The 57,671-nt window shown below is 49.3% G+C and carries 47 protein-coding genes and 2 pseudogenes (1 of these 49 running past the window's edge); 23 read left to right on the forward strand and 26 right to left on the reverse strand.

The features are described 5' to 3' along the window. Window positions 1–200: 200 nt before the first annotated feature. Both eutC and BWI93_RS14705 read left to right on the forward strand, forming a co-directional pair. Window positions 201–965 carry an ethanolamine ammonia-lyase subunit EutC gene (gene eutC, locus BWI93_RS14700; RefSeq protein ID WP_094812589.1) on the forward strand — a complete coding sequence of 255 codons (765 nt, stop codon included), beginning with the start codon at window positions 201–203 and terminating at the stop codon, window positions 963–965. 56 nt (window positions 966–1,021) lie between these two features. Further along, on the forward strand, window positions 1,022–1,300 hold the full coding sequence (locus tag BWI93_RS14705) for a hypothetical protein (protein ID WP_094812591.1): 279 nt from the start codon (window positions 1,022–1,024) through the stop codon (window positions 1,298–1,300). Window positions 1,301–1,393: 93 nt separating this feature from the next. On the opposite strand, the gene BWI93_RS14710 is transcribed toward BWI93_RS14705, so the two are convergent. From BWI93_RS14710 to BWI93_RS14730, 5 genes are all read right to left on the reverse strand, one after another. Beyond that, window positions 1,394–1,633: a hypothetical protein gene (locus tag BWI93_RS14710; RefSeq protein ID WP_094812593.1), complete on the reverse strand. Its 240-nt coding sequence runs from the start codon at window positions 1,631–1,633 to the stop codon at window positions 1,394–1,396. 166 nt (window positions 1,634–1,799) lie between these two features. Further along, entirely contained in the window at window positions 1,800–2,039 is a 240-nt protein-coding gene (locus tag BWI93_RS14715) for a hypothetical protein (RefSeq protein WP_094812595.1), read from the reverse strand. A 193-nt stretch (window positions 2,040–2,232) separates the two neighbouring features. Further along, window positions 2,233–2,871 carry a response regulator transcription factor gene (locus tag BWI93_RS14720; RefSeq protein WP_255157884.1) on the reverse strand — a complete coding sequence of 213 codons (639 nt, stop codon included), beginning with the start codon at window positions 2,869–2,871 and terminating at the stop codon, window positions 2,233–2,235. A 159-nt stretch (window positions 2,872–3,030) separates the two neighbouring features. Continuing rightward, window positions 3,031–4,068 carry a triple tyrosine motif-containing protein gene (locus BWI93_RS14725; RefSeq protein WP_094812597.1) on the reverse strand — a complete coding sequence of 346 codons (1,038 nt, stop codon included), beginning with the start codon at window positions 4,066–4,068 and terminating at the stop codon, window positions 3,031–3,033. After that, window positions 4,032–5,948 carry a two-component regulator propeller domain-containing protein gene (locus tag BWI93_RS14730; protein WP_094812599.1) on the reverse strand — a complete coding sequence of 639 codons (1,917 nt, stop codon included), beginning with the start codon at window positions 5,946–5,948 and terminating at the stop codon, window positions 4,032–4,034. The genes BWI93_RS14725 and BWI93_RS14730 overlap by 37 nt, the downstream gene beginning before the upstream one ends. 475 nt (window positions 5,949–6,423) lie before the next feature. Between BWI93_RS14730 and BWI93_RS14735 the strand changes: the two genes are divergently transcribed. From BWI93_RS14735 to BWI93_RS14750, 4 genes are all read left to right on the forward strand, one after another. Then, window positions 6,424–6,957, forward strand: a complete 534-nt coding sequence (locus BWI93_RS14735) for a hypothetical protein (protein WP_176454233.1) — start codon at window positions 6,424–6,426, stop codon at window positions 6,955–6,957. Between the two features lie 236 nt (window positions 6,958–7,193). Continuing rightward, window positions 7,194–7,592, forward strand: a complete 399-nt coding sequence (locus BWI93_RS14740) for a hypothetical protein (RefSeq protein ID WP_141217473.1) — start codon at window positions 7,194–7,196, stop codon at window positions 7,590–7,592. 48 nt (window positions 7,593–7,640) lie between these two features. After that, complete coding sequence (locus BWI93_RS14745) at window positions 7,641–8,459, forward strand: hypothetical protein (RefSeq protein ID WP_141217474.1); 819 nt, start codon at window positions 7,641–7,643, stop codon at window positions 8,457–8,459. 171 nt (window positions 8,460–8,630) lie between these two features. After that, entirely contained in the window at window positions 8,631–10,622 is a 1,992-nt protein-coding gene (locus BWI93_RS14750) for a beta-L-arabinofuranosidase domain-containing protein (RefSeq protein ID WP_094812607.1), read from the forward strand. A 55-nt stretch (window positions 10,623–10,677) separates the two neighbouring features. Here BWI93_RS14750 and BWI93_RS14755 read toward each other — a convergent pair whose 3' ends face one another. The 3 genes from BWI93_RS14755 to BWI93_RS14765 all read right to left on the reverse strand — a co-directional run bounded on the left by BWI93_RS14755 (window position 10,678) and on the right by BWI93_RS14765 (window position 13,291). After that, window positions 10,678–11,145 (reverse strand): Dps family protein, encoded by a 468-nt coding sequence (locus BWI93_RS14755; RefSeq protein ID WP_369679160.1) that lies wholly within the window; start codon window positions 11,143–11,145, stop codon window positions 10,678–10,680. 197 nt (window positions 11,146–11,342) lie between these two features. After that, window positions 11,343–12,803, reverse strand: coding sequence for a ThuA domain-containing protein (locus tag BWI93_RS14760; protein ID WP_094812609.1), 1,461 nt, complete (start codon window positions 12,801–12,803; stop codon window positions 11,343–11,345). Window positions 12,804–12,922: 119 nt separating this feature from the next. Beyond that, a complete protein-coding gene (locus BWI93_RS14765; RefSeq protein WP_094812611.1) occupies window positions 12,923–13,291 on the reverse strand; it encodes a nuclear transport factor 2 family protein in 369 nt (122 codons plus the stop codon). Window positions 13,292–13,428: 137 nt separating this feature from the next. Here BWI93_RS14765 and BWI93_RS14770 point away from each other — a divergent pair, with 137 nt between their 5' ends. From BWI93_RS14770 to BWI93_RS14800, 8 genes are all read left to right on the forward strand, one after another. Further along, the gene (locus BWI93_RS14770) at window positions 13,429–14,649 is read left to right on the forward strand and encodes an amine oxidase (RefSeq protein WP_094812613.1); all 1,221 of its coding nucleotides are present in this window, start codon (window positions 13,429–13,431) and stop codon (window positions 14,647–14,649) included. A gap of 217 nt (window positions 14,650–14,866) precedes the next feature. Continuing rightward, a complete protein-coding gene (locus BWI93_RS14775) occupies window positions 14,867–15,178 on the forward strand; it encodes a hypothetical protein (RefSeq protein WP_141217475.1) in 312 nt (103 codons plus the stop codon). Between the two features lie 343 nt (window positions 15,179–15,521). Next, complete coding sequence (locus BWI93_RS14780; RefSeq protein ID WP_217902279.1) at window positions 15,522–17,981, forward strand: SusC/RagA family TonB-linked outer membrane protein; 2,460 nt, start codon at window positions 15,522–15,524, stop codon at window positions 17,979–17,981. A 50-nt stretch (window positions 17,982–18,031) separates the two neighbouring features. Beyond that, entirely contained in the window at window positions 18,032–18,754 is a 723-nt protein-coding gene (locus tag BWI93_RS28240) for a hypothetical protein (protein WP_217902280.1), read from the forward strand. A gap of 114 nt (window positions 18,755–18,868) precedes the next feature. Further along, the gene (locus BWI93_RS14785) at window positions 18,869–20,239 is read left to right on the forward strand and encodes a SusD/RagB family nutrient-binding outer membrane lipoprotein (RefSeq protein ID WP_255157904.1); all 1,371 of its coding nucleotides are present in this window, start codon (window positions 18,869–18,871) and stop codon (window positions 20,237–20,239) included. A 472-nt stretch (window positions 20,240–20,711) separates the two neighbouring features. Further along, window positions 20,712–21,869: a hypothetical protein gene (locus tag BWI93_RS14790; RefSeq protein ID WP_141217476.1), complete on the forward strand. Its 1,158-nt coding sequence runs from the start codon at window positions 20,712–20,714 to the stop codon at window positions 21,867–21,869. Between the two features lie 23 nt (window positions 21,870–21,892). Next, window positions 21,893–22,672 carry a hypothetical protein gene (locus BWI93_RS14795; protein WP_094812621.1) on the forward strand — a complete coding sequence of 260 codons (780 nt, stop codon included), beginning with the start codon at window positions 21,893–21,895 and terminating at the stop codon, window positions 22,670–22,672. After that, window positions 22,590–23,387, forward strand: coding sequence for a T9SS type A sorting domain-containing protein (locus BWI93_RS14800; protein ID WP_141217477.1), 798 nt, complete (start codon window positions 22,590–22,592; stop codon window positions 23,385–23,387). The genes BWI93_RS14795 and BWI93_RS14800 overlap by 83 nt, the downstream gene beginning before the upstream one ends. Window positions 23,388–23,676: 289 nt before the next feature. Here the strand turns inward: BWI93_RS14800 and BWI93_RS14805 are convergent. Then, a pseudogene (locus BWI93_RS14805) lies at window positions 23,677–25,694 on the reverse strand (BCCT family transporter). 521 nt (window positions 25,695–26,215) lie between these two features. Between BWI93_RS14805 and nhaA the strand changes: the two are divergent. Both nhaA and BWI93_RS28890 read left to right on the forward strand, forming a co-directional pair. Then, the gene (gene nhaA, locus BWI93_RS28885) at window positions 26,216–27,019 is read left to right on the forward strand and encodes a Na+/H+ antiporter NhaA (protein WP_255157887.1); all 804 of its coding nucleotides are present in this window, start codon (window positions 26,216–26,218) and stop codon (window positions 27,017–27,019) included. 23 nt (window positions 27,020–27,042) lie between these two features. Further along, window positions 27,043–27,546 carry a Na+/H+ antiporter NhaA gene (locus tag BWI93_RS28890; protein ID WP_255157888.1) on the forward strand — a complete coding sequence of 168 codons (504 nt, stop codon included), beginning with the start codon at window positions 27,043–27,045 and terminating at the stop codon, window positions 27,544–27,546. Between the two features lie 397 nt (window positions 27,547–27,943). On the opposite strand, the gene BWI93_RS14820 is transcribed toward BWI93_RS28890, so the two are convergent. The 11 genes and pseudogenes from BWI93_RS14820 to BWI93_RS14870 form a co-directional block, all read right to left on the reverse strand. Beyond that, window positions 27,944–28,372: a hypothetical protein gene (locus BWI93_RS14820; RefSeq protein ID WP_094812627.1), complete on the reverse strand. Its 429-nt coding sequence runs from the start codon at window positions 28,370–28,372 to the stop codon at window positions 27,944–27,946. A gap of 165 nt (window positions 28,373–28,537) precedes the next feature. Then, the gene (locus BWI93_RS14825) at window positions 28,538–28,846 is read right to left on the reverse strand and encodes a transcriptional repressor (RefSeq protein ID WP_094812629.1); all 309 of its coding nucleotides are present in this window, start codon (window positions 28,844–28,846) and stop codon (window positions 28,538–28,540) included. 67 nt (window positions 28,847–28,913) lie between these two features. Continuing rightward, the gene (locus BWI93_RS14830; protein WP_094812631.1) at window positions 28,914–29,621 is read right to left on the reverse strand and encodes a DUF4198 domain-containing protein; all 708 of its coding nucleotides are present in this window, start codon (window positions 29,619–29,621) and stop codon (window positions 28,914–28,916) included. A gap of 466 nt (window positions 29,622–30,087) precedes the next feature. Further along, entirely contained in the window at window positions 30,088–30,816 is a 729-nt protein-coding gene (locus BWI93_RS14835; protein ID WP_094812633.1) for an esterase family protein, read from the reverse strand. Between the two features lie 77 nt (window positions 30,817–30,893). Next, entirely contained in the window at window positions 30,894–31,481 is a 588-nt protein-coding gene (locus BWI93_RS14840; RefSeq protein ID WP_094812636.1) for an SGNH/GDSL hydrolase family protein, read from the reverse strand. Window positions 31,482–31,679: 198 nt separating this feature from the next. After that, the gene (locus tag BWI93_RS14845) at window positions 31,680–32,582 is read right to left on the reverse strand and encodes an AraC family transcriptional regulator (protein ID WP_094812638.1); all 903 of its coding nucleotides are present in this window, start codon (window positions 32,580–32,582) and stop codon (window positions 31,680–31,682) included. A gap of 123 nt (window positions 32,583–32,705) precedes the next feature. Then, window positions 32,706–33,545, reverse strand: a complete 840-nt coding sequence (locus BWI93_RS14850; RefSeq protein WP_255157889.1) for an AraC family transcriptional regulator — start codon at window positions 33,543–33,545, stop codon at window positions 32,706–32,708. A gap of 85 nt (window positions 33,546–33,630) precedes the next feature. Further along, window positions 33,631–34,509 (reverse strand): oxidoreductase, encoded by an 879-nt coding sequence (locus BWI93_RS14855; RefSeq protein ID WP_094812640.1) that lies wholly within the window; start codon window positions 34,507–34,509, stop codon window positions 33,631–33,633. A gap of 273 nt (window positions 34,510–34,782) precedes the next feature. Beyond that, window positions 34,783–36,344 (reverse strand): annotated as a pseudogene (locus BWI93_RS14860) (RagB/SusD family nutrient uptake outer membrane protein). A gap of 28 nt (window positions 36,345–36,372) precedes the next feature. Further along, window positions 36,373–39,504 carry a TonB-dependent receptor gene (locus BWI93_RS14865; RefSeq protein WP_255157890.1) on the reverse strand — a complete coding sequence of 1,044 codons (3,132 nt, stop codon included), beginning with the start codon at window positions 39,502–39,504 and terminating at the stop codon, window positions 36,373–36,375. An 884-nt stretch (window positions 39,505–40,388) separates the two neighbouring features. After that, complete coding sequence (locus BWI93_RS14870) at window positions 40,389–41,174, reverse strand: DUF2490 domain-containing protein (RefSeq protein ID WP_094812644.1); 786 nt, start codon at window positions 41,172–41,174, stop codon at window positions 40,389–40,391. A gap of 294 nt (window positions 41,175–41,468) precedes the next feature. Here BWI93_RS14870 and BWI93_RS14875 point away from each other — a divergent pair, with 294 nt between their 5' ends. Beyond that, entirely contained in the window at window positions 41,469–42,017 is a 549-nt protein-coding gene (locus BWI93_RS14875; RefSeq protein WP_094812646.1) for a hypothetical protein, read from the forward strand. Between the two features lie 47 nt (window positions 42,018–42,064). Here BWI93_RS14875 and BWI93_RS14880 read toward each other — a convergent pair whose 3' ends face one another. Together BWI93_RS14880 and BWI93_RS14885 are read right to left on the reverse strand one after the other, a co-directional pair. Further along, the gene (locus BWI93_RS14880) at window positions 42,065–44,389 is read right to left on the reverse strand and encodes a GAF domain-containing protein (protein ID WP_094812648.1); all 2,325 of its coding nucleotides are present in this window, start codon (window positions 44,387–44,389) and stop codon (window positions 42,065–42,067) included. Window positions 44,390–44,565: 176 nt separating this feature from the next. Beyond that, the gene (locus BWI93_RS14885) at window positions 44,566–45,231 is read right to left on the reverse strand and encodes a recombinase family protein (RefSeq protein WP_094812650.1); all 666 of its coding nucleotides are present in this window, start codon (window positions 45,229–45,231) and stop codon (window positions 44,566–44,568) included. 481 nt (window positions 45,232–45,712) lie between these two features. On the opposite strand from BWI93_RS14885, the gene BWI93_RS14890 reads away from it, so the two are divergent. From BWI93_RS14890 to BWI93_RS14910, 5 genes are all read left to right on the forward strand, one after another. Then, complete coding sequence (locus BWI93_RS14890; RefSeq protein WP_094812652.1) at window positions 45,713–46,099, forward strand: hypothetical protein; 387 nt, start codon at window positions 45,713–45,715, stop codon at window positions 46,097–46,099. A 102-nt stretch (window positions 46,100–46,201) separates the two neighbouring features. Further along, window positions 46,202–48,763 carry a right-handed parallel beta-helix repeat-containing protein gene (locus tag BWI93_RS14895; protein WP_094812654.1) on the forward strand — a complete coding sequence of 854 codons (2,562 nt, stop codon included), beginning with the start codon at window positions 46,202–46,204 and terminating at the stop codon, window positions 48,761–48,763. Between the two features lie 322 nt (window positions 48,764–49,085). Next, entirely contained in the window at window positions 49,086–49,901 is an 816-nt protein-coding gene (locus BWI93_RS14900) for a helix-turn-helix domain-containing protein (protein WP_094812656.1), read from the forward strand. 92 nt (window positions 49,902–49,993) lie between these two features. Continuing rightward, the gene (locus BWI93_RS14905) at window positions 49,994–50,833 is read left to right on the forward strand and encodes an SDR family oxidoreductase (protein WP_094812658.1); all 840 of its coding nucleotides are present in this window, start codon (window positions 49,994–49,996) and stop codon (window positions 50,831–50,833) included. A 196-nt stretch (window positions 50,834–51,029) separates the two neighbouring features. Beyond that, a complete protein-coding gene (locus BWI93_RS14910) occupies window positions 51,030–53,420 on the forward strand; it encodes a PAS domain-containing protein (protein ID WP_094812660.1) in 2,391 nt (796 codons plus the stop codon). 94 nt (window positions 53,421–53,514) lie between these two features. On the opposite strand, the gene BWI93_RS14915 is transcribed toward BWI93_RS14910, so the two are convergent. Beyond that, on the reverse strand, window positions 53,515–53,877 hold the full coding sequence (locus BWI93_RS14915) for a hypothetical protein (protein ID WP_094812662.1): 363 nt from the start codon (window positions 53,875–53,877) through the stop codon (window positions 53,515–53,517). 59 nt (window positions 53,878–53,936) lie between these two features. Then, window positions 53,937–54,182 (reverse strand): hypothetical protein, encoded by a 246-nt coding sequence (locus BWI93_RS29615; RefSeq protein ID WP_369679161.1) that lies wholly within the window; start codon window positions 54,180–54,182, stop codon window positions 53,937–53,939. A 33-nt stretch (window positions 54,183–54,215) separates the two neighbouring features. Between BWI93_RS29615 and BWI93_RS29620 the strand changes: the two genes are divergently transcribed. Further along, complete coding sequence (locus tag BWI93_RS29620; RefSeq protein ID WP_369679162.1) at window positions 54,216–54,344, forward strand: hypothetical protein; 129 nt, start codon at window positions 54,216–54,218, stop codon at window positions 54,342–54,344. Here the strand turns inward: BWI93_RS29620 and BWI93_RS14920 are convergent. Further along, the gene (locus tag BWI93_RS14920; protein WP_369679163.1) at window positions 54,328–56,478 is read right to left on the reverse strand and encodes a TonB-dependent receptor plug domain-containing protein; all 2,151 of its coding nucleotides are present in this window, start codon (window positions 56,476–56,478) and stop codon (window positions 54,328–54,330) included. The genes BWI93_RS29620 and BWI93_RS14920 overlap by 17 nt on opposite strands. A gap of 311 nt (window positions 56,479–56,789) precedes the next feature. Next, on the reverse strand, window positions 56,790–57,671 hold the 3' end of the coding sequence (locus BWI93_RS14925) for a M14 family metallopeptidase (RefSeq protein ID WP_094812664.1). The gene runs 1,707 nt beyond the window's last position; only the last 882 of its 2,589 coding nucleotides appear in the window; the start codon falls outside the window, past its right edge — the gene reads right to left on this strand; it ends in the stop codon at window positions 56,790–56,792.

Below are 57,671 nucleotides of genomic sequence, written 5' to 3' on the forward strand. Positions count from 1 at the left end.
ATGGGATGCCCCGCATGGAATGCATACGGACTAGAAAACCAACCAACTCAAAGGGGCGAAATAGTGATCCTATGATACTAGTGATTAGTAGTAGATTTCAGTATGGGATACCTCGCATGTAATGTATATGACCTAAAAGACCAGCCGTGTCGGCGAGAGTAGAACAGAACTGTTACGATATACACTAAACCTTTTAGTCAATGAATGAAATTCAAAAATACCCCATACCTCCCGACGAGTGGGAATCGCTGAAAACGTTTACGGACGCTCGCATTGCCCTGGGCAAAACCGGTGTTTCCATTCCCCTGCGGGAGTCGCTGGCGTTTAAACTGGCTCATGCTCATGCCAAAGATGCCGTATACTCCAGCCTCGATACGCAGGCTTTGGCGACTCGCTGGCAGAAGTACAGCATGCCCGTATACACCCTGAAAACGCAGGCTCTCAACCGGGACCAGTATCTGCAACGGCCCGATCTGGGTCGTAAGCTGCACGAAGATTCGGTACAGTTGCTGAAAGGCCTGCATACAAATCCGGTCGATGTAGCTGTAGTCATCGCGGATGGCCTTTCGGCAACGGCTATTATGGAAAATGCGGAGCCTTTTCTGGATCGTTTCTGGACGAAAGCAGAGGAACGGGGTTATTCACTGGCCCCGCTCTGTCTGGTCGAACAGGGGCGGGTAGCCATCGGCGATGAAATTGGATCATTGCTACGGGCTAGGCCGGTGGTCGTACTCATTGGCGAACGACCGGGCTTAAGTTCATTCAACAGTATGGGTCTGTATCTGACCTTTCAGCCCGAGCCTGGCTTAACGGATGAACGAAGAAACTGTATTTCCAACATTCGCTCCCAGGGCCTATCCATCGAACTGGCCGTAGATAAGTTACTATACCTGTTGCAGGAGGCGTTTCGGCTGCAACTGACCGGCGTTGTTTTAAAAGAAAAGGAACTAAAGGGAATCAATTGAGGTACTTTGGGACTTATAAACCAGTACGCTTCGTTTCAAGTAGCTCGTAAGTCAGTATGAATTTCTTACATCAGTTAGGTTCGGTCATCAGTCTGTTTAGCTTTATTCTCGTGCAATCACTGCTGTTTGTACGGTCGATTAATGCCTTTACTTCCCGAGATAAACCCAGTACCATGGCCCTGGTAACCGTTTTTGCCTGTTTTCTGGTAACCATTGGTTTGTATTACTACACGAATGCCGAACACATTCCCTTCATTCGGATTTTGTTGATGGTTAATGTCGTACAGCTAATCTTACTGGCTGTGCTATTCTTATTGCGAACGAAGGCACATTAAAAGGGTAAAGCTGGTACGGCTTCCGATTCTGCCACCAATCGTTTGATAATAGCCACTTCGTCAGAGCCTTCGTTTGCCGGATCAGGGTTTGCGTTAGTTCAGCCGATAGCCTCCTACCGGAAGTGAACCCAGTCCGCCCGCATTCGAAACGCCTGCTACCATCGCCAGCGTTGTTACGCCCAGCATGGGAGCCTGAATGATGGAGGAAGCGATACCGTAGAGCCAGTTAATCTGATTCGTTAGTGCATGGCGGCAACTACGGAAAAGAATCGTAGATCGGCAATGAGAAACGGTAGTTTCCTGCCTGTGATAATTTTCTGAAATGAGAATCATTTTTTTTAGCACGGATCAGGAACTGCATCGAGCCTATTCGCTGGCGACAGTTACGGTTGGGGCCTATCGGGTGCGACGATACAAGACTCTGTATTTACCAAAATAAAAAATGAAAAGCCGTTCTTAGCATGGCTAAAAACGGCTTTTGTGGTTGACCAGGAAGGAATTAATCGTGACCTTCCAGTTTCACCAGTTTATTGTAAATTCCCAGGAGAAGGAATGGTGCGGCCCATTGGCCTACGAATAATGCTGTGTTACGCTCACCCAGGATTTTAAGCGTTGCTGAAACGCCCATAGACGCCAGGGCAGCCCACAAAAATACGTCAGAGGGCAATTTTGCCGTTTGTTCTTCGATAGCGGTAGCTACTTTCCCTTCTTTGTGTTCGGGATTGAATTCATTTGCCATACTGGTAGAAAGTTAAAAGTTTAACGTGAAATTGGTTATACGTCAAAGCTTATGAAAACAACCGTTCCACCCAGTATACGTAGTACAATCCATTCAGTATATAGTGTTCAGTGATTGACAGATACGCCTTGTTGCGTTCCGTATGTGCCTCTTTTTGAGGTAGCCCATGCCCATATACAAGCTGGTACAGCCCCTATACGAGTCCTTCCCGCATGGCTTTAAGTACCGCTTCTGTCTTGGAGTTCACCTGAAGTTTGTCGTAAATACTACGAATATGCGAGCGAACGGTATCAATGCTGATGTGCAGGTGATCGGCGAGCAGCTTGTAGCTGTATCCGGCTACCAGGCCTTTAATGATGTCGAGTTCGCGGGGCGATAGCAGCGTTCCTTCCGAAGGAGTACTCTGCGGTTGCTGGAAGTGGACCAGCACTTTGCGGGCCACGCTGGCCGTCATGGGTGATCCGCCCCGGTGCAAATCAAAAATGGCCGCAATCAGCTCTGAAGGCGAGGTATGTTTGAGCAGGTAGCCGCTGGCTCCATTGCGAATCGCCCGAAAAATTTTGTCCTCATCGTCAAAAACCGTTAACATCAACACCTGACTTTGCGGGGAAACAGCTTTCACCAGCGGTACGGCATCGATGCCACTCAGACCCGGCAGGTCAATGTCCATGAGTACCACCTGGGGTTGCAGGCTTTGAATTTCCGGGGTAAGGCTGTGGCAGTTGGCGAAAGCCCCCAGCAGTTGTAAGCCCGGCGTAGCCTGGATCAAAAAGGACAAACCTTCGCGGAGTTCGCGGTTATCTTCGTAATAAACAATTCCAATTTCGCTCATATGATCTCAACGTATCGTTGCGGTTAACGTGATCGAAGTGCCCTGACCCGGTGCGGTACGCAGCACAATCGTACCCCGAATGTCGCGGGCCCGGGCGTGCAGGTTGGGCAGCCCATTGCCAGAGCGGGTACGGTCCCGATCAAACCCGACCCCATTGTCCTAAATCTGAAGGTGTAATACGCGGCCCTCCACGCTCAACCGCACGTCGATGCGGCTACAGGCGGAATACTTGACGGCATTGTTAATACTTTCCTTGAAAATCAAATACAGATTGCGACGTTGTTCGACGCTGAGCCGAAGGATGGGAAAGGGTTCACCGACGGTCATATTGAGGACGATTCCCCGGGCTTCGGTCAGGCGAAGGGCAAACTCCCGCATCCGGCTCACCAGGTCGTCGAGTCCATCCTGATTGGATTTGATGGTCCAGATAATGTCCTGCATGGATTCGGCCAGCGTACTGGCATTGTCGCTGATGCGTTTGAGCAGGGGAACGGAGTCGGGCCGAACGTCGGCAATTTGCCCCTGTACCACTTCACTGAAAATGCGAATGCTACTCAGCGTTGAGCCAATGTCATCGTGTAAATCCGTGGCAATGCGGTCGCGAATGAGAGCGAGATGCTGTTGCTGGGCCATTCGGTAGCGATAAATGCCGTACAAAAGGCCGAGGACGAGCAAGCCAATCAGGGCCTTAAACCAAAAGGTCTGGTAATACGCCGGAATGACGTGAATCCGCAGGCGGGTGCCCCGTTTGTTCCAGACGCCATCGTTATTAGATGCCCGGACCCAGAGTTCGTAATCGCCGGGAGCCAGATTGGTATACGTAGCGGTTCGGGCCGACGTGACTACCCAGTCCTTATCAAAACCCAGTAACCGATACGCGTACTGATTTTTTCGGGACTGACTGAAATTCAAAGCGGTGAAGGAAACCGTCAGCGTATTGTCGCCGGGATGGAGCGTAATCTGCTGGGTAGTGTCTAGCGGCTGAACCTGATTGTTGATTCGAATTTCCGTAAGCCATACGGGCGGAATCAGCGTATTTTTTCGCAGATCTCCGGGTTTGAAATAATTGAATCCTTCGGAAGCACTGATGAACAGTTCACCCAAGCGATTGCGGGTAATGGGATCAAATAAATTGCCGGACAAAATGCCATCACTGCCCATTAAGCCGTCACTCGACTGACTGTAATACTGAAACAAGCCCGCCTGTCCGGGTTTTTAGTCGGGTCAAGTTCGTGCAGGCGTTCGTCCGTATGCAGCCACAGATGGCCCCGCTGGTCTTCACAAATACCAAAAATATGGTCGGACGTAAGTCCGTTTTTCAAGGTGTACGTTTGCAGGACTTTCCCGTCGTAATCGGCCTTGATTAGAAAACCAATGCCCGAGTGCCACCAGTTTCCGTTTCGATCCAGATAAAAGGTACTGTGTAATTCATCCGTGGGCGAAATACCCGACGGCAGTCCCCGAAAGGTGAGCCATTCGAAATTTTTTCGTTCCGCATCCAGCCGCAGAATACCCCGATTCGTTAGTAGCCAAAGTCGTCGTTGAGCATCTTCCTGAATACGGTTGATCGTAAAGTTAGGCTGGCCGTTCAAGGGATGGGGCCAACGTTTCAGTTGATGGCTGGCCGGATCGTACCAGAACAAGCCATTGATCAGCGAGCCAATCCAGATTTTTCCGCTGGCGTCCTGACACAATACGGGCATGTGGGTGTTGACCTTGGGGTAATTAGAACCCTGGAACGGGGTTATTTTAATCGTTTCCCACTGTTGGCTACGGGGCTCGTAGGTGCTCACCCCATCCTTGGAACCTACCCAAAGCTTACCCGAACGGTCCTGAATGAAGCCATACGCCCCAACCGTAGGCTGAGGGGCGGTGAGCCTTTCCAGCGTATTCTGCCGACGATCCCAGCGAATCAGTCCGGATTGCTGGGTGAGGGCCCAATAAATATCATCGTGAACAATATCCTGCCGGACGGTCTGGATCATGGGCAAGCGACTATCGTCCCGACTCTCAATAATTCGTCGGTATAATTTCTGGGCGTTGGGATCTTTGGCCGCCAGGCCCTGAGTTGTTCCCAGCCAGATAATATGGGTAGCCGTATCTTTCAGGAAAATATTGGTTCGACCGCCGGGGTAACTGGCCGGGTCTTCGGGAACGTTCTTGAAAGGGGTTAACTCCTGCGTCCTGGGTTGATAACTGAAGATCCGGTCGAAACTTCCCAGCCAAAGGATAGAGGAGCCGTTTTTTTCGAATTCCTCGGTCATGGTCGATACGTTCACGGCTGGTGTAGGATGCAGAATGAATCGTTGTTGGACTGCATCATAGCGACAAAGGCCCAGTCGGAAGGACAGTGGGTGCGAAAACGTGTAAAGGTCTCCTGATTGCGTTTCCAGCATTCGCTGGGAATGGAACGGGACCTCATTCGGATGAAACGGGTCGTGTCCCTGCACGTACTGAAACTGCCTTTTTTTTCGATCAAACCGGTACAGCACCCGAAACAGGCTCAACCACAGGCGGCCCTTCGAATCCAGAAAAGGTTCGGGATAGTAACTCGGAATGGTGAAGGGCAGATCGAATGCTTTTTTTTCCAGCGTACGCGGATGAATGCGGTATAGTTTATCGTAGGTCGTGAACCAGCCCCAGCCTTCCCGGTCGAAAAAAACGGGGGATGTAAAATCATTATCGCCTTGTTGATCCTGGTTTTGGGGGAGGGGGATGCATACCCCCGTTTCGCTCCAGGGATCAAAGCGAAGTAATCCCCGGGTTGTCGAAATCCAGAGATAGCCCTGCGAATCGGTCGTTAAGCCATTCAGATTGACGTAGTTACTAGGTAAGCCAGAGGCCGCTCCGGTACTCTTGAAAACTTTAAAGGTCAGGCCATCGAATCGGTTGAGGCCATTGATGGTACCGATCCATAAAAAGCCCCGCCGATCTTTGGCCAGGGAGGTGATGACATTGCTCGATAAGCCGTGTTGCGTCGTAAAGCGGGTAAAAGCAATCGGGCTGGTTTGAGCCAGCACGCGGAAACCGGAAATAAACCAGAAAAAGAAAAGCAGAAGCTCCAGCCTTTTTCGCATGTGAGTGAAAACGTATGGGGACAAAGATTGACCGAAATTCAACCAAAGACAAATTTGCCGGATCGCATAAACATGTGAATCGTATTGGGGGCGGGCTAGGGCATCGGAGCAAACCCGGACCGTACTCGCAATCCAGACCGAATGAGAGACAGTAACCCTTGTGTCAGGCGTCGAAAACCCGTAGAAGTCGGTGGTAGTCAGCTACTTCAAAGAGATCTATTTTGGTATTTCACATTTTCATGCGATTGACGGCGGTCCGTTTTTCCACCAATTTTGCAAGGTCCAATTGGAGTAGGGACGGGGTCTGGAGCGGTTTAAACCAGGAAAAGAAAGCACCAGTTCAACCGGTTTTTCGGTGCGTTCATCCCCGGTATTTAGCAATTCGAACACACCGTCTATACGTTTCGGAATTCGCCCGTGTCAATTTTATCGTACCCATCAACCGTTATTATCCCCTTGTTTAGCCATGAAACGCATGAATCTGATTACCTTTTTGTTGACATTACTGTCCTTTTCCTGCCAGAAAAATTCGGGCATATCGCCGGATGACTCCGGTTCGACGCATGGAAAGAGTTACATCAAAGTAAATTTTAACGGTCACACGAAAACCTATAAGGACGTGACGATGTCCCTGATGGGAGGCGGGGGTACCGGCACCATTGAAGGGTGGTCAATGACGGCCGGACGTAACCACGGTGACTACCTGTCAATTGGTGTGTTTGCCCGGGAAACCGGAACCTTTCCGTACCGGCAGGACGTGAATAATTACCACAACATCAGCATGGTTGAATACCAGCAGTCGAAGGGTTCCTATACCAATTACAAAGCCTTAATTTGTCCCACCACGTCTGGTTACTATTCGACGCAGGGGAAAGTAGTAGTCGAAGCCTTCGAAGCGGGCAAACTGGCCAAAGGCACCTTTACGGGAAATCTGCTGGTGCCGGATACGGAGGATTGCTCGACGGAAAGTGTATCCTTTAGCGGCGAATTTTATCTGGTCAAAGAGTAACGGATTTAGCGTATACTTTTTAGCGGTAGTGCATTTTCAGAGAATCCCGATGAGAAAGTGTAGCGTACGTTCAACCTTCTTTTTATTTCCATGAAAACAATGATGAATAAGACGAGTCGTACGGGCTTGCGATGCCGCCGGGAGTACCAGCCGATGTAATCCCGTACGTCCGTTTTAGCGTACCTGAGCCAAGTCTGCTCCGGGTGTACCGCTGCCAAACGTTCTGCTCAAAAACCATGAAACGAATGCTCTTCGGGTACCTGCTGGTACTCACGATGATGGCCTGTCAGCCCACCCTGCCCACGCGGGTACTGGAGGGAACATTTGTCGGACCCGGTTCAGTACAGGCATCCCAGGGGGGCCTTACCTCGTATGCAGAAATCGAAATTACGCTGAAACCCCTGACGGCAACAACCGTGGAGGTAAGCAGCCCCGAGTTCAAGTCCTTCATTATTCAACGCCTGGCCCATTCCGGAACCACTATTTTTCTTTCGGATAATGAACAAAACTTGTTTCACTTTTCGGGAGAACCCAGCACCCGAAGTTTGCTCGTGGACTGGACTACCGAAATAGCGGGGCAACGACAGACCATCCGATTTGGTGGACGAAAAAAAAGTTTGGTCTTTGTTATTTAACTGAGCGGCAGGCGAGAGTATCAATCCCTGTCCTGACGAATACAAGTCATGAAAAAATACCTGTTCTTTAGTTGGTTGAGTGTTATTGTAGGAGTAACGGCCTGTGCCAAGTCCGACCCAGAGCCGACCCGCCCGGTAGATCCACCCGCAGGCTCTGAAAGCCATCGGTTGGTAAAAATTACGTCGGGCGAGCAGAATCAGCAAAGTTATCAGTATAACGACCAGGGCTTACTGCAAAGATCGAATGTACGCTGGCGGTACAACGATTCGTTGACGGTAGCTTCGACAACAACTTTTACTTACGATACAGAAAAACGAATGTCCCAGATTTTATACGATGGGAAGCCTTATGTAACGTTTTTTTACGAAGGCAAGCAGCTCGATAAAACGGAAGAATACGACCACAAAGGTCGGCTGGTGGTTACGCATTTCTATCTGTTCAATGGGGAAGGACAACTGGTCGAATTACTCGATCAGATTCACGATACCGAAACGGCAGCCGTACAAAGTTTTATTAAGCACCGCTACGAATACGAGGGGCAGCGGAATGTGCAACGTGTACTCTCGTTCCGGAAAAATGTAAATGATCCCACGTTTACACCCTGGCAGAATGTGTACTACGAGCACTACGACACGAAGAAAAACCCCCATCTGCCCCAGGTTTCGTATCCCTTCGTGGAAGCAACGGCTACCCAGGTGAATAACCCCGGAAAAGTGACGGTGCGGGATGCCCGGGACGAATCGCTGTTAAACGTCGAAACCTACGCGTATACTTATGATGCTCAGGGGTATCCGCTGCAAAAAACGCAGCAACTCAGCACAACCCATCCGCTGCCTGCCGTGACATTGAGCTATCAGTATCAGTAAAAGCAGACGAGTGTAAGTGATGGAAAAGGCCCGGTTCATCCGGGCTTTTTGCGTTGGTAAAGGATTTCGTAAGTAGAAAATGCCTAAAAACAGGTGGGTACTTCCGGGTTTGAGTAATTGGGACCTATCTTTCCGCGGCATTTACTAAACCTATTGAAATTAAGTTCACGTATGAAAAAAACGCTTGCTGTAATCCTTTGTGGATGGACCTTGTTCGCTAGCGGGCAATCGAACCAACCGGCTGCCTCGCTTCGTCCGAACCCGTACCAGGAATTGCCCTTGGGAGCGATTCGGCCCGAGGGCTGGTTACGGGAAAGGCTCATACGCCAGAAAGAAGGTGCCACGGGTAAACTTGATGTGCTGTACCCTTCCGTAATGGGTCCGCGAAATGGCTGGCTGGGTGGCGACGGGGATCAGTGGGAGCGGGGACCGTACTGGGTAGACGGACTACTACCGCTGGCGTACCTGCTAAACGATGCCGAACTGATTGCCAAAACCAAACCCTGGGTTGAATGGGCGTTGAACAGCCAGCAACCGGACGGCTACTTTGGCCCTTCCCGCGATTACGGGCCGGAAGCTGGCTTGCAACGGGATAATAGCCGGGATTGGTGGCCTAAAATGGTCACGCTGAAGATTTTAAAACAGTATTATTCCGCCACGGGGGATCAACGGGTGATTCGTCTGATGACCAATTATTTTAAGTACCAACTCAAGGAATTACCCAAAACGCCGCTGGATCACTGGACCTTCTGGGCCCATTACCGGGGCGGTGATAATCTGATGCTGGTGTACTGGCTGCACCGAATTACGGGCGATGCTTTTTTACTGCAACTCGGCGACCTGATTCACAAACAGACCTTTGACTATACCAACGCGTTCCTGCAAACGGACATGCTGAGTCAGCCCGGCAGTATTCACTGCGTAAACCTGGCTCAGGGTTTGAAAACGCCGGTGATTCAGTATCAGCACCATCCGAAAGCAGAATATATACAGGCGGTGGATCGCGGACTGGCGGATATTCGAAAATACAATGGCATGGCTCATGGCCTGTACGGCGGAGACGAGGCCCTGCACGGTAATAACCCGACGCAGGGCTCCGAGCTGTGTTCGGCCGTGGAGATGATGTTTTCGCTGGAAAGCATGCTGGAAATTACGGGCAAAGTAGCCTGGGCCGATCAGCTCGAAAAGATTGCCTTTAATGCCTTGCCTACCCAGATTTCGGACGATTTTATGAGTCGGCAGTACTTCCAGCAGGCCAATCAGGTGATGTTGACGCGGCACACCCGCAACTTCGACGTAAACCACGGCGGTACGGATGTGTGTTTCGGATTGCTGACGGGCTATCCCTGCTGTACGTCGAATATGCACCAGGGCTGGCCCAAGTTTACCCAAAACCTGTGGTACAAAACATCCGATCAGGGGTTGGCGGCTTTAGTGTATGCTCCGAGCGAAGTCAAAACGGTGGTTGGAAAAAATGTGCCCGTGACCTTCAGGGAAGAAACGGGCTATCCGTTTGAAGAAACGATTCGTTTCACACTGACGACCGAGGCCCGTAGTGTTACGTTTCCCCTGCACCTGCGGATTCCCGAATGGTGTCCGAAAGCGAGTCTGACCATCAACGGAAAACCCTATAAAGAAGTAACGGGCAATGCCGTGACAGTGATCAATCGTACCTGGAAATCCGGGGATGTCGTCGAAGTACAACTCCCGATGCCACTCAGACAAAGCAGCTGGTACGAAAACTCCCACTCCATCGAACGGGGCCCGCTGACGTACGCCCTGCCCCTTGGCGAAACGGTGAAAAAGGTTAGTAATACGAAAGATCCCATTGACTACGGCGATAGCTACGAAGAAGTTCGTCCGACTACACCCTGGAATTACAGTCTGATCGTCAGTTCGGACGCCAAACTAGCCGAGCGATATACCGTGGAGAAAACCGGGAAGGTATCCAATTCCCCCTGGACTACTGAAAATGCTCCGATCCGGATTCGGACCAAAGGCCGTCGTATTCCTTCCTGGGGCTTGTACAATGACATGACCGGTCCCATTCCGTACAGCGTAACGTACAATCTGGAGTACGGACCCGAGGAGGAAATCATTTTAATTCCCTACGGTTGTACCCGCCTGCGAATCGCCCAGTTTCCGGTAACCGGGGGCCGTTAACGAAAAGAGCCGTGGAAATTGATTCCACGGCTCTTTTTTAGGAGTGAAACTTACTTCAGGTGAGCCCGAAGCATCCAGGCAATTTTTCGTGTTTTTCCATCAGGCCGGTAATGAAATCGCTCGTACCGGCGTCTTTATGGGCATCGGCGAAATCGTCGACATTACCCCGCAGAAATTCGATGATGCTTTCGTGGTCGCCCAGCAGCTTGTGAATCCAGCTGCGGCTGTCGTTTCCGCCACCGTCGGCTTCGGTCAGGTGCGTCAGTTGCAGGAATTCCTTCATCGTACCGGGAGCGTAGTGGCCGAGTTGACGAATACGTTCTGCCAGTGAATCGACGATCTCCGCGGAATCTTTGTACAATTCTTCGAAATACAGGTGAACCGAGTGGAAGTCCATCCCTTCCAGGTTCCAGTGAGCATTAAGGGTTTTGGTATAGACCAGGAATTCGTCTGCCAGAATTTTAGCTAATTCATGGGCTACTACAGCCCGGTTTTCTTCTGAGATGCCAATGCTAGTTTTCATAAGGAGTAATTTAAAAAGGTGAACTGTTGATAAAGACTCGAAAAAGCAGCAATTGTTTAGTGTTCAAAACAGATTAGAATCCGTCTTAATCCAAAGAGGCATGGGCCGGAAAGGTCATCATTTTTCGGGAATCTTGGAAAGGGTAAAGCACAAAATTCTACGTCCTAACCAAGCCTCCTGAACCAACCCAGCCCAGGTTACTGCTTTTTCGAAACCCAGTTCGCGGCCCTTTGCCACAACTCTTTGGGGCTGGTTTCTGGATCGAGTACCGTTTGAAAAACTCGCCCTTGCCCGAATGTATAGACCCAGGCCAGGGGCGTAGACTTGCTTCGTACGATCACCTCAATCGGTTCCGTCCCTTTTAACTGAAAAGCTGCCTTGCTCCGAAAGGAGGGAAGTCCTTTAGTAAGGGGATGTGACTCCTGTTTTACGCGTTCATCCACCCGAAAATCCGTTATCTTTTCCCGACGAAACAATTGCGAATACGCTGCCCAGCCCGAGCGAACCGTGGTATCGGTTTTGGCCCGAAAGGCTAAGGCCAGCAAGCCGCCACCCTTTTGAACGTACTGTTCCAGAGCTGCCTTGGAAGTACGGTGGATGCCATTGGTATCGGGGCGATCAAAAGCCAGAAATCCGTAGTCGCTGAGGTCGTAGGTCGAGAGATCATTGAGGTCCGTACAAACATCTACCAGAAGTTCCGGATCTTTTTCGAGCGTCTGCTGTAAGGAGGATTTTGTTTTTTTATCGTGAAAGAGAAGGGCTTTTTTCGATCGGTGGTACGTAAGCTCCGTAACCTGAGCATCAGTATAAAAGCTCGCATCCACGCCAGTCGCGGGTACTTCTGCTCCGGCGGCCCAAACGAGTCCATTCAGGAGCAGTTTACGGTAATCCGGATTTTCCCAGTTCGTATAAAAGTGATTGAAAGTGGCACAGAAACCGCGGCCCCCGTCAACCCGCTGCAAAGCCCAGGCAACCAGATTCCCCTGCTCAGGCCGTCCCTGTAGGGCAGGTACTTCCATAAGGGGCGTCAAACGTGCGTCATTTTCCCGGAAACGCAGGTTGTAATAAAACTCATCGTTGATACGAAAGGGCTTCACACCCCGGCTGATGGGGTGCTCGGGCGAAGGCAGGCGAACGTCCGCTTCCAGGATTTTGAGGGCGGAATAGGTTCGGTACTTTCCCGTCGCGTCTTCCCAGTCATAGTAACCGCCCGTCCACTCCAGCAGTTTCTGACCATAGGCATACGAAGCAAAGTTAGAGAAATGTAATAAAGCCAGACTACAGCCCCGCTTCATCTGCTTCTCCATGACCTGAATACGTTCGGGAGTCATGAAAGGGACATCCGAAAATAAATTGCCATCCCGTCCGTCCGATACGAAAAAGATCAGGTCGGCGTCGTCGAGCGTCTGTTCCTGTTCGGGCCAGCCGTGCAGGTGTACCTCCGTGCGAAGGCCCGGTACCTGACAATGGTCCAGCATGGTTTTGAGCAGACGTACGGTTTTTACGTATTCGTGCGTACCCGGCGGGTGACTTTTCTCTCCCGCAATCAGTACAATTTTACGGGAGTTACGAACGGGAGAAGAGGGCTGGCTCTGGGATGCAGAAAAACTTCCCACAAGCAAAGCCCAGGTCATACAAAGCAAATAATACCAATACATAGATCAAGAGGGTTCAACCAGTAATGGAATCAAAGCTACGGAATAATGGGCTATCGTGTACGTTAACTATCGGTTAATTGTGCGTGAGTAACTTATAAATACAGCGGTTATTGAGACGTCTAACTATAGTCGCTAATTCGGGTAATCTTGCCTTGGCTAACTTCAAAAATGCTGACACCCCGCAGCTGTAAGGTTTCACCCGCTTTCAGGCCATTGGGCAAATCCTGGGCCAGCGTCGCGTGGTAGTCGATTTCTACCGCCGCTGCCGTATTACTCAGCACCTGAAAGCGTACCGATTGTCGGCGTTCGCTGAAAAAGTGAAGCGATTGAAGAGCCAGCGTTTCAAATTCGGACTTGGACTGTGTAGCCGTAATCCCTGAGGCGTTCGAAACGTTCTCAAAAAAGATGGCCTCATCGAGCAAAGCCAGCATAGCCGGTACGTCTTTGGCATTATAGGCCGTAAGATAGGCCTGAATGATTTCTTCCATAGCGAGCATTTAGGGCAGTAAAGTAGCGATAATTTTGAGGCCTGGACAATGATTTTTCGGGAAGTCCCCAACCCAGCCTTTACTAAACAGGCACTATTTTTTCAAAGAATGTAGTTTTCGTTCACCTTTCAATGACTATGAATCTCCTACACGCAACGCCACTTGGGTTCGAAAATCCTTTTCAATCGTTCTGGATGGCTGGTTATGAATGTTCAGATCAACTCAATTGCTTCGGAAATCGGGTTGATCTGTTAACGATTTCCGGCCATTTGGATCAGTTGGATGAAGATTATAAACAATTACAGCCCTATCAAATTCGTACGGTACGCGAAGGGATTCGCTGGAGTTCCGTTGAAAAACAACCCTATCAGTATGACTGGACGGTGGTTCGTCAGATGATTGAGAAAGGCCGCCAGCAGGGTATTCAGCAGGTGTGGGATCTGTGCCATTTTGGTTATCCGGACGATCTAACGCCCCTGCATCCGCTCTTTGCCCGACGGTTTGCGGCGTTGTGCCGGGCTTTCGTTGACTTTTACCGAACCATTGATCCGGATGGCACCCTGATTATCACGCCGATCAACGAGGTAAGTTTCATTTCCTGGCTGGGCGGGGATGCCCGGGGCACTTCTCCTTACTGCGTCAAACAGGGCTGGGATGTGAAGTATCACCTGATGCGGGCCTACATTGAAGGCGTGGCCGCCATTCGTGAAATGGACGCTCACGTCAAAATCATGTCCACGGAACCGCTGGTGAATATGGTGCCGCCCCTAAACGCTACCTACGAACAGCAGCGGAAGGCAGCCCTGGCTCATCACGCTCAGTTTCAGGCCATGGATATATTGACGGGACGGACCTGCCCGGAGTTGGGCGGCTCGCCAGACTATCTGGACATTCAGGGACTTAACTATTATTACAACAATCAATGGGTCGTGAACGAGGGCAGTGGTAATACATTTCTTCCCTGGGGAAATGAAGGGAACGATCCTCGCTGGCGGCCCTTACGCAGTTTGTTCCACGAAGCTTTTGAACGGTACGGAAAACCGATCGTACTGAGTGAGACGAGCCATCCGGGGGAACACCGACCGCACTGGATTCGTTTTGTGGCCGAGGAATGTGCCGCGGCAATCGAGCAGGGTATTCCCCTGTGGGGACTGTGTTTGTACCCCATCATTGATCGTCCGGACTGGGATCATCTGGACCACTGGCATCGGTCGGGATTGTGGGATGCTGAACTCCTGCCGGGGCAATCGCCCCGCCGCGTTCTGTACGAGCCCTACGCTCAGGCCATTACTGCAAGTCAGCGATTGCTGGATGTAGCCTTTGCCCGGAAAAAAGCAGAACAACCGAGGATTTTCTAAGCAAAAGACCTTTCTTGCGTAGGTTGTTTAATGCGTGCCCAACAAAGCCTCATCACCTATTTTTCGTATCCGCATGAAAGTTCTTTCCCTGTTAGGTCTCGCTTCTTTGACGGCTTTCTATTCTTGTGAACAGAGGGCCTGTATGTCGCCGCCTCCCACGTATCAATTTGCGTTTGTAAACAAACAAGGATCAGCTGCTTTAGATAGCATCCGGGCAATGCAAGTACGCTTGACGTATAAAGATGCTTCGGGGATGGAACAGACGGTTGCCCCCGAAGACTTCAAAGTCATTGCGTCGAAACCGTACGGCGTCGTTTTTGAATCTTCCTATGCTTTAATTGAAAATCCAAAACCGCAAACCCGTCTGTATACGGTCACCTTTGGGACGGAATCATTGGGTCGGCTTCAGCTTACCAGTAAAAAAAATACTACCCAATGTAATACTTGGATGAACCTCAGCGAAGCCCGTTTTAATGAGCAGATTTTAAGCCGGGGCGAAGAGGTAAACTATCTGATTCAACTTCCGTAACCAAGCGTCAGGATAGAAATGAGTCAAGGGATTGTCGCTGAGTTACCTATAGGGATGAACGTCACCGCACATTCTTTTAAATACGGATGGGTAAGGGGTCAAATTTAGGGTAATTTAGTACCCTGTTTCCTAGATAAAAGTGCTAACCGCTGTAGAGTCATTCCCTTTATTGGAAGTGATTCTACAGCGGTTATTTTCATCTATCTACTTAACATTTTCTTTTCAGTGTACTGATCGTCAGGGGTCGGGTGCTTCTTGATTTGGTAACATTGACGTAATGACCAGATAACCTTGAAGGTCTAAACTTGCGGCTGTTTTTCCAAAATCACTACTCTGAAGAAAGATGAATGAAAAGAAAGCTTACGGCTCCGTAAGCCCCGCTACCTCATTGTTCCCGGTGCTGTTGAAGCGTTTTGGAATGTTGGCGGGTCTGTATGCCGTGTTGCTGGGCTGGGGCTCACAGGTCCAGGCCCAAAGTACTCCGCTTACCCTGAAAGGTTCCGTCATTGATCGCACCAGCAATGAGCCGCTGCCGGGCGTTGCCATTTCGGTGAATAACAAGGCTGTTGACCTGACGAATGCTCAGGGTAAGTTTCAGTTGCAGGTAGAGGCGGGCAGTACCATCGGTTTTACTTTTATCGGCTATCAACCCCACCAGTTCAAAGCGGAGAAAAATGATGCGAACCTGACCGTCTACTTAGAAAATGGGCAGAAGGATTTAAATGAAGTAGTCGTAACGGCCCTGGGTATCAAACGCGAAGAAAAAGCCCTGGGTTACAGTGTTTCTACGATTAAAGAAGACCAGCTGACGCAGGCCATGCCCAATAACTGGTCGGACGCCTTGAAAGGAAAAGTGGCGGGTCTGAACATTCTCCAATCGGGTTCCGGACCTTTAAATTCAGCCCGGATCAACCTTCGGGGCGACCGTTCGCTGGATCCTAATAAAAACGAAGCTCTGGTTGTCATTGATGGCGTACCGATGATCAATGGGAAGGTAAGTTCCGGCGTCGATCAGGCGTACGGAGCAGGTGCCAGTGGAGCGGATAAAGACATCCCCATTGACTTCGGGAATGGTTTGGGCGACATCAATCCCGATGACATCGAGAGTGTTACCGTACTGAAAGGAGCCGCCGCTACGGCCCTGTACGGGAGCCGGGCCGGGAATGGTGCCTTGATCATCACCACGAAATCGGGCAAGCGGAAGGGCAAAGGGGTAGGCGTAACCGTCAATTCCAATTTCAGTGTCAATGATGTACTCCGCTGGCCGGAATACCAATATGAGTACGGACAGGGAAGCGGTGCAAAGTATTACTCGTACGGTCTGTCGCCGGATGGATCGAATACGGGCTCCACGTCAAGTGCCTTCGGCCCGAAATTTGATGGCCAGGAATATTTTCAGTACGATCCGGTGGTGGAAGGCCAGTCACCCGAACGTCGGCCCTGGCGTCCGTATAAAGACAACATCAAAGGTTTCTGGCGTACGGGTCATACTTTCACTAACAACGTTGCCGTGGAAGGGGGCGGGGAGAATTACTCAGCCCGGGCATCGCTAACCTATACTAACAACGAGTGGATCATGCCCAATACGGGTTTTGACCGGCTGGTCGCTTCGCTTAACTCCAGCGTTTCGCTTTCCAAACGGCTTAAGCTGAATACGAAACTGAGCTACACCAGCAAAACCAGCGATAACCTGCCGGGTACGGGTTACAATAACCAGTCGATTTCGTACTTCATGATTTTCCAGAATCCGAACGTCGATCTGGCCTGGTACGAACCCCGCTGGAAAAAAGGGCAGGATCAGATTCAGCAGATTCACCCTTTTAGTTCTTTCATCGAAAACCCGTACCTGATTGCGTACGAGATGACGAACAGTTTGAACAGTACGAACATCATCGGGAACATTCAGGCGACGTATACGCTGTCTCCGAAGTGGGAATTCATGATTCGTTCGGGTCTGAATAGTCGGCAGGATCGTCGCGAACAACGCCGTCCCTGGAATACCTCCAACTTCCCGCAGGGTTACTATAAACAGCAGGACGTAGCATTTTTGGAATCAAACACCGACTTTCTGGCTACTTACAAAAGCAAACTGACCCGAACGATTGACCTGACCGCCTCCGTAGGGGGTAACCGCATGAGCAGTGACGTCAAGCAGAATAATGCCGTCGCTCGCGGACTGCTGTTACCCGGCGTCTATAAACTTTCGAACGCCCTGGAACAGCCCATTGCGGATAACACGCTGATTCAACGGAAAATCAATAGCGTATACGGATTGATCAATCTGGACTGGCAGAACAAGATCTTCGTGGATATTACGGGTCGTAACGACTGGTCCTCGACGCTGCCCGCTGGCAACAACTCGTACTTTTATCCCTCGGTCAGTACGAGCTACGTACTGAGCGAACTCATGCCCTTACCCACGGTGATTTCCTTTGCCAAAGCCCGGCTTTCCTGGGCTCAGGTGGGGACCGATACCGAGCCTTACCGCATTGCCAAGTACTACGACAAGTCGCCTTTCCCAGGCTCGGCAAATTCGCCCTCCATCCTGTACAACGGGACGCTGAAGCCCGAGATTTCCACTTCCTGGGAAGCGGGACTGAACGTGTATCTGTTCAAAAAACGCGTCAATGCCGATGTGAACTTTTACTCGAATACAACGGTCAATCAGGTACTAACCGTACCGATGGACATTACGACGGGTTATAGTTCGGCCTTCATCAATAGTGGCAAAGTACAAAACCGAGGGGTTGAAGTGATGCTGAGTGTACAGCCCGTTCAGTCGAAAAACTTCAACTGGACCTGACGGGAACGTGGTCGAAAAACCAAAATCGCATTCTGGCTCTGAGTAACGACATGGAAAGCGAACAGCAGATCATTGCCTCCAGCGGTAATGCTTCGATCATTGCTACCAAGGGCGGTAGTACGGGCGACATCTGGGGGTTTGGTCTGGTACGGAATCCGGAAGGACAGGTAGTTTTTGACGCGAAAACGGGCTTGGCTCTTCGGCCGTCGGACATTACGAAAATTGGCAATGCGTACGCCGACTGGCGGGGCGGTCTGCAAAACGAGTTTTCGTATAAGAACCTCCGTTTGAACGTTCTGCTCGATGGTCAGTTTGGCGGCATCGTGTACTCGCAGACGCACCACAAGATGTCCGAACAGGGTAAACTCAAGCATACCCTGGCGGGCCGGGAAACGGGCACTATCGTTGGGCAGGGCGTAATCCGGAATGCGGATGGTTCTTACGCTCCCAACACCACGCCGGTGGCGATTTCGACCTGGTACGGTGATTACTACCGCCGGGCCAACGTGGAGACCAATAGCTTTGATGCTTCGTATTTGAAACTTCGCGAAGTACGACTGGAGTACAATCTGCCCCGTGGGTTGGTCAACCGCTGGAAACTCTCGGCGGCAAGCATCGGCTTCTTTGGTCGCGACCTGGCCATGATTTCGAAGTTTCCCATTTTCGATCCCGAAACGGCTTCACTCAATGGGGCTACCATCGTACCCGGCGTAGAGATGGGCCAGTTGCCCACGCCGCGTACCTGGGGTGTTAACTTAAATCTTAAGCTGTAATTTTTATTTCGACGAAACAGCGATGAAAAAATACATTCTCTCTTTACTGACCCTGGGATTACTGACCACTGCCTGTACCACGGGTTTCGAAGACTCAATACCGATCCGAACCGCATTGATCGCGTCACGCCGGGTAGTTTGGTTACGCCGATTGTGTATGGCATGAGTACGTACTTTACCGTACGCAACAGCGATTTTACCAACCAGTTGATGCAGGTCAGCTTACCCTATGCCCAGAATAGTGAAGGCTATGGCGTACACCATTACAACGTAAGTGAAACGGCGGGGAATGGTACCTGGAATACTTGCTACACCTGGCTGCGTAACGTGCGTGAAATGAAAGAAGCCGCCGAAATTTATCAGCAACCCATCTATCAGGCGGTCGCTACGACGCTTGAGGCGTACATCGTCGGTATTCTGACGGATTCTTTTGGCGACATCCCGTACACGGAAGCACTCAACGCGGAGGAAGGCCTCAGCCAGCCCGTTTTTGATGAGCAGAAGCAGGTATATGCTACACTGATTACCAAACTGGAAGCAGCTAATAAAACCTACAAGGAAAGTGGTACGATGGTGGGCAACGATCTGCTGTACGGGAATGACAAGAGCAAATGGCAGAAATTCAATAATTCACTTTTACTGCGAATGCTGCTTCGGACGAGCAAAAAATCCGATTTCAATAGCTTTGAACGCCTGAAAGCTATTTTAGCGAATCCGAGCGAATATCCCATTTTCACCAGTAATGCCGACGCTGCTTTAGTTAAAATTACAGGCTTGGCTCCGTATGATTACGCCTGGGGTCGTCGGCAGGATTATACGAACGCCGAGGCCATGAGTGCCTTTTTCATTGATCTGTTGAATGAACTGGAAGACCCCCGCCGACCGCTGTTTATGACGACCGCCCGACGCGTGGAAAACGGAAAAGAAACCAACATCGGATACAAGGGCATTGTCAGTGGGCACAACCCGACCCGCAATGAGCTGAAGGTCGATTACGAACCCAGTACACCCAATGCCGATTTAATGGTACACACCACGCTGGGTACGGAAATCATTGAAGTGATCATGTCGTACGCCGAGGTGGAGTTTATCAAAGCCGAAGTAGCTCTGCAAACGGGCGATCAGGCGGCGGCTAAAACAGCGTACGAAAAAGGAGTAGCCGCGGCCATCACGCAATGGAAAGGCGGCGTATTCCCAGCCACGTATTTCAATAATCCGAAGGCGGCATTTAACGGTACGCTCGAACAGGTACTGACCCAAAAGTATCTGGCCTTGTTTTTCAACGATTACCAGCAGTGGTTTGAGTACCGCCGGACGGGTTTTCCCAAATTACCCAAAACGCAATATATGCTCCACGATGGCGTAATGCCCACGCGATTCATGTACCACAATGATGTACGGCGATTCAATCCTCAAAATTATAAAGTTGCCGCCGAACGGATCGGTGGAGATAATGTGATGACCAAAGTCTGGTGGGAGAAGTAATCCCGAGTAACGAGACCGTGAAAGGAGCCGATTTTCTGAATGTTCAGAAAACCGGCTCCTTTTTTGTCAGTAATTATGTGCCTGATTAAGTAGAATGAACTAGGGTCATCAGAAAGGCTTCTATTGTTACTACAATACATTGCAACTATTACTACAAGACTTTACAATAAATACTACAGAATTTATCTAATAAACAGCCATAGTTTCGTGACGTCAAATTTATACGTTCAAAACCATGGTATCGTTTCCGCCGGATGCTCGCCTGTTCTTCTATTCTACTATTCGAAAACGTTCGGGATTTCAAAGGATACCTCTGCACCTGACGACTTGTTGATCAGGCTTCTCCCAAAAATCAGTTCATCCCTTCTCCAGTAAACCAGCGGTGCACCACCGTACTGGACGGAATCTGCTTTGCTTATACACGACCTAGTACTTCACCACTCTATTTATCAACTATAACTTATCTATGTTTATGAAAAAAAGAATACTCTTGGGAATCATGTTGTCAGCGGGTAGCTTTTATGCTGCACAGGCTCAGGTGAAAATTGGAGCGAATCCGACTACCATTCAGAGCAGTTCATTACTTGAGCTGGAAAACGAAGCGGCCAGTGGGAATAACCAGCGAGGTTTACAGCTTCCCAGCGTGGCTCTGACCAATACCACTACCTGGGCCCCTCTGGCAGGATCACCCGCTCCCGGTATGACCGTCTATAATACAAACGCTGACCTGGCTGGTGTACGAGCCAGTGGGGTTGGAGCGTACGTATGGTCGTCAACGAATGGCTGGAATCCCATTACTGACTGGTCACTGGGCGGTAATAACATCAGTGCCAATCAGGTTTTAGGCACTAACAACGCTCAGAATTTAAACATTCGGGCCAATGGAGCCAACCGTATTTCCATTAGTGCAGAAACCGGGCAAACCCTATTTGGGGGAGCTAGTATGGCCGTACCACGTCTGTACATCGCCCGGCCCGCCCCGGGAACGGCCATTCCAGGGCTGTACGTAGAAAACTCGACGGGATTTAACTCGGCACCGGCATCTAACATTGTCGTAGGTAATGCGGCGGGCAATTCATTTAAAGGAATGTATGGTTTTGTAAGCGGTGGTTACGACCAGGTGACGGCTGGACAGGTTACCGCGGGTATATCGTACCGAAGTAACGGCACCCTGAGTCTGGGCGTTGCGGCGGAACCTTATGCCCCTGGCGAAGCTGCGGCCGATAAACTCATCGTCACGAGTGCCGGAGACGTAACCGTAAGCCAGGGAAATCTAACGGTAAACGGAGCGATTCGTTCGCAAGTTACCCGGGTGGCTGTTACGAACAACGTAGCAGGTGGGGCAGCCGGTGCACCCACAGAACTAAGCAATACGGCTTCCTCTTACATCAGTCTGGCCCCAACGGCGGCAGCCAGTGCCTATCAGGTCCCCGCTGCCGGAGCTAACGCGGGATTGATGCTGATTATTAAAAACAACACTTCCGTAGCAGCTACGCTGAGTTCAGCGGGCGGACGCTTTGTGGTAGCCAATGTGGGCAATTTGACCTACACGCTGGATCCCGGAGCAAATATTCGGGTGATTACCCTCATCTCCGACGGTAGTAACTGGCAGATCACGGCTATCAATTAAGTTTCACCCTTTACTTATCGGATATGAACATACGATTAGGGGGTATACTGCTAGCCCTGCAGATCGCATCGCTACCGGCTCTGGCCCAGGTTGGGCACGAAGTCTATAGTAACCCCACGCTACAGGCGGCCAACCGAAATGCCAACGCGAACGTAGCTGACTTTTCAGACTATTTTCGGGTAAATGCCGGGGCTACTTATACGAACATCGGGAGCATTTACTGGCTAAATACCAATACGACCGGTACGTTTATCAGCAATGGTCTCTATACGACCGGTGCAACGGCCACGGATTATTTCGGGAATGGTACGGCTCGACAGGCCATGGAAATTAATGGTAGTTTGGCTCCGCTTTTCAACAATCTGGTTTTTCAGAATGGAGCCATGAACATTGCTAATTCCGACGGAATCACGGTGAACCGTACCTTGACGCTAACCAATGGCATTACGACTACGCAACGGAATAGTCCTCTGGCGAATAGTATTCGGGTCAATACGGCAAGTGCCGGAGCCATTACCGGCGATTTTAGTGACACCCGCCACGTGGATGGTTACGTTTCCCGGGTCATGAATGCCAATACAACCTATGACTTTCCCGTAGGGAATGCGGGCGATTATCGCCCCCTGACGTACCGCCCGACTGCCGCCGCTACTTTCGTATCGGTTGCCTATCAGCAGGGAACCCCGTCGCAGGGAGTGACCAGCTTAGGTACGGGCGTTTTTGGCGGTAAGTACGGTCGGCAGCTGGCCCGTAGCCGCGGCCGTACCCGGAGCAGTGACCGTTTCGATTCCGGATGTAACTGATTTTGCTGCCACGCCGGATTTGCGACTGGTAGGATGGAACGGTACGCAGTGGGTGAACCTGGGGCAGACCGCCACGGGTTCAACGGAAGGCAGTACGTTAAGTGGGACCATTCCCGCCAATGCAACTATCACGGCTCTTGGGATTGGAAGCGTCAGCGAGGCTTTGCCCGTAACGCTGGGTCGGTTTGACGTCAAATTGGAAGGTCAGATAGTGCGGGTGTCCTGGGACACGCATAGCGAAATCAACAATGATTACTTTGAAGTAATGCGGAGTACGAATTTGCAGGACTGGCTGCCCCTGGGCCGCGTGAAAGGTCAGGGGACTACGCAAACCAAGCATTCGTACACGTTTGTTGACGAAAAACCCCTGGGCGGTATTTCCTACTATCAGTTACGTCAGGTTGATTTTGATAAAACAGTCCATACGTCACCCGTTCGTTCGGTAAACAATCCGCTTGCTCAACAGCAGGCAGGGCAGGTGAGCGTTTATCCCAATCCAGCCAATAACAAAGTGGTAGTAAAAATTCCACAAGTCAGTAAGGAGGTTACCGTTCAGTTGTTTAATGCTTCCTGGCAGCACACGAACGTACCGGCTGTTCTGAGGGATTCGAATTATGAACTGGACGTAACACAATTAACGCCTGGATTATATTTTCTGCAGATAACGGCTGGACAAGGTTCGCAGAGTGTCCAGAAACTTCTGATCCAGCATTAAATACGTATTGACGTATGTGCTGGCAAAACCCATCGCTCTGATTTTTAGGGGTGATGGGTTTTTATAGTTTTACGTGAGCTATGATTCACTCACAATTTTTGAAACAGGAGTAACGGAATCGGGTGGGGAAGGAGAGAGGAATCGTTGCGGATCTAATTTTGTAAATTATTACTTAACATAATCCAAGTTATATAACACAATGTATATTCCTAGTAAAGGATGACTGGAAAAGTAAAGTTTCGTTACAAAACTTTACTTTTCCAGTCATCCACTGAACCTCTATTGTGTATTACTCTTTACGTCTTAATGTAGTATCCGTAAAGATTTCATTCTTTATTTCCGAAGATAATTCAAGGAATCGTTCATACTGTTTAAGTACGTCCGCAATCACTTCCTTTTCGGTGAAGTATTCGATATTATAGCCGGGACGGTTATCTCCAAAAAAAGTCTCAGGAATGTAGGATTGCGTGCCCCGAACACCCGGGATATTTTTTTCAGCAACTAGCGAGGTAGAGATGGTCTTCAGTTGGGTACGTACGCCATAGGTAAAATTTTCAATCGATTCATGCTCGATAGTCAGGGCAATCTCCCTTGGATTTTCCTTTTTATGAACCGCCGTAGAAATTCGCTGGCTGTTGAATTCAGAAGCCAGTTCCTGTAAAGCGGGCTCTACCGTTTGCTCAATGAAGGTCTCCACGTAAGATTGATCTTTAAAGGAAAGGATGCGTTGCAAACGCTGCTTCCAGAATTCACCCGACCAGTTGCGAGCGGACGGAGAAAAGGATTTCGAATAATAATAGCTGTCTACCAGTAGTCCCTGAAATAAACTGTAACAAAACAGGAGCATGACTATTGAAAAAGGCAATGCCGTAATCAAGGTCATGGTTTGCAGGGATTGCAGGCCCCCCGCATTTAGCAATACCAAAGCCACCAGTGCCAGTAATATGCCCCAGGCCACCAGTTGCCATTTGGGGGACCGGGCTGCATTGGCCGTTGAAATACTGTTCATTACGAAGATGCCCGAGTCCGCTGAGGTGACAAAGAAGACAAAAATGAGGAAGACCGCCAGACTACTGGTGAGTCCACTGGCTGGAAAATAGTTTAGGAATTGAAAAAGTAGCTCGTCGGTCTTGCTTACGATAGCCGTTAGCGATCCGTTTGCCACATTGCGATCCAGCCAGGTAGCACTATTTCCGAATACGGTCATCCACAGAAAATTGAAGGCGGTCGGAATCAGTAGCACGGCAATGATAAATTCACGGATCGTCCGGCCTTTGGATATTTGTGCAATGAACAGACCTACGTAGGGTGACCACGAAATCCACCAGGCCCAGTACAGAATGGTCCATCTGAAATACCAGGGTTGAACCGAAGGCTCGTAGGCGTGCGTATTGAAGGTGAGGCTTAAAAACTGGTTTAAATAATCCCCCACTCCTTCCGATAAAGAACCGAGCAAAAATACGGTCGGACCTGCAATCAGAATAAAGAGCATCAGGAGTACTGCACTGAAGATGTTGAGCTGACTCAAAAATTTGACGCCTTTGTTGACGCCTGAGGTAGCTGACAAAATGGAAATCGTCATAATCGCAATAACGATCGCCACCTGATAACTAAAACTTTTTTCCGGAATGATGCCTAGTTCGACCAACCCTGCATTAAGCTGAATGACTCCAAAGCCTAAGGTAGTTGTAATGCCAAAAAAGGTGCTGCACAAAGCAAACGTGTCAATAGCATTACCTGCCACGCCATTAATCCGGTTTTTAAGAATCGGATAAAAGCAGCTTCGAAGCGAGAGCGGTAACTTATAGCGATAGGTAAAGTAAGCCAGTGATAAGCCCACAACACCATAAATGGCCCAGGCATGAATACCCCAGTGAAAAAATGTGTACAGTTGAGCGTCCTTGGCCCGTTTTATTTCGCTATACTCTGCAAACGTTGGGTCAGAGAAATGGGCAAGGGGTTCTGAAACGCTAAAATACATCAGACCAATGCCCATGCCAGCGGCGAAAAGCATGGATATCCAGGAAAGAATGAGTATTCGGGCACCACGTCATCATCTCCCAGGGTGATCGAGCCATATTTACTAACGACGAGAGCCAGCAGAAAAAAGACAAATAAAGTAACCGACCAGACATAGACCCAGTTCAGGTTAATAAAGATCCAGTCCTGAATTTGCCCTAAAATGGAGGCCGTTGAATCCGGGAAAAAGCTGGAAACGAACGTAACAAACAAGATAAAGAGTAAACTAGGCAGAATAATCCCTTTGTGAAAGGTAGTCTGAGCTAAAAATGAGGACAGCCTGCTCATGGGTGAATAGTTTTATATGCTTAGGAGTTGATATACAAAGAACTTGTTTTGATACGCTTTGTTCTTTCAATACCTCATACTCGGCGTATCACGAAGAAAGGGTATCTTTTTCGATAGCGACCATGAGTTGAATAGTTTTACTTTTGACCCGGCTAAGCAGCCACTTTTCCAGGCGTTTTCGCTCAGCCAGTGAATGACGTCTCCTCATCCGGGCATACATTACGCGTATCGTATTCGGTTTTACCGGCGTAACAGCTGCTGGAGTAGTCGCCTGAAACCGGAAAATGCCCTGGTATTTCAAAGAAGCGAAGTAAGAAATGGAAAGGTTAGAGGGCTTACGCAAAAAGTGAAAGGCAACCCATTATTTTTCTCTAATTGGAATCGATGTCTTTAGGGAGAAGTCTGGCTTTATCAGTCGCTTGCTACCTTCGCTTCAGGAAAGCTGAAATTTTAAATGTCAGGGCATAACCAGCAGACCCGCTCCAGAGTTATCCATTACTACAATTCATTACCACTAATCCATGAGTAAAGCCCCTATTGATAGGTTCATTCAGCCCGTAAGTACATTCATTCATCAGGAGTATACCAGCGGCATCGTCTTGTTTCTAAGTGTGATAGCCGCTTTGATCTGGGCTAATTCGCCGGGGGCGGAGTCCTATCATCATACCTGGGAAACGCCCTTTGCACTAAGCTTCGGTGCTTTTTCTTTTAATTATCCCCTGCATATCTGGATCAATGATGGACTGATGGCCATCTTTTTCTTTGTCATTGGTCTGGAGCTCAAGCGGGAGTTTATGGCGGGTGAGCTTTCTACCTTAAAAAAAGCGTCTCTGCCGATGGTGGCCGCTCTGGGCGGCATGCTCGTGCCCGCCTTAATTTATGTGTTGTTTAACTACGGTCTGCCCTCCCTTCACGGCTGGGGCATCCCTATGGCCACTGACATTGCTTTTGCCCTGGGGCTGCTGTCCTTATCCGGTAATCATATTCCGTCTTCGGTGAAAGTATTCTTATCTGCCTTAGCGGTAGCCGATGATTTGGGAGCCGTGCTGGTCATTGCGTTCTTCTATACCGCTAAAATCGACTTCGGGTTTCTCCTGATTGGCTTCGGTTTTCTGGGAGTTCTGCTGGCGGGAAATCTACTCGGTATCCGGCGTAGTCTGTTTTACTTGATTCTGGGGATTGTTGTTTGGGGCTGTTTTCTGTTTTCGGGCGTTCACGCTACCATTGCCGGCGTACTCGTAGCCTTTACGATCCCGGCCCGCACGCGAATCAATGAGCAGGAGTATTTACAACAAATTAATCCCGCGTTAAACACTTTGAAGTAGCTATTCCCTTGCACGGACCTTTGATGACTGCCGATCAGCACGAGATTATTGAAGAAATAAAGGGACTAAGTTTGGATGCCCAGACGCCGCTGCAAAAAATTGAACATACGCTGCATCCTTACGTAGCCTTTCTGATTATGCCGCTGTTTGCTCTGGCTAATGCGGGTATGCACATTGGCAGTACTTTCTTTTCAGAGCTGATGAATCCTGTAAGTGCCGGTGTAGGCGTGGGTTTAGTGCTGGGAAAATCAATCGGGGTGTTTGGCTTTACCTATGTAATGGTCAGGCTCAAGCTAGCCGATTTACCAGCTCTGGTGAACTGGAAGCACGTGACAGGGGTAGCGTTACTAGCGGGCGTTGGCTTTACCATGTCCCTTTTTGTGTCCAACTTAGCCTTCTCGGATGCCGAACATGTAGATGCCGCCAAATATGGTATTCTGCTGGCTTCTCTTCTTTCAGGTACCGCAGGTATTACGTACCTGCGTTCGTTAGCGAAAGGTCAAAAAGACTCGATACCAAGCTTTTAGTACGGATCATACTAGCAGAAATCTAACGCCTGCGTGAGGGAATGGATGTGCAAAAACTCGAATGAGGCAAGCGAAAGAATTCAGAAAAAGATCTGTTGCTAAGGCCGTTGAAATGCATCAGTACTTCGAACTGCTCGAAGTACTGCTTTTTTATAGCGTAATCAGAACGGGTAATTTCCTCACTTGTTACCCTACTAAACGATTGGCAACGAAAGGTTTCTTTCGTTTGTCTAATTAGCAGGAAGGTATCAACGCCCTTCATTAGCAAGGTCTGAAGGCAGCATTACGTCGTGTTTCAGTGGCAGCTGGGGTATAAAAAGATACACTACCTGATTTGTTGCAGTAATTAAAACAGAAGATTGATTTGCTGGGGTAGTTAAAGTTACGTTAGCCTTTGTTATTCATAAAATTTTGAAAGAATACTAAAATAAATACCAATACATATAAAACTACCGAAACCCCAAAGCATGGTTTTTATATAAAACTTCATATCCTGTTTTCTGGTCTCACTATTAGCGTCGACTTCTTCATCTGACACTCCTTTAAAAAGATAGTATTTGGCAAATACATAATAAATAGCAATGATAAACAGGACAATACCAAAGACAATGAATGAATTAGCCTGACCTCGGCTTTCTTTATTAAATTGAATATAATTGCCAAAAATAAAGCTTATGATTGCAAGATAATGAAGAAGATAGGTAAATGGGAAAACCAAATTCACATGTTCGATTGAATGATTAGCTCCCGGTACCTTCCTTAAGGTGTGAGCATATCCTCTTCTTAATTTGTTGACATTTTCTATTGAAATAAGAGGCATTTTCATATCACGATTTTTTATCAGCAGGACTACTAATTTCCAGGGATCACATTTTACTGATTATAAATATAAGGGTTGAAATGCTATGACTTAATCCAGAACTGTCAACTATTTTTAGTGTAATACATCCAAGAAAGCATACGGTTACAGAAATAGTCTTACTAGAAGTACTCATAAAGAATGTTCATTTCCAGAGACAGAAGACGTATTTAATTCGCTGGAAGAAAGCTGGTAGATAAACTTACGATCGGACTGAATCTGTTTCTCGACAAAGCCATGTTCGACGAGCCAGTTCAGGGCCTGGTATACGGCACCAATGCTGATTTGAAAATGGTTTTTCTTAAGTAGTAACCAGACCTGTTCGGCATCCATGCTTTCGTGGATCCGTTCGAGTACCGTAGCTACCTGATTTCGTTTAATAGACTTCCGGATGCCCCGTTCCATGCAGTACGCGTCAATCCGATGGTTAATACTATGCATCTGTTACCAGGAAAAAGGCGGCAGGCCATCTTTTCAATGACCTGCCGCTAAACATATCATAAGAGGCTTAGGGAGCGACATCGAAGGTGAGCGTTGCACAACGCCAAACCGACTTATAGTCTTTGCCCTGCAGTTGACCCTGCTCCTTTTCCGTTTTAGAACCTTCCACGTAGTACGTTCCCGGCCATAGCGGCGTAAACTCGGCTACACCCTGAGCGTTCGTCACTACCTGACGGCTCCAGCCGCTGGGCGAATGAACGGAGATATAGATTTTCTCGGAAGGCGTATTTTTAAATACACTTTCCAGTGAAACCGGCTTGCCTACTTTGAAGGGCTTGCCCTGAGCCAAGGCTACAGTCAGTTCGTTGGGAGTGGCAGACTTGCCGCTGGCTTTACCAACCGTGACGGTAGCCGTTGCGTTAAACTGGTATTTGGTAGTGCCACCCAGTTCTTTGGCTTCGTGACCAACGGCCAGCGTATACACACCGTCCTGCGTTGGGGTGAACGTAGCTGTGAAATGATCGTCAGCGGGGTTAACCGAAAGTTTGGTTTTGGTCTGATCGGGAGCAACCAGCCAGAGACTGAATTCTTTGACGTCGGAATACCAGTCCGCTACTTTTTCCGGCGTTTCACCCGGCTCAGCGTAGCTGATTTTGACGGTCTGAGCCTGACCTTTTTTTCCAACGGCGGGCGTTTGCAACCAAAGGGCGTGAGCGAATGCACTGCTGAGGCTCAGACACAGAGCCAGCGATAATAGCGTAGCTTTTAATTTCATACAATATTCGGTAGATAACAGTAAATAGGGCTTGTTTGCGTACAGGAAAAAAGATGATCAGCGGCCGCTTTTCTTCGTTTCAGGAGCCAAAGTACGTATCTATTTATAATGAGTCCAAATAAAAATTATAATTATAGCTAGCGTGCTGATTCTAAATCCTTTCTGAATTGGGGTGTAAGGCCGGAAAACGAACACTCACAACCTGAATTCAGGAAAAGTGCTTCAGAGGTTGTTTTAATCTGTTCTGAAAGGAATACGCGATTGAAAGCAAGGTCAGGTCTACCCTCCTGTTGAGACGAGAAGAAAAAAGAAGAAGGGGCGTCGCGGTTCAGAGAACGGAATCACCGTACGGAGCCGATAGACCAAGTGACAGGATTCGGATTACTACAAGCCTAAAGATAGCACCGAATGTGCATTCCGTGGAAGATTGGATAAACGTACTGAGAATGGCAAAGCCAATGGCCCGCTACAGATAGATATCTACCATCTTTTGCCAGGCATCGGCCTGGTGAGCCCGGCCCTCCCAAACGTAGAATTCGTGAGCAATGCCTTTGTGGGTCAGATCGCGTTCGAGCTGGAAATTACTTTCCAGGAAGGGATCGTCGCTACCAATGACGATGACAAATTCCAGCTGACGGATTTTGGCTAGTAATTGCTCGTCGTGCAGGTTAGGTAGAAAGTGATTGGGGGTATGGTAATAGATGTTTTCGTCGTAGTAATCGTCGAATAGTCCACGGAACTCGGAGGTAGGAACCGCAAGGTTGTAGCGGCCACTGAAGGCCACCACTTTACCAAACTGCTCGGGATGCCGAAGGGCAATATTCACGGCGTGAAAAGCTCCGAAACTACAACCGTGGGAAATCAGAAAAGAACCCGGATTCAGTTTCTCCGAAAAAGGCAGTACTTCCTGTAAAATGTACGCTTCGTAGGCAATGTGCCGCTGAATACGCTCGGCGGGTGGAATACTCTCGCTGTACAGACTTTCGGCGTCAATCGAATCGACGCAGATGAGTTGTAGCCACCCTTGTTCGATTTTATCCCGAAGAGCCTCGACCAGACCCAGTTTCTCGTATTCGTAAAATCGGCCCCGACGGGTCGGAAAGATCAGGACGCGAGCTCCGGCGTGGCCGTAGACGAGTAAATCCATGTGTCGCTCTAGCACTGGACTATACCAGCCGTGTGGGTTACGAAGCATAGGTAAGGATGACAGGAAAAGCCCCTAAGTTCTCAATGATTTCTAAATCTGGTCGTATCGCTGGTATGAATAAATCATTAAAATTTCTCTACATAAGGCCGAAGCAGCTTCGTCCAGACCTGATAACCCGCCGGGCTAAGGTGTAAACCGTCCGCTTCGAATAGTTCGGGTCGGGGCCGGTGGTTCGCTCCCAGCATGGCCTGCGTCAGATCCAGAAACTTGAATCCGGGGGTTTGTTTGATTTTTTCGGCAATGAGTGCGTTGGTATACTTGATTTTCTCAATCAGATCCCAACGGGCCAGACTGGGCTTGATGGATACGTAGACGAGCGGAACATCGGGTAAATTCTTTTTCATACGTTCGACCAGCGTACAAAAGAACAGGTATACCTCTTCGGGATGTCGTTGATCACCGAGGTCATTGTCGCCCGCGTAAAAAACGATTGCCCGAGGTTTACTCGGCACGACCAACTCTTCAAAATACCAGGAGCAGGCCGCCAGGGTTGAGCCACCAAAGCCAAGATTGAGAACGGGCGTATCAGGAAAATCCTGAGCCAGCGTTGACCATAAACGAATGGAGGAACTACCGTAAAAGACAGTACGGTTTAGTTGAGCCGGGTTAATTCGTTGTTTTAATTGTTTTACTTCTTCTTCGTACCAGATCATAAAAGCTTAATGGATACAGGCCAGTCAGGGCTGTAAGAATAAATCAGTGGCTGCGACGTGCGAAGGTAAAACCCAAATTTGAACTCGGAGGTTTAAATTTTAGTAATCTCGAAGAATAATTAACGTATAGTGAAAGAGTTACACGAGCAAATTTCCAGAATTTAGGTGCAAGTCCGGAAATTTGCTCGTCTGTAATCGTTAGAGATAACGGTACGCTGAAGGCGTTAAGGATACGTGTTTTTTGAAGAAATTATTAAAGTGCGAAGGTTCCTCAAAACCCAGGCAATAGCTGATTTCGGCAATATTCCAGTTGGTATGTTTGAGCAGGGCCTTGGCTTCGCTGGTCAGTCGTTCGGTAATGTGATCGGTCGTTGTTTTTCCCGTGGTCTGCCGAATGGCTCGATTGAGGTGGTTAACGTGTACGGCTAAGTGCTCGGCAAAATCCTTGGCCGACCGCAGCTTGAATCGTTGCGAAGGCGTTTCAATGGGAAACTGTCTTTCCAATAGCTCAGAGAAAATCGCTGTAATGCGGGCATTCGCATCCGGATGCTGGTAGAGCGTTTGCGAGGGCTGAACTTTTAGAGCTACGTGAATCAGCTCGATGACGTAATTGCGAAGCAGATCGTATTTAAACCGGTAGTCCGACTGTATTTCAGCGAGCATTTTTTCGAACAAAGCACTTACCTGCTGTTCCTGAGCTTCCGGCAAAATAAAAGCCGGTTTACCGCCACTGGCGAACATGGGCATTTCGGAGAGCGGGTCCCGCATTTTTTCCGTGAAAAATGCATCCTTGAAAATGCAGAAAAAGCCCGTATAGTCTTCCGAACGCGACTCCCAGGTGTAGGGTACTTTGGGATTGAAAAACATGAGGGTCGGTCCTTCTACTTCCAGACTTTTATCGGCGTAGTGAAAGACGTTCTTTCCCCGAATCAGACTGATCTTGTAGAAATCCCGGCGGGTATATTTCACCGGAGCCCCGTGCGGGCCGTGGCAGTCTTCCAGCCGAAATACGTTGAAATGCCCTAAATTCTGTTGAAGATTGGGGGGCTGCTCATTGAATTTAGTTTGATAAAAATCTTCTAAGGTTTCAATCGTTGCCATACGCTTCGCGGGTGTTTAATTCAAATCCCTGGGGTTGATATACAGCAGCAAAAGTACAGCACATCAAATATTGAGACTTACGAAAAACAAAGGCATACTTGTAAAATTCAAACAATAGCGTCCTTATATTAACGAAGGAGCCTGACCGAAGGCTTTCTTAAAAGCAAAAGAAAAATGCGACAGATCTTCGAAGCCCACTTCCAGATAAACCTCCGATGGTTTTCTTCCTTTTTCTTTAATCAGGAAATAAGCATCCTGCAAGCGTTTATTTAAGAGCCAGCGATGCGGCGACAGATGAAAAATTTTCTCAAAATCGCGTTTGAATGTCGCCAGACTACGGCCACTCAAATACGCAAATCGATTCAGACTGACATTGAACTGGTAATGCTGCATCATAAACTCTTCCAGATCGAGCTTACCCGGTTCAGCGAAATCGAACAGAATGTCCTTTAACTCAGGTTCGGTACGCAATAGTAGTAATACCGCTTCTTTTACTTTTAAAGCAAACAGCGGATCGTCCGTCGTTCCGGGTAAGGGTAGGTAGGGCATCAGGGAATCCATGTATCCCTGGTACAGCGGGTGCGGCGATAGAGGAATGACCGCTGGAGCTCGCAGGGGTCGTTTCTGAGCGGTATATCCGTATTGCTGACTTAGGTTTACTAACGTTTTTTGATCGAGGAAAACAGAAATGGAAGTGAACTCCCCTCCTACGGGCGGATGCTTCACGAATTTCGCCAATTGATTACGGCGGCTGAAACGGAAATCGCCAGGCTTAAACTCGTACACCCGCAAGCCGTCATTAACCGTTAGTGAACCGGAAATCTGATAGCTGAATACGTGTTCGGGGATAAACTGCTCCCCGTCCCGACTGACGTTGTAGTAGCAGGAATAGATAATGCGGGAATTGGGTAGTACTTCGGACATGGCTGAATCAAAAAACTTGCTGCGTACGTGTGTACGCAACAAGTTACGGATAAGAAGGTTCGATAGAAATCCGTTTGCGAAAGGATCTTCGGCAGCAGTGTACTTTAAATGCCAACCCTTACGCTTACCCTTTCAAATACGTCTGGCCCAGTTCGCTATCCAGAAAATTCTCTGAATCGTCGTGATCCGTGGAAACGGAAACGGGTAGCCAGGCTTCAAACTCAGCCTTCCGGCGGGCGTCAGCTTCCTGTAAAATGCTGGCAGCTTCACTTCCCAGAATTAAATGTATCGGAGGTTCCGGATGGTTCACCAGATCAATCAGGACCTGAGCCGCTTTGGCCGGATCGCCCATGGGGAGGTATTGACCACTGGCGAAATAATCGGCACGCTGGCCTACGCTGGTTTCGTACCCTTCAACCGGAGTGGCGTAGGTCATGGAAGCTCCAACCCAATCCGTACGAAAGCCACCGGGTTCAACGGACGTCACTTGTATCCCGAGCGGAGCTACTTCATTGACGAGGGCTTCGGTAAAACCACCCAGTCCAAACTTAGCGGCCTGATACATGGTCAACCCAGCGGCACCCACGCGACCTCCTACGGAGCTAATTTGCAGAATGCGGCCACTGCGTTGCTTCCGCATCACGGGCAGTACAGCCCGCGTGATGGCAATGGGAGCGTACAAATTCGTTTCGAGCTGGCTACGTACCTGCTCTTCCGTGAACGCTTCGGCGGCACCGATAATCCCAAACCCCGCATTATTGACCAGTACGTCGATGCGACCCAATCGTTCCACGGTAAGCGTTACGGCGGTTTGAATTTGTTCCAGATTCGTAACGTCCAGCGTCAGGAGTTCCAGTTGATCGGGATACTGATTCTTGAGAGCCTGCAAGGATTCGGGTTGACGAGCTGTAGCGGCCACCCGATCCCCCTGAGCCAGTACGGCTTCGGTTAACTGACGACCTAAGCCACGGGAACTTCCGGTAATGAACCAAACCTTTTTCATAGCGAATGTCTGTTTATGGTTTCGATTACAAAATTCGCGGTCTGGCGTAGGGGCTGCTTTGTTAAAAAGCTCAAAGTGACTTTGCTAAAAAGCTCAGGTTTAGCTCCAGTGGGGAATGAATCAGTATTGTCGCTCAGAAGTATGCATTTGGAAAGATTGGTTTCAAAAAAGATCAGGTACTACAGTTAGTAAAAGTAGAAATAGCCGTATCCCTGAAAAAAAGCCCCGACTCCGGTGGGAATCGAGGCTTTTTCATGAAAATGAATTACGGTACTAAACGCCCGGATAATTCGGGTTTTGAGGCCGCAGATTCGGGTTGTTCAGCATTTCCTGACGCGGCAGGGGCAGTAACAGGTGCTTCTCCTGCAAGGGTCGGTTGGAATTCAGGTTTACGTGACCCACAAAATCATCGAAACCTTTCGTCTTTTCGTTGAACACTTTGCGGAGGCGAACCATATCAAACCAGGTGATACCCTCGTAGCAGAATTCGTACCAGCGTTCCCGCCATACGGCTTCCCGGAAGCTATTGGCTGAGAACGTACCCAATGCCGGCGTAGTTAACTTAGCCCGGTCGCGGATGCGTTTCAGAGCATCGTAGGCTTCCTGGTTAGGGCCGCCCACTTCGTTCTGAGCTTCAGCGTAGATGAGCAACGTTTCGGCGTAGCGAATTTGGGGTACGTTCAGGTTATTTTGCCGCGTACCGGGTACGCCCTGCGTTCCGTTGGCTGTCGTGTTGAAGTGCTTGAACACGTAAGGAGCACCCAGCGAGAACAGATCACCGCTACCGTTGGTATAGTAGTTGGTGAAGAAGTAACCTTCGCGGTCTTTGGCTCGCAAATCGCCCGTTTCGTAGGAGGCGTAGAAGGAAGCCGTAGGAACCGTACTACCCGTACCCGAAGGACCATTGTAGGTCACGGGTTTGAAGTTTGGATAGTAATTATCCATGGGGTTACTGGCTACAACGGCATTGTACTGAAGCATGAACAAATGCTCCGTCCGGTTCTTCAGTCCTTCCTGGTGAACTTCTCCGTAGGTAGAAAACAGATTGATCGTTGAGGGGTTAGCCTTGGCGTAGGTAATCACTTCCAGAGCTTTATCGGCGGCTAGCTTGTAATGCGTAGCACCCTTCCGCAACGGAAATCCAGCCATGGTCAGGTATACTTTAGCCAACTGGGTTTTAACCGCTGCCTGGTTTACGTGACCGGTCGGATCCATCCAGGGAAGTCCGGCCGATTCTGCGTACTTCAAGTCTTCGATAATCAGGTTGTAAATCTGCTCCTGCGGCGTACGGCTCGGACGGAAGTCTTCAGAGTTAATGGTCTGTGGTTTGGTAATGAGCGGAATGTCACCCCAAAGCCGTACCGCAGTGAAGTACGCCCAGGCCCGTAAAAACGGGTTTCGCCGAGTACTCGGGTTTTCTGAGCTTCGTCCATCGTAATACCGGGAACTTTGTCGAGTACCTGATTAGCCTGAGCAATCACCCGGTACAGGCCATTCCAGTAGTTGACGACGTGGGCCGTGTTTCCGTCGTGAATCAACCCGTAGAGGTTATTCAAGTCCGAGTTTTGAGCTGTTTCCGTCGTGGCGGTACCCGTCAGAGCTTCGAGCAATTGCCAGTTAGAGGAGAAGATACCCGCACTTTCACCCATAAAGCGAAGGTCGGCGTAAACCGCATTCAGACCAGCCGTCGCGTGATCCGGTAACGTATAAAAAATATCGGGGGATAAACTTGAGGGAGCTTCTTCTTCCAGGAAACTTTTACACCCCGTTGGGGCCAGTAATACGGCACTAAGAAGAGCCACCTGACCAATGGATTTGAATCTATGAAGTTTCATTTGTAACAATGTTGATACCATGGAATCCTTAAAAACCTACCTGTAAGCCCACCATATACGTCGTCGGTTTGGGATAGTTGTGCCAGATCATACCCTGCGTAAAGGCACTGCTGTTGTCACCCTGGTTGGTCGGCGTTACTTCCGGATCGCCAATGACGGGATCTTTCACCAGCAGGAAGAAGTTCTGAGCCGAGGTATAAATCCGCAGGCGGCTGAGTTTCAGCTTGCTCGTTACCGAAGCTGGGAAGGTGTAACCCAACAGGGCATTACGGCCCCGCAGGAATGATCCATCCTTGATCCAGTGGCTATCTACGTTGGTTACGTAACCCGCACGCGTTTCCCGAATTTCGGCAATTGGTGTGTTTTGGTGATCAGGTCTCCAGGCATCGAGTACCGTACGGTAGCTGTTGGCAATGGCCTGACGGTCCTCGCTGGCATGCAGGTTCATTAACATCACGTCGTTGCCAAACATATACTGTAATTCCAGCGTGAAGTCGAAGCTTTTATAGCGGAAGGAGTTCGTCATGGCACCCCAGCCTTTCGGGCTACCGTTACCGATGATTTTACGGTCAGCGTCCGTAATGGCTTTGTCGCCGTTTACGTCTTCATACTTGATATCACCAGGCAGAATGGTCAGACCGTTCCGATAGCTGGTAAACTTGGCGGCTTCTTCGCGTTCAGCCTCGCTCCAGGTACCCAGACGGGTCAGACCCCAGAAGGAACCCACGGGTTCGCCAATCCGGATGATGTTCGTCTGGTTGGTGAAGTTCGGACCACCTACGCCAAAAATGTCCGAAGGCGTAGCCAGTGAGAGCACCTTGTTTTTGTTCAGCGAAATATTGAAGGACGTATTCCAGGAGAAATTGGTCTTTTCGATGTTCACCGTGTTGACGCTGAATTCCAGACCCTTGTTTTCCATCGAACCTACGTTTCGGCGTATGGTGGCGTAACCGCTTGTGCGGGGTACGGGAGCATCCAGCAACATATCGGTGGTTTTCCGGTAGTAGAAGTCCAGTTCCATATTGATCCGGTTTTTAAGTAAACCTATTTCCAGACCAATGTCCGACTGAGCCGTTTTTTCCCAGCGAAGGTCGGGGTTAGCCAGACGGCTGATACCCGTACCACCCGCCCGTGCATCGTTGAACACCGTAGCGAAGTTGGCACTCAGCAGCGACAGCGAAGTATAGGGCGGAATTTCGGAGTTACCCGTCATCCCGAAGCTCGTCCGCAGTTTCAGATTGGAAAGAATCGTGTTGGATTTCAGGAATTGCTCTTCAGACACCCGCCAGGCGAAGGCAGCCGAGGGAAAGAAGGCAAATTTGTGGTTTGCTCCGAATTTCGATGAACCATCGGCCCGACCCGTAAAGGTGAACAGGTATTTGTCCATGAAGCCGTAGTTGATCCGGCCGAAGTACGAATTAAAGGCATTCCGTGATGCTTCCGATTCAACCGTTGGCTGCCGAGAACCGGCTCCGAGGTTATTGTAACCAAAATAATCGGTTGAGAAGCCCTGAATCGTTGCTCCGATCCGGAAGAAGTTCGTTTCCTGCCAGGAGATACCCAATACTGCATTCAGGGAGTGGTTTTCGTTGAACTGCTTGTTGTACGTCAGGTAATTTTCCAGGGACCAGAAACTTTCTTTCCGGTTCCGGCCTGCGGCAGTACCCTGGGCTCCGATTTCAAGCGTACGCGTGCTGGATTCGTTGATTTCCTGCGTCAGTACGTTCACCCCGAGTACCGTACGCATCTCCAGCCCTTCCATGAATTTAATGTTGGAGTACAGACTACCCAGCGTCGTCTGCGTGTTGAGCACGTATTTACGACCCATCAGCCGGTGGACGGAACTCATGGAACCTTCCGCGTAGGGATAATCCCGGTTGTTGGCATACGTACCATCGGCGTACTTCACGGGCAGGAAGGGGAAATCTTCCACCATCTGACGCGGAACGGCATCGTTGATATCGACCAGGTTTTCGGACTGGTTGTTGTAGCTAAGCGTACCACCAATTTTGAGCCAGTTTTTTACCTGATCGTCGATGGTTAAACGTCCGGAATATCGTTTCAGATACGAGGTTTTAATCAAACCCTGATCGTCCCGATAGCCGAGTGAGACCGAGTACTGAGTTCGCTCACTACCGCCGCTGAAACCCAGCTGGTGGTTCTGGGACAATTTATTCTGCGTAGCTTCCTTGAACCAGTCGGTGTCGTACAACGGATTTCCGTTGCTGTCAAAAATGCGGGGATCCGTGCGACGAAGCTTGGGATTGAGGTAACTCCATTTTCCCTCGGCCCAGCCCACGGGATCGTACTTGGCCATGTTCGCGTACGCCAGGTCTTCAACGGCCAGGTATTCCCGGGCATTGAGTACTTTCGGTTTATTGGGACCAATCGTATTCACGCTGAAATCGGCGTTGTAAGATACCTGACCTTCACCGGATTTCCCTTTGCGGGTCGTAACCAGAATTACCCCGTTGGCACCCCGGGCTCCGTAAATAGCCGTTGAGGAAGCATCTTTCAGGACTTCAACGGATACGATGTCGTTCGGGTTGATGTAGTCAATCGCGGAGCTAAACTGCGACTGATTTCCCTGCGGCAGCATTACGCCATCGACGACATATAGCGGGTTGTTGGAGGAGTTGATGGAGCTGAAACCCCGAATCCGGACCGTTGTGCGGCCACCGGGACGTCCGGAATTGGTATTTACCTGAACCCCAGAGACTTTGCCCGATAAAGTCTGGTTGAGGGAAGGAGCCGGACGCTCCAGCAACTGAGCTTCCTTGACCGAACCGACGGAGCCCGTCAGGTCAGATTTACGGGCGGTACCATACCCCACGACTACCACTTCATCCAGCACTTTATCGTCTGATTTCATGGAAACCGTCAGGTTCGTCTGAGTACCTACGACGAGTTCCTGAGGGGTAAAACCAACGGAAGAGAACGTCAGGGTAGCTCCCGATTCGGGAATTTCCAGACGGAATTGGCCTTCGGCGTCGGTCACCGTACCGCGTTGGGTACCTTTTAAAATAACGCTGACCCCTGGTAACGGAGCATTATTTTCGTCGGTGACTTTACCGGTAATCAGTCGGTCCACAACGAAGGTTTTCAGGGTGCCCGGCCGATTGCTTGCCGCGTAACCGGTCGTCAAGCAGATGCTGGCCATGAGAATAGGACTCAGGCTCACCTTGAATAGCCTCCTGACTTGAAAAAGTAGGGGTTTAATCATACGGGTTCTCGCCGCTGGTACGGCATTGAGGTTAAGAAAAACGATTTGTGAACGTTAAAAAATGAACTAGTTAAGGGTAATGCGGACAGCCAGGTGCGAAAAATAGAAGGTAATGACAGGTCTGTTTAAGCCGAACGGAGCAGTACGCATTCGTCTTAAATCGGATATATATATCAAGTAAATGCGGGCGTAGTTAGCTTGAATGACTACGGAAAACAAATCGATTCGTCAGAATGGAATACACTCTTCAAGAGCCCGTTTCAAAGCGGAATTAACTAAGGTTTTTACGTTAGAAACACAACGACAAATCGTTCAATACAAGCAGAAATGGACGGGCTAAAACAAAGATAGTCTGGTAACGGAATTACAAACGTCGTAAGATAAAATTGTACATAGGTTCATCATAGAGGAGTTTATAAGTGCGTGAACAAAGGTATTTTTTTTCCTATACGTTGTCAACCTTTTTAAGTCAAATAATTAAAAAATTTATAAATAAAATGAAACTATGCGTAGAAATGTATCTGTATACGTCTGAATGCTGCTAGAAAATGGGCTATTCATCGACCGGGTTTCGACAGAGTAGACCCGCTATTTGTCAGTTGGCCAGATAAGCCGCTACTTGCTAAGTGCTCTTAGCATTAACTGGCGTGATTGTCCCATCGGATGGGGTGAGCTATCATTTAGATTGATAATGGAGTTGAAACTAGTATTTGTTGTACAATCTTGCTATAAGATAGGGGTTATACGTTGTTCACGGCGTATGAAGAGTGAGTAATTATAAAAAGTATATTAAATGAATTTTTAAACTAATGAGTTAGGTATTATTTGTTTTCCAATTGCGTTTTAGCAAAGTTTAAATTGTATTGAAGCGTTAACCGGAAACCACGATTGATTTCATAGACGGGCCGTTGGCTAACCGGATCCGGATCGGTATGCCGTGAAATCTGATGTAAATAACCCAATTCAACTTGAAAATCTTTGGTGAACTGATAACCTAGTCCACCCAGCAATCGATTTTGGTTGTAGACATTGTCATCCTGACCAAGATTTAGAAACAGTTCATCCAGAGCAGTGAGATAAAACTCCTGATCTTCCAGCGTCTTGCCTTGCAAAGGATATTGTATCTCCAGCTGGTAGCGAATTCGGCTGGCATATTCCCAGCTTTCCATACCGGACTGACTCTTGTGTCCCGGCTCGCCCATCCAGCGTTGTTCCAGACGAATCCGGTGCTGTAATTCGGCTGCGGCCAGACTTCCAGACCATTGTACATCTTCATACAGGCGGTGCTCATAGGTAGGTACTTCTTGATCGGCCACGGGATGCTTACCATAGGGGTACGTCGTGAAATGAGTATAACCACCCCCAACCGATAAGTTCTTACGCACGTCATACAGCAATCCTACCCGAGCCAGGGCTTGTTGCCAGTGTTGAACAAAGTTAATTCTACGCCACTGATATTCGGTGTGGAGTTTCAAACGCTTGTTGAGCGAATGGTCACCCATGTATACCCACCATCCGATGGCATTATGATCTGTAATACGAGGAGCCTGACTCCAGGCAGTAAAAGTCAGAAGTAAAAAAGTGTGTAGAAGTAAACAACGTTTCATAGGATGAGTAATAGCATAAATAGATTGTGCCATAAACCGATTCAACTAAATAAAATAATTATTATAACGTAAAAGTAACGTTATAATAATTTTACTTAGTTTAAGTTTTGTATTGATATTACGTCCATACTCCCTATTTATCCATCCATTGCTCTCCCTAGTTTTATACCAGTTACTCATCACCTCTCTACAGTTCATACCCTTTTAATGACAATTCGGGTAACTACTCATTTTCTCAGGGTGGTTTAGGTCCCAATTTTGAACCGTTCAATCTATCAAACGAATCACAATTTCATGAAAAAGGTATTTGCTTTAGTAGTAACGGTATTGAGTCTGGTTACGACTTCCTGTAAAAAAGGAGATGATCTCGATCCGAAAACGCAGTCCCCCGCCCCTAAAGAAGTAGTTGGAAAATGGAGCTTCGGCCGCTCATCCGCCGGTAGTTACTGGGATAATGGAAATGACTACATCGGTCATGCCAACGAACAGTCCATGTCTTTTGAATTTAAGAAAAACGGTACGTACGAGTGTTACACGATCAACAATGTCACCGCTTACAGTTGCCGCACGGAGGTATTCTCTTTTGAGAAGGGTCATGTGAAGTTCAATGAGGAAGAAGGTACCTTAACGGTTACCCCTACCGAAGGAAACTTCAAAAGCAAGGATAATTGCGTAAGCAGTCACAATTTCAAACGTAACATGACGGCTGCTGAATTAAAGGAACATAAGAAAGTCTATTACTATACCCTCACGGAGAGTAGAGGCGAGCCCGCCATCCTAATCTCAACGATTCCGAATGCTACGGAATATGACGGTTTGTTGATGACGCCCGGATCCTGGTAACGAATTGCAGTACATAAAATCAAGCGGAGAGTTGTTAGAAACCACTTCTATTTAGGAGTGGTTTCTTTATTAATACGATCCGACCTGAGGTGTACCGAATGGTATGCTTCAACGTTCGATGCGGTAATGCCCACTCGCCATACTTTCAAACCTGCTACTCCCTGTAAATCTTCTACCTCCAGTTGTTCAATTGTTGCATCAAGTACCCCTTCTTCTTGTAGCTGCGTCAGGTACGGGCGGTATTCCTTTTCATCTTCTTCCCCTGAATATACCACGCATAGTTTTCCAACCTGGGTAATGCGTTCCTGCGTACCCTTCACATGGGCTTTATCGATGCGTTTTTTCACGATCTCGAAACGGGCATTGTACGTTCCCTGCACGTCAAAACGTTTTTCATCCAGCCGGAAGGCGATGGTGATCGTACTGGGAAAGACCAGGATCAGCGTGGTTACCTCGAGTGGATAGGGTAATAAAGGTCTTAACTGCTGATGACTCACCTCCATTTCGCAGATTACGCGAAGCTGCCAGAGCCGCAGTTCCCGCAGGTGTTCGGTACCAAAAGTGAGCGTCGGAGCAATGGACGCCCCGATATACAGATTATGTTCGATCCCATCACTCCTGAATCGCTCGTAGTAATGCGGAAAAATGGCCTGAGCTTCCTGCTGACGCTGATCGAGTATACGGGTCAGGTTATCGTTAATCTGCCGGATCGCTCTGTCATATTTCCGTCGGTGGTGATAAAAACGGCCCGTGTGCAGGTTTGTTTCCCGGAAGTACTCGTCTACGGCGGCCTCGTTCAGCATCCGTAATTGCGGATGGATGCGGTGATCCAGATAAGCGGTGATGTAGGGTTCCGTACTAGCCTGTAGGGGCTGGGAGATGTCAATCAGAAAATGAGCAATCTGTTGTTTCTCAATAGGTTCGATTGTTACGCTGTCGAGTACTGCCTGCAATGCCTCAAGTTGCGTTTGTAAATCTTTCTGCGTACTTAGGTTCCGTGCTTCGGACGAGCCTTTCACATCAACCTGACCGTATAAAGGATGTACGTCAGGAAAAGCAATTTCGGCTAACGTATGCGATTGACCGGCCTGTTGATGATACCGATACGCCAGAGCCTCCTGGCGGAATTTCCAGTATACACTCGGGTGAATCGTTGTGTACACATTTTGGATAAATGCCTGAATATGATTCTGCAACTCCGCCTCCATCCGGTCAATGGTTTCCGTCAGAAAAGGCATCAGCACGTCCAGTTTAAGGGCATTGATACTGTTGAACTCGCGGGGTTGCGACGAAACCACTTCCAGCACGCCCCACAACTGCTGATTTTTGACAACTGGAGCCAGAATAAAACTACGAATCTGCTGCTGATTCAGGTGTTCAATGAGTAAACTATGGGCGGTGTATTCCAGCGTATCCGCTACGGCAAAGTAGGTATGTTGCTGTACAGTCTTTTGGTAGGATTTCACGCACAGCGTTTGGCGGGCTACGCAGGAATCGTGCCCGGACAGAATGAAGCTGGGCAGGGGTTCGCCAAAAGCGGCTTTCGTAAACGTGTCGCTCGCCGCATTGTACATAGCGAATCCAATCCGCAGGCTTTTGGAATTGAAAATGGAGTGAAAAATGGGCAGCAGATTTTCGTGGAAATCGATCTGGTACGAACCCAGCAGTTTTTCTTTCAGAAGAGAAATGGCATTTTCGACCGTGGCATCGTACAATACCATCAGAGCAAAACCTTTGATCAGCCAGCTATTGGGTGGAAATTTGGCTTTCCAAAGCTCCAGGTTATCGTAATTGTCAAGGAGTTCTTCTATTTCAGCCTGACTGAGCGGTAAAGCCTGTTCCGTGGGAAGGGTATCCAGAAAATCGGCGTTATATAAAATCCGGTAATGCCGGAGAATGCCCTCGGCCGTGGGGATGTCATAAAAAAGTGGTTTGGCGAAGTCGAGTTTAGTGCCGTATACATCATTAAGAATGATGCAACAACTCAGCACGTAAAACTGATGAGCATCGAAGTCGCGTATACCCATTTCAAAATCGGTTCCTGCTGCCGCCAGAATCTTTTTAAAACGTTCGGTATGGTTGAAAATGATCGGGAGAAAAGGAATACTGACCGCTTTGATTTCATTATCCGTCAGTTCGGGTGGAAAATAATCTTTTAGCAAACGACGAATCAGGTTGGCATGCTTCTCTACCTGATCTGCACTCGTGATTCCCTCCCGAAACTCCGGAAAAGGAGCCAGCTCCGTCAATAGGACCTGAGCCGAACGAGCCTTTTCGGCATCCTTACCCTGGGCAACTTCGTGAAGCCGATCGAGCAGCGTAGCAAAACTGAGCTGAATCTGAAAGGGCGATTCAAAATCCAGTACATCCATAGTATAGAGCAAACGTATCGTACGAAGGTACCGGATTTGATCAGGATCCGATGCTCGCGGCAGAGCTGCCCGAAAAAATTACGTTTTCAGATTTCAGCAAAGCTTACCTGATAGCGATCACTTAAATTTACCGGCAAACCTGATTACAAATGTAAACCGTGCTTTTTTAGTCAGCATTAGCCTTCCATCAACTTGATAATCCGCTGTACCTGAACGGCCTGAAAGGTCTTCCCGCGTCGGGTACGAAAACCATTTTCGTTCAGCAAGCTGGCGATGGTACTCCAGTTATGTCCACTTTTGCGTAAAGCCTGAGCCAGGATGCCCGCCCGCCGGTTGTTTTCATGCATCCGGGCGTTTTGCTGACGGATCGCCAGACTTTTCTCCTTCGCCGCATCCGTTAGATTTTCGGGCTTCCCCAGGGCCACGCCCTGCTTTTTCTTTTCGGCCAGGGCTTTTTTGGTACGCTCGGCAATCAGCTCCCGTTCGTACTGGGCCATCGTCGCCATGACGCCAATGGTGAGGGTGTTGGCCTCGGGCATATCGGCACACACGAATTCCACGCCCGAATCCCGCAGCGTAAAGATGAAGGCTACATTACGGGTAAGGCGATCGAGCTTGGCAATCAGTAAGACCGCCCGGTATTCTTTACAATACGCAATGGCCGCCTGCAACTGCGGCCGATCGGCTTTCTTCCCCGACTCGATGTCCGTAAAATTAGCAATCATGACTCCCCGGCCTTTCAGGTATGAATCGACGGTAGATCGCTGGGCTTCCAGTCCCAGTCCGGAACGCCCCTGCTTTTGGGTCGAAACCCGGAAATACGCTACGTATGATTGAAGCATGACAAAATGACTTTCTCCCTTTTTTACTGTTTCACGGAGGTAAAGTATACAAAAATAACATTTTTTAAATGCTCGTTTAACAAATGTAAAACATTCCCTGTATCACTGTTGATGGGTTCGAGGCCGTGTACTATTCGTCGCGAGCTTCTGCTTCACAAAAATTGCTGGCACGAAGTATCCTCTTCGCAGACGTGATAGGGTTGGTTACAACATCCCTACACTATTCATTAAGTAGTACTTATTCCATCTGCCTTCAAAATTTTAAACGTCTACGCCCTCCAAAGTACAGCTTGCAACATTTCCCGGTACATCTGCACCATCTCCACGGGTTCTCATTTGGCAGGTATGCGTTACTTCACCGAATATTTGAACGATTTCAATATAAAATAAAACGATAGTAGTATACACCCCACAGCTTATGGTGATTGCCTTGTCGCTGCTTTCAGTTACTACTATCGGTACCACTCTAAACCCTATTTCAATGAAAAAGCATTACTTCTTATGTGTACTCCTGCTGGTCAGTAGTACGCTGCTCCAGGCTCAGGTCAACTATTACGTTTCCGCCGATGGTAACGATGATGGGAATACGGGATTAAGTCAACAAAGCCCCTGGAAAACCCTGGCGAAAGTCAATACCATGGCTGCCACGTTCAATCCCGGCGACAGCATTTTGTTCCGGCGGGGGGATGTATTCCGGGGTGAACTGTTACCGCAAAAATCCGGTACGGCCACCGCTTCGATTACGTACGGAGCCTACGGCACGGGCTCGCGACCGATCATCAACGGATCACAGCCCTTTCGGCTGGAGCGTTTTTCAGGGCAATGTCTGGGTTGCGGACTACGCCGGTCCCATTACGGCCATGAATAATTTTTCATCAACGGAACGTCCCAACAGATCGGTCGCTACCCCAATGCTGACGCTACTAATCAGGGTTATCTGCGTATCCAGTCCGGCAGTGGCAATACTATATTGAACGATAACTCGCTGGCGGGGCAGGACTGGACGGGAGCTACCGCCGTGGTACGGGTAAATCTGTTTTTGCTTAACAAACCCGTGGTTCAGTCGCACACCGGAAGTACGCTTACCTTTGTGGCTCCGGGGGTAGGAAATTATACCATCAATACGGGCTACGGTTATTTTTTCCAGAATCACCTGGCTACACTCGATCAGCCCGGCGAATGGTACTTCGATAAATCGGCTAAAAAAGTTTACCTCTATTCTACCACCGACCCTAATCAATTACAAACCGAAGCTCCGGTGGTGAGTAGTACGTTTTTTGCCAGTGGAAAAAGTCACCTGAGCATTCAGCAACTGGCGTTCACCCAGGCCAATGAGTATGGCATTCGGATCGATAGTACCGCGGGTAGCCTCACCCAAAACATTCGCATTCAGTCCTGCCAGTTTATCAATAATCACAATGCGATGCTGGTCAACCGGGCCGTACAGGTACTGGTCTCCGACAATACGTTTAACCAAACCAATAACAACGCCATTTTTATTACCGCTCGCGACTACCTCTGTAACCGTAACACCATCCTGAATACGGCTCTGCGGGCAGGTATGGGTGAGCCGAACAACAATCAGTACAACGCCATCAATCTGGTAGGTCGAAACGCCACTGCCGCTAACAATGTCATCGACAGCGTGGGCTACTGCGGCATCCGGTTTGAGGGTACTAATCTTCTAGTTCAAAACAATCAGGTTTCCAACTTCGCCCGGGTCAAGTGCGATGTAGGTGGCATTTATACGTTCAAGGGCTTCGCTCCGGCTACGTACGGCTATGGCAACAACCGGGTGATTGGCAATGTCGTGCGTCAGGCGTATCCGAATCTCTTTGGTACCACGTCCCGCGTCGTCAACTCCAATTACGCCTGTGGTATTTATATGGATGGAAATAGTTTGGGAAATCTGGTGGAAGGAAATACCGTCTATCAGGTGATGGGAGCCGGACTGATGCTTAACGTTACCACGTCTGGTCACACCGTACGCAACAATACGTTTTACGACAACATGTACGGCTTCGGCTATTTCCCCGACAGCAAACCCGCCTCCAGGAATCATCGGGTAGTCCGTAATATTTTCTACGCCCGGTCGCTCAATCAGCAGGGTGGACTGGTACAAACCGGCAGTGCGGTGTACCTGCCTTTAGTAGGTACGCTGGACAGTAACTACTACAGCCAACCCTTCGAAAAAGACCCCACCTTTGTCCAAACCGTCACGACGGCTGCTACCCCACGCGTTTCGAAAGCCCTAACCCTCAGCCAGTGGCAGCAACTATCGTATGATGCTCACGGGGTGTATGGGCAGACGTACCAGTCGCCCGTGGTTGTACAATCCGAAGGGCCTAACCGCATTACGGTCAGCAATAATAGTCAGTTCAATACCGGACTTACCACCGGGGCAACGGCCTATACGCTTACGCCCGCCAGTGGTACCAGTGCTCCCGCCTGGGACAATACGGAACAGTTAGATGGCGGATCGTTGCGGTTGAACCTGACGGATACTACGACCACAAAGTCATCCCGGGCCGTCATCAATGTCGGTACGCTTACCTTTGGCAAGTACTATCGGCTGAGGTTTTCGGCCAAAGGCAGTCGGGATACTACGGCGTTACAGGTGGCTCTCTTATCTTCAGCCTCTTCAAATTTTGGCGTTTGTAAACTAAAAACGGTGACGTTGTCAACCACACGCACCGAAGTCGAGTTGCTACTGAGCCCTAACTATACCAATGATAATACCTTCCTGAGTTTCACCTTACACGATCCGCAAAGCAAAATCTGGCTGGATACTATCGTCTTCAGCGAACTCGAAGTGACGGAAAATGATCCGAGCAACTACGTGCGTTTTGAAGTAAACGCCGATAGTACTAGCCGAACGGTCAATTTAGGCGGCGAAACCTATACGGATGTGCGGGGGGTGACGTATACGGGAACCTATACCGTGTTACCGTTCAGCTCCGTTATTTTGCAAAAACAGATCAACGGTCCCCTGCCTTTACGCCTGCTTGATTTTTCGGCTGCCGATGAAAATTGTAACATTCGGTTTCGCTGGCAAACGGCCGATGAACGCCACATCAACCGATTCATCATCGAGCAGAGTACGGATGGACAGCATTTTGCACCCTTTACTTTCGCTTTGCCCACTGGAAGATCCCGGAACAACTACTCCATGCTTTCCTCAACTTCCAGCCAAGGAATCCATTATTTCCGCCTCAAAATTCTGGATGAAGACCAATCCTACGCGTACAGTTCGATTATATCCCTGCAACAGGCCTGTCCGGACGTCCTTCAAATCGACCTGTATCCGAACCCGGCCCCGCAACTGATGCATTTGCGATTCCAGGAAGATCGCTCAACCCTGGTACACGTCAGTGTTCTCACGACTCAGGGTCGGGTTGTAATCCCCGAGCAATCTTTTGTAAGCTCCCCTACGCAGCCGGTTGCCGTGCCGATTGGGGTCTTACCTTCGGGCACGTACCTGGTCAAGATTCAACGCGAGGGTAAAGTGTACATGAAAAAATTAATAAAGTAAAGATTAGCAGAACTTTGATTGGTTTTATAAACGTCGTTTTTGAACCTGTTTTTAGTGCTTTTTTTAACGCTGAAAATTTGAGGTATTACGGAATGCCAGTAAGCTTACTGAAAGCTTTATAGTTTGGCTTCCGATTCCGTTCATCCGACTTCGCTTTTGGGAATTAGGATTAAGCCGTATCTCGCACAGACATTAGGAAACTCGCTGAATTACGCTAGACTACTAAGTCTGGAACTCGACGATTCGCAGGGAGTACCCCTTTCACAAAAAAGGAGTACTCCCTGCCTTCTTATGGATTCGCGTACTTCTATTCTCTGTTCGTATGGCCTATCAATTTGTCGCTCCTCCACCTGCCCTTGCTGCGTATGTGCAGGCGATCTGGTACCTCGAAACGCCCGTATCGCAGGTATCCGCACCGACGTTCCGCGTACTGGCGGATGGGTGTCCCGGCCTCATCTTTCAACAATCCGAAAGTGGTTCATTCTATCAATACGAGAAGCCCCTTCCCGCCTTGTACCTCTATGGTCCGGCTACGCAGTACACGCAGTTGCAGTTTCCCGGTAGCTTTCGCGTAATCGGCTTTTGCTTTTATCCCCATGCGTTGAAGACCCTTTTCCAGTTGGACGCTTCGGCTCTAACGGACCGCTGTCTGGGTTTGGAAGAAATGTCCATCCCCCAAACGCAGCATCTGCCCGAACAGCTCATGCATCAGGCAACGGTATTTAACCAAATCGAACTTCTGTCAGCATCCCTCATGCAACGCCTGCAACAAACATCCACGACTCCTGACCCTACCCTACATCAGGCTTTACAACTGATCCATAAGCAGAAAGGCGATGTATCCATGAAAGAATTGCAGCAACAGACGGGTCTTTCGGAGCGAAGTCTGGAGCGTCGGTTTAAGCACTACGTTGGCCTTTCGCCCAAACTCTGGAGCAGTATTTACCGCTTTCAAAGCTCAGTGGAACAACTGAATCACAATCGCTACGCAAAGCTTTCCGACGTAGCCTTTGATCGCGGGTACGCCGACCAATCCCATTTTATTCGGGCCTTCCGGACCTTCGCGGGTCTTTCACCCCAGGCGTATCTTCGGGACAACCAACAGATTCTCGGTAATTTTTCGAGTTCACCCTTCTAGTGTCGGTTTTGTTCTAGTGCCGCGTTTTTCAGTGGGATACTTTTGAAACAGCTTCTCACCGAGGAAGCTTTTCACTCGTAAACGCTACAAACATGCACATTAGCAATCCTATTCTCGTGCTGGGAGGAACTGGCAAAACCGGTCATCGGATCGTTGAACGCCTTCAGGCTCAGGGTTTTCCCGTACGAATCGGATCACGTCATAATCAGCCCGCCTTTGACTGGTATGACCCAACTACCTGGCCCGCCGTACTCAATGGCGTGGAAGTCGTGTACATCAGCTTTCAGCCCGATCTGGCTATTCCCGAAGCATTTGATAGCATTCATTCGTTTGTGGAAAAGGCCGTGCAGGCGGGGGTTCGTCGACTCGTTATTCTATCCGGCCGGGGAGAAGAAGCCGCTGAACGATGCGAACAAATCGTCATGAACGCTGGCGTGGAATGGACCGTGTTACGAGCCAGCTGGTTTCATCAGAATTTTAGCGAAAGTTTTTTTCTGGAGGGTATACAGCAAGGCCAGCTGGTTTTGCCCGTAGCTGACGTTCGGGAACCATTCATTGATGCCGAGGACATTGCCGAAATAGCCGTAGCCGCTCTGACGCAGCCCCAACACACGGGACGCGTGTATGAATTGACGGGTCCTCGCCTGCTGACCTTCGCCGAGGCTGTTCAGACGATTGCCCGCTACGCCGACCGGCCGATCCGTTACGATAGCATTCCCCTACCCTTATACCTCTCCGCCTTGGAGGATCTGGGTACGCCGCCCGAAATGGTAGCTTTACTTGCGTATCTGTTCAGTGAAGTACTCGACGGTCGCAATGCCTCGCTGACTACTGACGTAGAACGGGTATTGGGCCGCCCGGCCATTGATTTCGACCATTATGCTCAGCGAACGGCGGCGTTGGGTGTATGGGCTAAGCCCTTAACCGTATAAACACCGTCATTGTAGTGAGTTCCGCCGTCTTTACTGCCTTACCGAGCTTTTTGTTGTACGGGCTATACTACCATCCATTTCATGAATAAATTCGTTCTTTATGGTCGCATTAAAACAGAGAAGTTATTATTATCCGTTTATATCCAACCTTTTAGGAATAGCCGAGTTACAATACCGTACATAAACGGATTAAAACATGGCGGAATCCCCTAAGCCATTTTCCCACTTACCCGCCGCGGACGATGAGCGGTTGAAACTTCTTTTACAGACGCATGGAGTCGGTACCTGGGTCTATGATTCCGGGCAAGGGCTTCTTCGCTGTGATGCCGTTAGTCAGGAGCTTTTTGGCTTTGCCCTCAGCACCGAACTTCCGTACGAAGCCTGGTTGCAGACGCTGGGCAAGTCAGATCAGAAGCGGGTCCAATCCGTTTTTCAAGATGAAAGTCTCGCTTCATCTCTGGATATACAGTGCCGCAATGTGTTGACCAACCGCTGGATTCGGTTACGAGCCAGTCGAATCGGCTCTTCCATAGCGGGTTTGGTAGAAGTCATTCCTCAGGATCGGCTACCCATCATGCCTGTACGGCAAGCTTTCAAAACGCTGCTGGAACACTCACCCATCGCTGTTGCACTGCTGGATAAAGAGGAATGGACGTACCAGATGGTCAATCCCTACTATACTCGGCTGATTAGCCGTTCGTCGGAAACGCTATTAGGAAAACCCTTACGCGAGGCCATGCCCGAGCTCCTGGATCGGGGTTTTGAACAGATTCTGGAACAAGTCATTCAAACCCGGCAATCCCTGGTAACCAGAGAAGTAGCAGTATACGTATCTAATTCTGAGGAAATAGAAACGCTGTATCTGGATTTCACCTATCAGCCCCAACGCAATGATGAAGGGGAGATCACGGGCGTCCTCGTTGTGGGCATTGATGTCACGGCTCAGGTACAGGCCCGCAAAGCGGTAGAAGCGAGTGAGGCCCGGCTAAAAGCACTGATTGCTACGGCTCCCGTAGCGATTGGCTTATTTGTGGGACGCGATCTGCTGGTGGAACTGCCCAATCAGGCTTTCATTGATATTGTTGGGAAAGGTCCGAACATTGTGGGAAAGCCGCTTCGGGAGGTCATGCCGGAACTGGAAAACCAGCCTTTCCTGCAAATTCTTGATGATGTCTATACGACGGGTAACATGTACCAGAGTTATGAGACTCAGGTAAACATCGTACAGGATGGCGTGATGACTCATAATCTGTATAACATCATTTACAGCCCTCTGTTTGATGCCCAAGGTCAGGTGTACGCCATTCTGGACATTGCCGCTGACGTAACGCCGGTAGCTCAGGCTCGCCAGCAGATTCAGGAAGCCGAAGAAAGTTTACGGGGAGCTATTGAACTGGCTCAACTGGCCACCTGGAGTATGGATATGGAAAGCGGAAAATTTACTTATTCGGAACGATTACGGGACTGGATGGGCCTGGCCGAACTCAGTGCCTACCCCGAAGAAGTTTACGAGCTAGTACCGGAAGAATACCGAAACGCAGTCAGGGATCAAATTGATGCGGTGATTGCAGGTTCGGGGTATTACGAAAACGAGAACGTCATTACGCATCGGCATACGGGCTACCAGCGGACCATTCACGCTCAGGCCAGAGTGTACCACGATGCTCAGGGCAAACCCTATAAACTCGCGGGAACGGCTCAGGATGTTACGCAACAACGGGAAACCCAGCGAGCGTTGGAACAGCTGGTTCAGCAACGAACGGAAGAACTGGCGGCGGCAAATGAAGAGCTGGCTTCTATCAATGAGCAACTGGAAAGCAGCAACGAAGAACTGGAAGAGTCGAACGTACTCTTCACCCGCTCCAACGAAAACCTGGAACAGTTTGCCTACATTGCCTCCCATGACCTGCAGGAACCGTTGCGGAAAGTACAGCAGTTCGGCGATATTCTGATGAGTCGTTACAGCAGTCAGTTGGGCGATGGCGTGACCTATCTGAAACGGATGCAGGTTGCCTCCCAACGTATGTCCCTGCTGATTAGCGACTTACTGACCTTATCCAGACTTTCTTCGAACCAGGAGTTTACCGAACTTGTCTCCCTGACGGAAATCCTGAAAACGGTACTTTCAGACTTGGAACTGAGGATCCAGGAGTCGAAAGCCTCCATTCGTCTGGAGCCCTTACCCATGGTTCGGGGTGATATCCTTCAGCTTGGACAACTTTTCCAGAATATCCTGAGTAATGCACTGAAGTTTCGTCAGCCACAACTAGCTCCTGCCATTCGCATGCATTCAACCCAATTATGGCTGGATGAGCTTCCGCAGGATGTGCAACCGGCCCGAATGGCCGAAGCGTATGCTTGCATCACGATCGCAGATAACGGCATTGGCTTTGATGAACAATATAGTCAACGAATTTTTCAGGTCTTCCAGCGATTACACGGCAAAAGTGAATACCCCGGAACGGGTATCGGCCTGGCCATTTGTGAAAAGGTAGTTCGGAATCATGGTGGAGCCATCACAGCGGAAAGTCAGCCGGGTCAAGGGGCCACCTTTCGCATTTACTTGCCTGTAGAACAGGTGCGTTAGTTGACTAATAGGTGTAAACGGGTGCCGGACAGAAGGCTTTTTTATCTTCTCTCTGACACCCGTTCAACTCATCACTAGACGAATAGTTATTGCGTTACGAACCGGAACCACTGTCGTAGTCTGTCAATACATAATGCGTAACAGCCAAAGCCAGAAAGCCCAGGTGAAAAGCCAGCGTCCGCTTATGTGTACGGATGGGGCGGCTCAATGTCAGCAGAGCTAATCCAGCCAGAAAAGCAGCATCACCCCGCTGATGTTGTTTGAACGTCAGTACGGGTTTTGCAGCAACGTCTGTATCCGTCAACGCGTTGACAGTCAGAAAACTCAGGCCCAGTATCTGGTATACATGCTGGGTTGGTTTAGGCAACTCAAGCAGCGTAGGCGTTACGGTCTGGATTACGCTAAAGGCATAGTCAATGGTACCGTGCTGGTTGGGGGTGATCGGTTTTGTCTGCATAACGTAGATAGTTTCTTCTACTACAAAAAATTCCTATTCCATCGTTTACTACGTTTTAATTACCAGGCTTTTAATACGAGCGAAGTGTAATACAATCCTCCCACACCGGGGCCAGCCTTGAAGGTGGTGTACGGGCGGTTAAACACGTTCGTACCTCCTACTTTTACCAGCAACCAGGAGAAATCATAGCTCACCTGAGCATCGAACGTATGAATGGCGGGCACCTGCCCCGTTGCCAGGGACGATTGCCAGAGAAAAGCACTTTGGTATTTATAATTCACTGAAAAACCGAATGACTTCCACAAGGTTGGATTTGCCAACCCAACATTAGTAATCCATTGGGGCGTATTGAAAGCTTCTTCGAGCCCGTCTCCCTGATCCGTCCGGTCCAGGCGAGCCAGCGAGGCATTTCCCGTTACGGTCCATTCACGTATCAGGCATACCGAATTCCTACGCTGGAGCCGTAATTATAAACCCGGGTTTTGAGTTGGTCCAGAGCCGATAGCGGTCCTGTTGGGTTCGGTCGGCCAGGTAATAAGCCAGTGAATCAGTATTGGATTTCTTTGGAATGTTAGCTTCGACCTGAGCGATGAAATTCCGATACACGTTGTAGTAAAAATCAACGTCGATGTATAGACGTTTTTTGAAAAACAGGCCCCGATACCCCACTTCCAGACTGTTCACCTGTTCGGGTTGCAGGTAGGTATAGGTGTTTTTCCGTAGTAAGCCTTTGTTTTTCTGAATAGCCTGTTCGGTAGTCAGTTGATGGGTGTTGACGTCGGTATTGATTGCCGTCTGAAACGCATCGATGGAGGTACGGAAATAGGAACGTTCAAAAATGCCCTGCGACATCACCTTCAGTCCTCCTACCCGTTTCACCCCGCCCGAATTAACATTGGAAAAAGCTTCGAACAGCGACGGGTATCGATAGCCCGTCTGGTACAAAGCTCGTACATACTGTTCGGCCGCGGGCGAAAATACGGCCGTTACCAAGGGATTCAGTCGCGGCGTAAAGTACTGATTTTTATCGAGTCGCAGGGAGCCGGTTAACTTTAACCGTTCACCCCAGAACGTCCGCGAAGCCTGCACAAATCCGCCCGCTTTGCGATATTGAAGATTCCGATCCGTACCATCCGGATTGATAAAATAGTTACCATCGGGAAAGACTACGTACTGCCTAAAATCACCTCCAGCTAGGAGATGAAGCCTGGTTTTTTCCTGAAATTTAGGGCCCAGCAGACGACTGACTTCCACTTGAGCTTCCCCGTGGTACAGCCAGGATTTTACCTGCAGAGCCGCCCCAATATCCCAGTTATTGATGGCCCGCAAACGACTGACTTCCGCATCAAAAGCGGGGGTACCCGGTTGAATCCGCCCCTGATCGGCCTGAGTGCGAGCCTGTTGCAGAGCCTGACCTACGCTTTGCCCGGCTTGCGTGGCTGCGGCAAACTGGCTGGAAAAGTCACTGAACCAGCGATCATCGGATTTGAACGAACGATCCATATTTTCCGCCATTGAACGGATGTTGTAGGAATCGCCCGTGTTTTCGGCGGTGCGGTACAATCGCACTAACAAGGCTGGTGATTCCAGTACCAGTCCCTGCTGACTGAGTCGGTAATTTTCCAGTCGAAAGCGATTGGTTCGCTGGTATACGTTGTTGAGCGTGGCGGCTTTGTAATGGTAAGAAAGTGTCCAGCCGGGTTTCAAACGCCAGTACAAAGCCACGTCGCCCCGTAAGTTTCGAAGTCGTAAATCGGTAATATCATTTTCGAAATAGCCCGTCCGCGAGACTACGTACTTCTTGCCGCCCAGCGTCAGCGTACGCCGATTAGCGGACTCGTCGCCGTACTGATTGACCCGATCACTTCCGGGATTATTCATACCCGTCAAACCAAGCGAGGCATTGGCGTTCGGATTCAGGTCGGCAGCGTCGCGAGCGATCCAGTCGTACCCCTGCTGGTAGGTAAGGTTGATCTTGAAGGCAAACCGATTGCTCAAAGGCTGGGCGTATCGCAGACTGGTTTCAGTATAAAGTTGGGGTGAAACCTGCGATTCTCCGACGTGATTCACGCCCGTTTTCTGGCCAATGCTTAGTCCGGGTGAATTAAATGGATCTTTGGTAATGAGCTGGGCCAAACCGTTCAAAGCACTGAGTCCGTACAAGGCCGAAGCCGCTCCCGGTACAATTTCTACCCGTTCAATATCCAGATCCGAAGGGGCCAGAGCACTGGCAATGGGAGATCCGATGTGCGGTGCCTGATTGTCCATTCCGTCCACCAGCTGCACAAAGCGTACGTTGGTTGGGTTGGCAAAGCCCCGGGTGTTGTAGACTTTAAAACCTAAGCTGGAGGTGAGTAGCTGCACCCCCTTCAGATTTTCAATCGCGTCGTAATACGAGGGTTGAGCCGAGTACCGAATCTGGCGGGCATTGAGTAACTCAATACTGAGCGGCGACTGCAACAGCCGTTCGGGCACCCGCGAAGCAGTAATCACCAGCTCCTGAAGATTACGGGACGTATCCGACCGAAGACTATCAAGACGGGTCTGTGCCTGGAGCACTGCACTAGTCAGGAAGAAGGTAAAAAGTAGAGTGTATTTCATGAATCGTTATTTCCGTTTGAATATAACGACTAGCGGGCGGGATATGTTTATCGAAATATAACGTTGGGCATTAATCATGAGAGGCATCTATGGCTAATCGAATGCCCGCTGGAGTTAAATGGCTATCTCATGCAAACTTGCATATCCGATTCGCCAACCCCGGAGGGGTTCAACATCCATAGCCCCGTATGCAATGCGGGGAAAACGCTGCCCAATGGCAGGTACAGATTTGGAAACCTGCACCAGTGAAAAAAAGCCGTCATCGGAGTTCCGACAACGGCTTCATAAACTATTCAGGTCAAACTATTGAATTACTCCTCAGCAGCTCCCAGAAAAGCCGACTGTAACTGAATCAGATTTCCGTAAAAAAGAGCATTCAAAAACAACCGATTCGTCCCATGCCAGTAGTGGCGATAAGTGGGGTCTTCGGCGAACAGGATGACTTTCCCCTGACCGAGTTGTCCAACCAGAATTGATGCCGTATTATTGATTTTAGCCACATTCTCCTTGGAAACGTAACCACTGATGTACGAGGAAGGCAGGTATTTGGCCACCGTTGCGTACTTGTCTTTGCTGGGTAACAGAATCGTGTTACCCGTTTTCGTGAAGAAAATTTTCCGATCATTTAGGCCAAAGGCAATGGGATTCGTGATGTCGATGTCCGCCTGGAAAATCCCTCCGTTGATGCGTCGCGGAGCCTCCGTTTCGGCCCGGGTAGCGTAATCAACGCGGGTGACAGACGCATTGCGACGCGTTGCCGAAGAATCAACGAATACGCGTTCTTTCGCAAAACCCTGGCCGATGGCCCATTCCGAAGCGGTGCGGAAGGTAATCAGCGTACCACCCCGGCTTACCCAGGCTTTCAAGGCATCGACGGTTGGCTTGCTCCACTCGCGGTACGTTCCATTGGGTAACACCAGCACCTGATAACGATCCAGCGAAACGCGTTCCAGACTTTGCGGATCCAGCTTACTGACGGGCAATTGCAGGTGTTCATTCAACAGAAACCAGACCTGACCGGCTTCGGCCAGTCCCGACGTTGCTCCGGTGATCAGGGCCACTTCGGGTTTGCGTACCGGCAGAATATTATTACTGCCCAGGTCAATGCCTTCCAGACTAAAACCCGTAGAAGTGGTTGCAAAGGTCAGATTGGAACGACGCGACGCTTCCTCCACCGCCCGGTATAGACTATC

The sequence above is a fragment of the Siphonobacter sp. BAB-5385 genome (genome assembly GCF_002261125.1).
Classification (GTDB): Bacteria; Bacteroidota; Bacteroidia; order Cytophagales; family Spirosomataceae; genus Siphonobacter.

Coding starts and splice junctions, on each gene's coding strand:
- BWI93_RS14775 (WP_141217475.1), top strand. CDS start 14,867: ATGCAAGTACGCTTGACGTATAAAGATGCTTCGGGGATGGAACAGACG.
- BWI93_RS14910 (WP_094812660.1), top strand. CDS start 51,030: ATGGCGGAATCCCCTAAGCCATTTTCCCACTTACCCGCCGCGGACGAT.
- BWI93_RS14765 (WP_094812611.1), bottom strand. CDS start 13,291: ATGGAAGAAATCATTCAGGCCTATCTTACGGCCTATAATGCCAAAGAC.
- eutC (WP_094812589.1), top strand. CDS start 201: ATGAATGAAATTCAAAAATACCCCATACCTCCCGACGAGTGGGAATCG.
- BWI93_RS14730 (WP_094812599.1), bottom strand. CDS start 5,948: ATGCGAAAAAGGCTGGAGCTTCTGCTTTTCTTTTTCTGGTTTATTTCC.
- BWI93_RS14835 (WP_094812633.1), bottom strand. CDS start 30,816: ATGCTTCGTAACCCACACGGCTGGTATAGTCCAGTGCTAGAGCGACAC.
- BWI93_RS14900 (WP_094812656.1), top strand. CDS start 49,086: ATGGCCTATCAATTTGTCGCTCCTCCACCTGCCCTTGCTGCGTATGTG.
- BWI93_RS14760 (WP_094812609.1), bottom strand. CDS start 12,803: ATGTATTGGTATTATTTGCTTTGTATGACCTGGGCTTTGCTTGTGGGA.
- BWI93_RS14750 (WP_094812607.1), top strand. CDS start 8,631: ATGAAAAAAACGCTTGCTGTAATCCTTTGTGGATGGACCTTGTTCGCT.
- BWI93_RS14890 (WP_094812652.1), top strand. CDS start 45,713: ATGAAAAAGCATTACTTCTTATGTGTACTCCTGCTGGTCAGTAGTACG.
- BWI93_RS14840 (WP_094812636.1), bottom strand. CDS start 31,481: ATGATCTGGTACGAAGAAGAAGTAAAACAATTAAAACAACGAATTAAC.
- BWI93_RS28890 (WP_255157888.1), top strand. CDS start 27,043: ATGACTGCCGATCAGCACGAGATTATTGAAGAAATAAAGGGACTAAGT.
- BWI93_RS14820 (WP_094812627.1), bottom strand. CDS start 28,372: ATGAAAATGCCTCTTATTTCAATAGAAAATGTCAACAAATTAAGAAGA.
- BWI93_RS14755 (WP_369679160.1), bottom strand. CDS start 11,145: ATGAAAACTAGCATTGGCATCTCAGAAGAAAACCGGGCTGTAGTAGCC.
- BWI93_RS14710 (WP_094812593.1), bottom strand. CDS start 1,633: ATGATTCTCATTTCAGAAAATTATCACAGGCAGGAAACTACCGTTTCT.
- BWI93_RS14720 (WP_255157884.1), bottom strand. CDS start 2,871: ATGAGCGAAATTGGAATTGTTTATTACGAAGATAACCGCGAACTCCGC.
- BWI93_RS14715 (WP_094812595.1), bottom strand. CDS start 2,039: ATGGCAAATGAATTCAATCCCGAACACAAAGAAGGGAAAGTAGCTACC.
- BWI93_RS14825 (WP_094812629.1), bottom strand. CDS start 28,846: ATGCATAGTATTAACCATCGGATTGACGCGTACTGCATGGAACGGGGC.
- BWI93_RS14705 (WP_094812591.1), top strand. CDS start 1,022: ATGAATTTCTTACATCAGTTAGGTTCGGTCATCAGTCTGTTTAGCTTT.
- nhaA (WP_255157887.1), top strand. CDS start 26,216: ATGAGTAAAGCCCCTATTGATAGGTTCATTCAGCCCGTAAGTACATTC.
- BWI93_RS14865 (WP_255157890.1), bottom strand. CDS start 39,504: ATGGCCAGCATCTGCTTGACGACCGGTTACGCGGCAAGCAATCGGCCG.
- BWI93_RS14915 (WP_094812662.1), bottom strand. CDS start 53,877: ATGCAGACAAAACCGATCACCCCCAACCAGCACGGTACCATTGACTAT.
- BWI93_RS14885 (WP_094812650.1), bottom strand. CDS start 45,231: ATGCTTCAATCATACGTAGCGTATTTCCGGGTTTCGACCCAAAAGCAG.
- BWI93_RS14740 (WP_141217473.1), top strand. CDS start 7,194: ATGAAACGAATGCTCTTCGGGTACCTGCTGGTACTCACGATGATGGCC.
- BWI93_RS14875 (WP_094812646.1), top strand. CDS start 41,469: ATGAAAAAGGTATTTGCTTTAGTAGTAACGGTATTGAGTCTGGTTACG.
- BWI93_RS14790 (WP_141217476.1), top strand. CDS start 20,712: ATGAAAAAAAGAATACTCTTGGGAATCATGTTGTCAGCGGGTAGCTTT.
- BWI93_RS14880 (WP_094812648.1), bottom strand. CDS start 44,389: ATGGATGTACTGGATTTTGAATCGCCCTTTCAGATTCAGCTCAGTTTT.
- BWI93_RS14870 (WP_094812644.1), bottom strand. CDS start 41,174: ATGAAACGTTGTTTACTTCTACACACTTTTTTACTTCTGACTTTTACT.
- BWI93_RS14745 (WP_141217474.1), top strand. CDS start 7,641: ATGAAAAAATACCTGTTCTTTAGTTGGTTGAGTGTTATTGTAGGAGTA.
- BWI93_RS14735 (WP_176454233.1), top strand. CDS start 6,424: ATGAATCTGATTACCTTTTTGTTGACATTACTGTCCTTTTCCTGCCAG.
- BWI93_RS14795 (WP_094812621.1), top strand. CDS start 21,893: ATGAACATACGATTAGGGGGTATACTGCTAGCCCTGCAGATCGCATCG.
- BWI93_RS14905 (WP_094812658.1), top strand. CDS start 49,994: ATGCACATTAGCAATCCTATTCTCGTGCTGGGAGGAACTGGCAAAACC.
- BWI93_RS14830 (WP_094812631.1), bottom strand. CDS start 29,621: ATGAAATTAAAAGCTACGCTATTATCGCTGGCTCTGTGTCTGAGCCTC.
- BWI93_RS14770 (WP_094812613.1), top strand. CDS start 13,429: ATGAATCTCCTACACGCAACGCCACTTGGGTTCGAAAATCCTTTTCAA.
- BWI93_RS14920 (WP_369679163.1), bottom strand. CDS start 56,478: ATGAAATACACTCTACTTTTTACCTTCTTCCTGACTAGTGCAGTGCTC.
- BWI93_RS14845 (WP_094812638.1), bottom strand. CDS start 32,582: ATGGCAACGATTGAAACCTTAGAAGATTTTTATCAAACTAAATTCAAT.
- BWI93_RS14780 (WP_217902279.1), top strand. CDS start 15,522: ATGAATGAAAAGAAAGCTTACGGCTCCGTAAGCCCCGCTACCTCATTG.
- BWI93_RS14855 (WP_094812640.1), bottom strand. CDS start 34,509: ATGAAAAAGGTTTGGTTCATTACCGGAAGTTCCCGTGGCTTAGGTCGT.
- BWI93_RS28240 (WP_217902280.1), top strand. CDS start 18,032: ATGGAAAGCGAACAGCAGATCATTGCCTCCAGCGGTAATGCTTCGATC.